This is a genomic window from Paractinoplanes bogorensis (assembly GCF_018829635.1).
Lineage (GTDB): Bacteria > Actinomycetota > Actinomycetes > Mycobacteriales > Micromonosporaceae > Actinoplanes > Actinoplanes bogorensis.
Genome location: NZ_JAHKKG010000001.1, coordinates 226,885 through 283,324 on the forward strand (window position 1 = coordinate 226,885; position 56,440 = coordinate 283,324).

General features: G+C 71.4%; 57 protein-coding genes (2 of these 57 running past the window's edge). 39 read left to right on the forward strand and 18 right to left on the reverse strand.

Going from position 1 to position 56,440, the window contains the following annotated elements; translation table 11 throughout:
* The 3 genes in view from KOI35_RS01075 to KOI35_RS01085 are tightly spaced (each overlapping or abutting the next) and all read left to right on the forward strand, a layout consistent with a single transcriptional unit that may run on beyond the window.
* A protein-coding gene (locus tag KOI35_RS01075; RefSeq protein WP_215784079.1) for a DUF998 domain-containing protein crosses the window boundary here: on the forward strand, window positions 1-359 show its 3' portion. 247 nt of this gene lie to the left of the window's left edge; the window shows 359 of its 606 coding nt (coding positions 248-606); its start codon lies off the left edge, out of view; it ends in the stop codon at window positions 357-359.
* A complete protein-coding gene (locus KOI35_RS01080) occupies window positions 356-718 on the forward strand; it encodes a YciI family protein (RefSeq protein WP_215784080.1) in 363 nt (120 codons plus the stop codon). Before KOI35_RS01075 ends, KOI35_RS01080 begins: the two co-directional genes overlap by 4 nt.
* Complete coding sequence (locus KOI35_RS01085; protein ID WP_215784081.1) at window positions 715-1,911, forward strand: RNA polymerase sigma factor; 1,197 nt, start codon at window positions 715-717, stop codon at window positions 1,909-1,911. The genes KOI35_RS01080 and KOI35_RS01085 overlap by 4 nt, the downstream gene beginning before the upstream one ends.
* Here KOI35_RS01085 and KOI35_RS01090 read toward each other — a convergent pair.
* Genes KOI35_RS01090 through KOI35_RS01110 form a run of 5 tightly spaced genes read right to left on the reverse strand, consistent with a single transcriptional unit; the run spans window position 1,880 to window position 7,881 of the window.
* Window positions 1,880-2,611 (reverse strand): MBL fold metallo-hydrolase, encoded by a 732-nt coding sequence (locus KOI35_RS01090; protein WP_215784082.1) that lies wholly within the window; start codon window positions 2,609-2,611, stop codon window positions 1,880-1,882. The two genes, KOI35_RS01085 and KOI35_RS01090, sit on opposite strands and share 32 nt — an antisense overlap.
* Complete coding sequence (locus KOI35_RS01095; RefSeq protein WP_215784083.1) at window positions 2,608-3,396, reverse strand: alpha/beta hydrolase; 789 nt, start codon at window positions 3,394-3,396, stop codon at window positions 2,608-2,610. Before KOI35_RS01095 ends, KOI35_RS01090 begins: the two co-directional genes overlap by 4 nt.
* Complete coding sequence (locus KOI35_RS01100; RefSeq protein WP_438870583.1) at window positions 3,393-4,355, reverse strand: alpha/beta fold hydrolase; 963 nt, start codon at window positions 4,353-4,355, stop codon at window positions 3,393-3,395. Before KOI35_RS01100 ends, KOI35_RS01095 begins: the two co-directional genes overlap by 4 nt.
* Complete coding sequence (locus KOI35_RS48710; protein ID WP_215784085.1) at window positions 4,279-7,164, reverse strand: helix-turn-helix transcriptional regulator; 2,886 nt, start codon at window positions 7,162-7,164, stop codon at window positions 4,279-4,281. The genes KOI35_RS01100 and KOI35_RS48710 overlap by 77 nt, the downstream gene beginning before the upstream one ends.
* 30 nt (window positions 7,165-7,194) lie before the next feature.
* Window positions 7,195-7,881: an IclR family transcriptional regulator gene (locus KOI35_RS01110; protein ID WP_023561932.1), complete on the reverse strand. Its 687-nt coding sequence runs from the start codon at window positions 7,879-7,881 to the stop codon at window positions 7,195-7,197.
* Window positions 7,882-7,930: 49 nt separating this feature from the next.
* Between KOI35_RS01110 and leuC the strand changes: the two genes are divergently transcribed.
* The 4 genes from leuC (at window position 7,931) to KOI35_RS01130 (ending at window position 11,550) form a co-directional block, all read left to right on the forward strand.
* Window positions 7,931-9,370, forward strand: coding sequence for a 3-isopropylmalate dehydratase large subunit (leuC, locus tag KOI35_RS01115; protein ID WP_215784086.1), 1,440 nt, complete (start codon window positions 7,931-7,933; stop codon window positions 9,368-9,370).
* Between the two features lie 18 nt (window positions 9,371-9,388).
* Window positions 9,389-9,976: a 3-isopropylmalate dehydratase small subunit gene (leuD, locus tag KOI35_RS01120; RefSeq protein ID WP_215784087.1), complete on the forward strand. Its 588-nt coding sequence runs from the start codon at window positions 9,389-9,391 to the stop codon at window positions 9,974-9,976.
* Between the two features lie 188 nt (window positions 9,977-10,164).
* Window positions 10,165-11,013 carry an HU family DNA-binding protein gene (locus tag KOI35_RS01125; RefSeq protein WP_215784088.1) on the forward strand — a complete coding sequence of 283 codons (849 nt, stop codon included), beginning with the start codon at window positions 10,165-10,167 and terminating at the stop codon, window positions 11,011-11,013.
* A gap of 105 nt (window positions 11,014-11,118) precedes the next feature.
* A complete protein-coding gene (locus KOI35_RS01130) occupies window positions 11,119-11,550 on the forward strand; it encodes a hypothetical protein (protein WP_215784089.1) in 432 nt (143 codons plus the stop codon).
* Here KOI35_RS01130 and KOI35_RS01135 read toward each other — a convergent pair.
* Genes KOI35_RS01135 through cofC form a run of 4 tightly spaced genes read right to left on the reverse strand, consistent with a single transcriptional unit; the run spans window position 11,507 to window position 15,545 of the window.
* Window positions 11,507-12,376 carry an NUDIX hydrolase gene (locus KOI35_RS01135; RefSeq protein ID WP_215784090.1) on the reverse strand — a complete coding sequence of 290 codons (870 nt, stop codon included), beginning with the start codon at window positions 12,374-12,376 and terminating at the stop codon, window positions 11,507-11,509. The genes KOI35_RS01130 and KOI35_RS01135 overlap by 44 nt on opposite strands.
* Before the next feature lies 1 nt (window position 12,377).
* Window positions 12,378-14,627 carry an RNA degradosome polyphosphate kinase gene (locus KOI35_RS01140; protein ID WP_215784091.1) on the reverse strand — a complete coding sequence of 750 codons (2,250 nt, stop codon included), beginning with the start codon at window positions 14,625-14,627 and terminating at the stop codon, window positions 12,378-12,380.
* A 55-nt stretch (window positions 14,628-14,682) separates the two neighbouring features.
* The gene (locus tag KOI35_RS01145; protein ID WP_215784092.1) at window positions 14,683-14,880 is read right to left on the reverse strand and encodes a cold-shock protein; all 198 of its coding nucleotides are present in this window, start codon (window positions 14,878-14,880) and stop codon (window positions 14,683-14,685) included.
* A 17-nt stretch (window positions 14,881-14,897) separates the two neighbouring features.
* The gene (gene cofC / locus KOI35_RS01150; protein WP_215784093.1) at window positions 14,898-15,545 is read right to left on the reverse strand and encodes a 2-phospho-L-lactate guanylyltransferase; all 648 of its coding nucleotides are present in this window, start codon (window positions 15,543-15,545) and stop codon (window positions 14,898-14,900) included.
* Between the two features lie 141 nt (window positions 15,546-15,686).
* On the opposite strand from cofC, the gene KOI35_RS01155 reads away from it, so the two are divergent.
* From KOI35_RS01155 to KOI35_RS01185, 7 genes are all read left to right on the forward strand, one after another.
* Window positions 15,687-16,415, forward strand: coding sequence for a lysophospholipid acyltransferase family protein (locus tag KOI35_RS01155; protein ID WP_215784094.1), 729 nt, complete (start codon window positions 15,687-15,689; stop codon window positions 16,413-16,415).
* Window positions 16,415-17,410, forward strand: a complete 996-nt coding sequence (locus tag KOI35_RS01160) for an NAD(P)H-dependent glycerol-3-phosphate dehydrogenase (RefSeq protein ID WP_215784095.1) — start codon at window positions 16,415-16,417, stop codon at window positions 17,408-17,410. The genes KOI35_RS01155 and KOI35_RS01160 overlap by 1 nt, the downstream gene beginning before the upstream one ends.
* Window positions 17,407-18,510 carry a cystathionine gamma-lyase gene (locus KOI35_RS01165; RefSeq protein ID WP_215784096.1) on the forward strand — a complete coding sequence of 368 codons (1,104 nt, stop codon included), beginning with the start codon at window positions 17,407-17,409 and terminating at the stop codon, window positions 18,508-18,510. The genes KOI35_RS01160 and KOI35_RS01165 overlap by 4 nt, the downstream gene beginning before the upstream one ends.
* 53 nt (window positions 18,511-18,563) lie before the next feature.
* A complete protein-coding gene (locus tag KOI35_RS01170; RefSeq protein WP_215784097.1) occupies window positions 18,564-18,881 on the forward strand; it encodes a hypothetical protein in 318 nt (105 codons plus the stop codon).
* 197 nt (window positions 18,882-19,078) lie between these two features.
* On the forward strand, window positions 19,079-19,432 hold the full coding sequence (locus KOI35_RS01175) for a GntR family transcriptional regulator (protein WP_215784098.1): 354 nt from the start codon (window positions 19,079-19,081) through the stop codon (window positions 19,430-19,432).
* Window positions 19,429-20,304 carry an ATP-binding cassette domain-containing protein gene (locus tag KOI35_RS01180; RefSeq protein WP_215784099.1) on the forward strand — a complete coding sequence of 292 codons (876 nt, stop codon included), beginning with the start codon at window positions 19,429-19,431 and terminating at the stop codon, window positions 20,302-20,304. Before KOI35_RS01175 ends, KOI35_RS01180 begins: the two co-directional genes overlap by 4 nt.
* 38 nt (window positions 20,305-20,342) lie before the next feature.
* Window positions 20,343-21,008 carry a hypothetical protein gene (locus KOI35_RS01185; RefSeq protein ID WP_215784100.1) on the forward strand — a complete coding sequence of 222 codons (666 nt, stop codon included), beginning with the start codon at window positions 20,343-20,345 and terminating at the stop codon, window positions 21,006-21,008.
* A 2-nt stretch (window positions 21,009-21,010) separates the two neighbouring features.
* On the opposite strand, the gene KOI35_RS01190 is transcribed toward KOI35_RS01185, so the two are convergent.
* Window positions 21,011-21,517: a protein-tyrosine phosphatase family protein gene (locus tag KOI35_RS01190; RefSeq protein ID WP_215784101.1), complete on the reverse strand. Its 507-nt coding sequence runs from the start codon at window positions 21,515-21,517 to the stop codon at window positions 21,011-21,013.
* A 107-nt stretch (window positions 21,518-21,624) separates the two neighbouring features.
* Between KOI35_RS01190 and KOI35_RS01195 the strand changes: the two genes are divergently transcribed.
* Window positions 21,625-22,719, forward strand: a complete 1,095-nt coding sequence (locus tag KOI35_RS01195; protein WP_215784102.1) for a D-alanine--D-alanine ligase family protein — start codon at window positions 21,625-21,627, stop codon at window positions 22,717-22,719.
* 161 nt (window positions 22,720-22,880) lie between these two features.
* On the opposite strand, the gene KOI35_RS01200 is transcribed toward KOI35_RS01195, so the two are convergent.
* Window positions 22,881-23,525 carry a DUF3515 family protein gene (locus KOI35_RS01200; protein ID WP_215784103.1) on the reverse strand — a complete coding sequence of 215 codons (645 nt, stop codon included), beginning with the start codon at window positions 23,523-23,525 and terminating at the stop codon, window positions 22,881-22,883.
* A 2-nt stretch (window positions 23,526-23,527) separates the two neighbouring features.
* Window positions 23,528-23,761, reverse strand: a complete 234-nt coding sequence (locus KOI35_RS01205) for an Lrp/AsnC ligand binding domain-containing protein (protein ID WP_203377580.1) — start codon at window positions 23,759-23,761, stop codon at window positions 23,528-23,530.
* A 98-nt stretch (window positions 23,762-23,859) separates the two neighbouring features.
* Here KOI35_RS01205 and KOI35_RS01210 point away from each other — a divergent pair, with 98 nt between their 5' ends.
* Together KOI35_RS01210 and KOI35_RS01215 are read left to right on the forward strand one after the other, a co-directional pair.
* Entirely contained in the window at window positions 23,860-24,798 is a 939-nt protein-coding gene (locus KOI35_RS01210) for a thiamine-phosphate kinase (protein ID WP_215784104.1), read from the forward strand.
* A gap of 18 nt (window positions 24,799-24,816) precedes the next feature.
* A complete protein-coding gene (locus KOI35_RS01215) occupies window positions 24,817-25,281 on the forward strand; it encodes a GNAT family N-acetyltransferase (RefSeq protein ID WP_215784105.1) in 465 nt (154 codons plus the stop codon).
* Between the two features lie 60 nt (window positions 25,282-25,341).
* Here KOI35_RS01215 and rpmB read toward each other — a convergent pair whose 3' ends face one another.
* Window positions 25,342-25,533, reverse strand: a complete 192-nt coding sequence (gene rpmB / locus KOI35_RS01220; RefSeq protein WP_026207002.1) for a 50S ribosomal protein L28 — start codon at window positions 25,531-25,533, stop codon at window positions 25,342-25,344.
* Window positions 25,534-25,847: 314 nt separating this feature from the next.
* Here rpmB and KOI35_RS01225 point away from each other — a divergent pair, with 314 nt between their 5' ends.
* From KOI35_RS01225 to KOI35_RS01235, 3 genes are all read left to right on the forward strand, one after another.
* Window positions 25,848-27,485: a DAK2 domain-containing protein gene (locus tag KOI35_RS01225; RefSeq protein ID WP_215784106.1), complete on the forward strand. Its 1,638-nt coding sequence runs from the start codon at window positions 25,848-25,850 to the stop codon at window positions 27,483-27,485.
* Between the two features lie 92 nt (window positions 27,486-27,577).
* Window positions 27,578-29,788 (forward strand): ATP-dependent DNA helicase RecG, encoded by a 2,211-nt coding sequence (recG, locus tag KOI35_RS01230; protein ID WP_215784736.1) that lies wholly within the window; start codon window positions 27,578-27,580, stop codon window positions 29,786-29,788.
* Window positions 29,785-30,129, forward strand: coding sequence for a DUF952 domain-containing protein (locus tag KOI35_RS01235; RefSeq protein WP_215784107.1), 345 nt, complete (start codon window positions 29,785-29,787; stop codon window positions 30,127-30,129). Before recG ends, KOI35_RS01235 begins: the two co-directional genes overlap by 4 nt.
* A gap of 93 nt (window positions 30,130-30,222) precedes the next feature.
* On the opposite strand, the gene KOI35_RS01240 is transcribed toward KOI35_RS01235, so the two are convergent.
* Window positions 30,223-31,356, reverse strand: coding sequence for a cell wall anchor protein (locus tag KOI35_RS01240; RefSeq protein WP_215784108.1), 1,134 nt, complete (start codon window positions 31,354-31,356; stop codon window positions 30,223-30,225).
* Window positions 31,357-31,703: 347 nt separating this feature from the next.
* Here KOI35_RS01240 and rsmD point away from each other — a divergent pair, with 347 nt between their 5' ends.
* The 9 genes from rsmD to mutM all read left to right on the forward strand — a co-directional run bounded on the left by rsmD (window position 31,704) and on the right by mutM (window position 37,991).
* Entirely contained in the window at window positions 31,704-32,267 is a 564-nt protein-coding gene (rsmD, locus tag KOI35_RS01245; protein WP_215784109.1) for a 16S rRNA (guanine(966)-N(2))-methyltransferase RsmD, read from the forward strand.
* Window positions 32,264-32,743, forward strand: a complete 480-nt coding sequence (coaD, locus tag KOI35_RS01250; protein WP_215784110.1) for a pantetheine-phosphate adenylyltransferase — start codon at window positions 32,264-32,266, stop codon at window positions 32,741-32,743. Before rsmD ends, coaD begins: the two co-directional genes overlap by 4 nt.
* Before the next feature lie 106 nt (window positions 32,744-32,849).
* Entirely contained in the window at window positions 32,850-33,347 is a 498-nt protein-coding gene (locus KOI35_RS01255; protein ID WP_215784111.1) for a hypothetical protein, read from the forward strand.
* 91 nt (window positions 33,348-33,438) lie between these two features.
* Window positions 33,439-34,002: a YceD family protein gene (locus KOI35_RS01260; RefSeq protein ID WP_215784112.1), complete on the forward strand. Its 564-nt coding sequence runs from the start codon at window positions 33,439-33,441 to the stop codon at window positions 34,000-34,002.
* Between the two features lie 5 nt (window positions 34,003-34,007).
* Entirely contained in the window at window positions 34,008-34,181 is a 174-nt protein-coding gene (gene rpmF, locus KOI35_RS01265) for a 50S ribosomal protein L32 (RefSeq protein ID WP_014694262.1), read from the forward strand.
* Between the two features lie 83 nt (window positions 34,182-34,264).
* Window positions 34,265-35,203 (forward strand): phosphate acyltransferase PlsX, encoded by a 939-nt coding sequence (locus KOI35_RS01270; RefSeq protein WP_215784113.1) that lies wholly within the window; start codon window positions 34,265-34,267, stop codon window positions 35,201-35,203.
* Window positions 35,200-35,961, forward strand: coding sequence for a ribonuclease III (gene rnc, locus KOI35_RS01275; RefSeq protein ID WP_215784114.1), 762 nt, complete (start codon window positions 35,200-35,202; stop codon window positions 35,959-35,961). Before KOI35_RS01270 ends, rnc begins: the two co-directional genes overlap by 4 nt.
* Complete coding sequence (locus KOI35_RS01280; protein WP_215784115.1) at window positions 35,958-37,121, forward strand: putative hexosyltransferase; 1,164 nt, start codon at window positions 35,958-35,960, stop codon at window positions 37,119-37,121. The genes rnc and KOI35_RS01280 overlap by 4 nt, the downstream gene beginning before the upstream one ends.
* Before the next feature lie 15 nt (window positions 37,122-37,136).
* Entirely contained in the window at window positions 37,137-37,991 is an 855-nt protein-coding gene (gene mutM / locus KOI35_RS01285; protein ID WP_215784116.1) for a bifunctional DNA-formamidopyrimidine glycosylase/DNA-(apurinic or apyrimidinic site) lyase, read from the forward strand.
* On the opposite strand, the gene KOI35_RS01290 is transcribed toward mutM, so the two are convergent.
* The 3 genes from KOI35_RS01290 to KOI35_RS01300 are packed head-to-tail and all read right to left on the reverse strand — an operon-like array spanning window position 37,945 to window position 41,419.
* The gene (locus KOI35_RS01290; RefSeq protein ID WP_215784117.1) at window positions 37,945-38,517 is read right to left on the reverse strand and encodes a spherulation-specific family 4 protein; all 573 of its coding nucleotides are present in this window, start codon (window positions 38,515-38,517) and stop codon (window positions 37,945-37,947) included. The two genes, mutM and KOI35_RS01290, sit on opposite strands and share 47 nt — an antisense overlap.
* Window positions 38,514-39,896 (reverse strand): hypothetical protein, encoded by a 1,383-nt coding sequence (locus tag KOI35_RS01295; protein ID WP_246612349.1) that lies wholly within the window; start codon window positions 39,894-39,896, stop codon window positions 38,514-38,516. The genes KOI35_RS01290 and KOI35_RS01295 overlap by 4 nt, the downstream gene beginning before the upstream one ends.
* Window positions 39,893-41,419: a DUF3492 domain-containing protein gene (locus tag KOI35_RS01300; RefSeq protein ID WP_215784118.1), complete on the reverse strand. Its 1,527-nt coding sequence runs from the start codon at window positions 41,417-41,419 to the stop codon at window positions 39,893-39,895. Before KOI35_RS01300 ends, KOI35_RS01295 begins: the two co-directional genes overlap by 4 nt.
* A gap of 566 nt (window positions 41,420-41,985) precedes the next feature.
* Between KOI35_RS01300 and KOI35_RS01305 the strand changes: the two genes are divergently transcribed.
* From KOI35_RS01305 to KOI35_RS01320, 4 genes are all read left to right on the forward strand, one after another.
* On the forward strand, window positions 41,986-42,180 hold the full coding sequence (locus KOI35_RS01305; RefSeq protein ID WP_127497323.1) for a hypothetical protein: 195 nt from the start codon (window positions 41,986-41,988) through the stop codon (window positions 42,178-42,180).
* Between the two features lie 282 nt (window positions 42,181-42,462).
* Window positions 42,463-46,044 carry a chromosome segregation protein SMC gene (gene smc, locus KOI35_RS01310; protein ID WP_215784119.1) on the forward strand — a complete coding sequence of 1,194 codons (3,582 nt, stop codon included), beginning with the start codon at window positions 42,463-42,465 and terminating at the stop codon, window positions 46,042-46,044.
* 5 nt (window positions 46,045-46,049) lie between these two features.
* Entirely contained in the window at window positions 46,050-46,667 is a 618-nt protein-coding gene (locus KOI35_RS01315; RefSeq protein WP_215784120.1) for an HAD family hydrolase, read from the forward strand.
* Complete coding sequence (locus KOI35_RS01320) at window positions 46,664-47,455, forward strand: hypothetical protein (protein ID WP_215784121.1); 792 nt, start codon at window positions 46,664-46,666, stop codon at window positions 47,453-47,455. The genes KOI35_RS01315 and KOI35_RS01320 overlap by 4 nt, the downstream gene beginning before the upstream one ends.
* Here the strand turns inward: KOI35_RS01320 and KOI35_RS01325 are convergent.
* Complete coding sequence (locus tag KOI35_RS01325; RefSeq protein ID WP_215784122.1) at window positions 47,439-49,109, reverse strand: alkaline phosphatase D family protein; 1,671 nt, start codon at window positions 49,107-49,109, stop codon at window positions 47,439-47,441. The two genes, KOI35_RS01320 and KOI35_RS01325, sit on opposite strands and share 17 nt — an antisense overlap.
* 117 nt (window positions 49,110-49,226) lie before the next feature.
* Between KOI35_RS01325 and ftsY the strand changes: the two genes are divergently transcribed.
* The 6 genes from ftsY to KOI35_RS01355 form a co-directional block, all read left to right on the forward strand.
* Complete coding sequence (gene ftsY, locus KOI35_RS01330) at window positions 49,227-50,399, forward strand: signal recognition particle-docking protein FtsY (protein WP_215784123.1); 1,173 nt, start codon at window positions 49,227-49,229, stop codon at window positions 50,397-50,399.
* A gap of 34 nt (window positions 50,400-50,433) precedes the next feature.
* Complete coding sequence (locus tag KOI35_RS01335) at window positions 50,434-51,231, forward strand: phosphotransferase (RefSeq protein ID WP_308120728.1); 798 nt, start codon at window positions 50,434-50,436, stop codon at window positions 51,229-51,231.
* A 215-nt stretch (window positions 51,232-51,446) separates the two neighbouring features.
* Entirely contained in the window at window positions 51,447-52,814 is a 1,368-nt protein-coding gene (locus KOI35_RS01340) for an ammonium transporter (protein WP_308120729.1), read from the forward strand.
* A 35-nt stretch (window positions 52,815-52,849) separates the two neighbouring features.
* The gene (locus KOI35_RS01345; protein WP_215784125.1) at window positions 52,850-53,188 is read left to right on the forward strand and encodes a P-II family nitrogen regulator; all 339 of its coding nucleotides are present in this window, start codon (window positions 52,850-52,852) and stop codon (window positions 53,186-53,188) included.
* A 13-nt stretch (window positions 53,189-53,201) separates the two neighbouring features.
* Window positions 53,202-55,469, forward strand: a complete 2,268-nt coding sequence (locus KOI35_RS01350; protein WP_215784126.1) for a [protein-PII] uridylyltransferase — start codon at window positions 53,202-53,204, stop codon at window positions 55,467-55,469.
* 67 nt (window positions 55,470-55,536) lie between these two features.
* On the forward strand, window positions 55,537-56,440 hold the start of the coding sequence (locus tag KOI35_RS01355; protein ID WP_215784127.1) for a glycosyltransferase family A protein. The gene runs 1,517 nt beyond the window's last position; the window shows 904 of its 2,421 coding nt (coding positions 1-904); the start codon lies at window positions 55,537-55,539; its stop codon lies off the right edge, out of view.

Consider the following 56,440-nt stretch of genomic DNA (forward strand, 5'->3'; position numbering starts at 1 on the left):
TGTTCGGGGCGGGGCTGGTCGTGGCGGGACTGTTCAAGCCCGACGCCATGAGCGAAGGGCCCGACGCCATGAGCGAAGGGGCGGCCACCATGAGCGAAGGGGCGGCCACCATGTCAGTGCACGCGGCCGCGGCGGTGCTGGCGTTCACGGCACTGGCGGTGGCGTGCGTCGTGCACACCATTCGCTCGATCCGGCGCCGGGACCGCGTGGCGGCCGTCCTCAGTGGGATCGTGGCGGTGGTGCTGCTGCTGCCGATGTCGCCCGACCACGCGAGCGTCCAGCTCGCGCTGACCGGGCTGGTCTCGTTCGGCTGGACCACCGCGATCGCCCGGTCCGCGTCCCGAAGGAGCGTCCGTTGAAATATCTGCTGCTGGCCTACACGCCGCTCGCCGCCTGGGATGCGGAGACCGCGTCGGACGAGGCGTACGAGGCCTTCGCGGTCTACCAGAAGTTCCAGCAGGAGCTGATCGAGACCGGCGAGTTCGTCACCAGCGAGGGGCTCGGTCATCCCGCCGTCAGCACCACCGTGCGCCGCACCGAGCGCGGAGTTGTCGCCACCGACGGGCCGTTCGCCGAGCTCAAGGAGGTGCTGGCCAGCTTCGCGGTGATCGACTGTGCGAGTCACGAGCGTGCGGTCGAGATCGTCGGCCGGATCGTGGCGATCCTGGGCGAGCCGATCGAGATCCGGCCGGTGATGGGCGGGGACGTTCCGCGGTGAGTGGAGTCGAAGACCTGCTGCGCAGCGAGGCGCCGCAGGTTCTCGGCGCGCTGGTCCGCCGGTTCGGGCACTTCGACCTGGCCGAGGACGCGGTGCAGGAGGCCCTGCTCGCGGCGAGCCGGCAGTGGCCGGTCGGCGGGGTACCGGCCGATCCGCGGAGCTGGCTGATCCGGGTCGGCTACCGGCGGCTGGTCGACCTGTTGCGATCGGAACAGGCCCGCCGCCGTCGCGAGTACGAGGCCGTGACCGCCCCGCCCGCGGCGCCGGTGTCCGGGGTGGACGACAGCGTGACCTTGCTGCGGCTCTGCTGCCATCCGGTGCTTTCGCCTGCGGCTCAGGTGGCCCTCACCCTGCGGGCCGTGGGCGGGCTCACCACCGCCGAGATCGCCCACGCGTACGGGATCGGCGAGAACGCGATGAGCGCCCGGATCAGCCGGGCCAAGCAGCAACTGATCCGGGCCGGGGCGCGCTTCAGCGAACCCGCCGAGCGGAACGAGAACGTGCTGCGGGTGCTCTATCTGATCTTCAACGAGGGCTACGTCGCCACCAGCGGGGAGAATCTGGACCGGGTCGATCTGGCCCACGAGGCGATCCGGCTCACCCGCCTGATCGAGGAGCCGGACACCGAGACGACCGGGCTGCTCGCTCTGATGTTGCTGACCGAGGCGCGCAGACCCGCCCGTACGGGAAAAGAAGGTCGTCTTGTGCCTTTGGAAGAACAGGACCGGTCACTGTGGGATCGGCGGCTCATCCAGGAGGGCACCGCACTGCTGGACAGCGTGTGGGCCGAGCCGGACGCGGGCCCGTACCGGATTCAGGCGGCCATCGCGGCCGTGCACGCGGCGGCGGAAACGGCGGGCGGGACGGACTGGCCGCAGATCGCCGCACTCTATGAGGGGCTCGAGGCCGTCAGCCCGACGGCGCCCGTGCGGCTGAGCCGTGTCGTGGCGGTGGCGCAGGCGTTCGGACCTGAGCGCGGGCTGGCGCTGCTGCGGGATTGGCCGGACGATCCGCTGACCCGGCAACGCGAACGGACCGTCCGCGCGCATCTGCTGGAGCGGACCGGCGCGCGTGCGGAAGCGGCCCGGCTCTACCGTGCGGCGGCAGGGATGACCGCCAACACGGTGGAGCGGCGTTATCTGCTGGGCCGGGCCGAGAGGCTCACGGCAGATCCGCCGGCACCCCCGGCGTGAGCCAGGTGAGTGCGCCGGGTGGGAAGGCGGCGTCGATCTCGGCCCGCCCCTCGTGGAAGTGGGACCAGCCCTCGTAGTGCACCGGCACGATGCGCCGGGGCCGGATACGGTCGGTCAGCGCGACTGCGTCACGTCCGGTCATCGTGAAACGGGCCGGACCGGTGAGACCGAATTGCACCTTGCCGAGGTGCAGGATCGCCGTGTCGATGGTGAACCGGGAGGCCACCTCGAGCACGCCCGGGAACAGCACCGTGTCGCCCGAGATCCAGATGGTGGAACCCGCCGCCCGCAGTGCGAAACCCGTTGTGGGCCCGACGATCGGCACGCTCCAGGCCGGCCCGTGCCGCGACGGCGTGGCGGTGATCTCGACGTCGCCGATCGTGGTGGTCTGCCACGGCGCCAGGCCCGTGCAGTCCAGCCGCCGAGCACCGGCCGGGGTGGTCACCACGACCGGAACCGTGGAGAGCAGCGCCCGCCCGGCGTCGTCCAGGTTGTCGGCGTGCTGGTCGTGGGTGAGCAGCACACCGTCGAGCCGGCCCAGCGCCGGCACCGGTACGGCCGGCCCCGCGGTCTTGCGGGACGACGTCCCCCAGCCGAACGCATAGCGCCGGCCGGGGGCGTCGAAGGTCGGATCCACGAGCAACCGCGTCTCACCCAGTTCGAGCAGGGTGGTCGGACCGCCGATGTGCGTGAGGATCATCGTGCGTGCGCGAGAGCCCAGTCGAGGGCCTTGTCGGCCACCTGTTCCCAGCCCGGCTCGGCGCAGGTCCAGTGCGAACGACCGGGGAACTCGAAGTATTCGGCCGGTACGCCCTTGTAGTGCTCGGCGTTCGACTTGTTCACCGACGGCGGCATGATGTGGTCGGCCCCGCCCGCGATGAACAGCAGCGGCGCCCGGTCCGGGTTCTTGAAGTCGACCCAGGTCTCCTGCTTGCCCGGCTTGAAGTTGGCGATCAGGCCGTACGCCCACACCCAGGACCCGGGGGCCGGGATCGCGTAGCGCTCGTAGGCCGCGAGCGAATCGGCCTCGGAGAGGGTGTTCGTGAAGGCGTAGTGCCACTGCGAAGGCGTGAACCCGGCCGCCTGGTGCCGTTTGGCCGGGTTGTTGAGGATCGGGAACAGCGACTTCAACTGCGACGGCGGGTTGACGTAGATGCCCTCGGTCGGAGCCGAGTCGATGACCACGCCGGCCGCGCCGTGCCCGCGGTCGAGCAGCAGCTGGGTCAGCGTGCCGCCGAACGAGTGGCCCATGATGATCGGCTTCTCGGGCAGCCCGGTGATGACCTTTTCGAGATGGGCGATGGTCTCGGGCACGGTGACCGCCGCGATCGGGGTGGTGTCGGCCCGCAGCGCCTCGACCTCCACCTCGAAACCGGGGTAGGCCGGGGCGATCACCGTGTGGCCCTTGGCCTCGTAGTAGGAGATCCAGTGCTCCCAGCTGCGCGGGGTCACCCAGAGGCCGTGGACGAGAACGATCGTGCTCATGCGTCGTACTCCTTCAGAAAGGCCAGAAGATCGGATCCGAGCTGCTCTTTGTGGGTGTCGGTGATGCCGTGCGGGGCGCCCGGATAGACCGTCAGACGCGCGTTCTTGATCCGGGCGGCCGACGCCTGCCCGCCGACGGCGAACGGCACCACCTGGTCGTCGTCGCCGTGGATGACGAGCGCGGGCACGTCGATCGCGTCCAGATCGGCGCGGAAATCGGTGCCGGAGAAGGCCGCGATGCACTCGTACGCGTTCCGGTGCCCCGCCTGCAGGCCCTGTCGCCAGAACGCCTCGCGGATCCCGGCCGAGACGTCGGCGCCCGGGCGGTTGTTGCCGAAGAACGGTCCGTCGGCCAGATCGTGGTACTGCTGCGAGCGATCGGCCAGCGACCCGGCCCGGATCCCGTCGAACACGTCGATCGGCAGCCCACCCGGGTTGTCCGGGGTACGGGTCATGAACGGTGGCACCGCCGACACCAGCACCACCTGCGCGACCCGGGACGTGCCGTGCCGCCCCACATAGCGGGCCACCTCGCCGCCCCCGGTCGAGAAGCCGACCAGCGTGATCTCGCGCAGGTCGAGCGCCTCGACCACGGCGGCCAGATCGTCGGCGTACGTGTCCATCTCATTGCCGTCCCACGTCTGCGTGGAGCGGCCGTGTCCGCGGCGGTCGTGCGCGATCGCCCGATATCCGTTGCTCGCCAGGAAGAGCTGCTGCGCCTCCCAGCTGTCCGAGTTGAGCGGCCAGCCGTGGCTCAGCACGACCGGACGCCCGCTACCCCAGTCCTTGTAGTAGATCTCCGCCCCGTCGGCGGTTCGCACAAAGGCCATGCGCCGATCCTGCTGGGAGCGTGTCCACCCGCGAATCACGCATACCGCGTAGTCAGTCGTGCAGACCGTCGCGAAGCTGCCGGCGGGAGCGGACGCCCAGCTTCCGATAGACCTTGCGCAGGTGGTAATCGACGGTGTTGGGGCTCAGGAACAGATTGGCCGCGATCTCGGCATTGGTGCCACCGTCCCGGGCCAGGCGGGCCACGGCGGCCTCCTGCGGGGTCAGGGCCGTTTCGTTTCTTTCCCGTACGGGATGCAGCACCGTCCCGCCCAGCGCCCGCAACTCCTTGCGCGTGCGCTCGGCAAAGACTTCCGCCCGTACGGATTCGAACATCTCGAGCGCCGTCCCGAGCTGCTCGCGGGCGTCCCGCCGACGACGTTGCCGGCGCAGCCACTCGCCGTAGAGCAGATGCGCCCGGGCCGTGTCACCGTGGCTGACTTCGCCCGTCAGGTGCCCGATCGCCTGCCGGTAGTGGTCCTCGGCCTCGTCCGAGGTGGTCAGCAGCGCCCGGGACCGTTCGAGCACCCCGAGCACGCGCGGCGTCCCGCAGGCGTTCGCCACCACGGCGAGGTCGGCCGCGGCCAGCTTCGCCGTGCGCCGGTCGCCCGAGCGCAGGGCGGCCTCGACCAGATCGGGCAGCGCGTATGCGTAGCGGTGCGGCCGGCCCAGTTCGACCAGGCCGCTCAGGGTGTCGCGGGCCGACGCGTACTGGCCCTCGGCGTTGTCCAGCACGCCCAGGCTGAGCCGGGTCCAGGCATGCAGGCCGCCGAGGTTGAGCATCTCGAAGACGCCGAGCGCGGCCCCGACCGACTCGCGCAGACCTGGTTCGGTCCGCCAGGTCGCCAGTTCCGGATGGCGCCACACCTGCGCCTGTTCGTCGGTCATGCCGAGCGCGGCCCGGAGCCGCAGGCCGGCCGCGTCGTGCCGGTCGGCCTCGTTGAGCTCGCCCAGCAGCGACCAGGTCATCGCGCCCAGGTAGTGCACGAGGTCGAGGGAGTGCAGGGCGCCGGTGCGGCGGGCCGCCGTCTCGGCTCGCCGCAACAGCCCGATCTTGCCGGCGTCGTCCCACAGCAGCGTCGCGAAGTTGACGCCGACCACCATGCGCGCGAGCAACGCGTCGTCACTCAGCCCCGGGTCGAGGATCGCGTCCAGAGCCCGCCGTACGGCGGAAAGCCCGCCGTCGTAACCGTCGACCGTGAACGCGGCGTACCCGGCCAGAATCAGCCCGTCCAACCCGCCCGGCTCGCCCTTGGCGGCCCGCGTCTCCGGCTCGGCGGGAGGCCGGTCACCGGCGGTCAGGCGAGCCGCCTCGGCCGCGATCTCGGGCTCGCTCACCGCGGACAGGTGCTCGGCGCTGCGGGCCAGTTCGATCGCCTGCACGACGGCCCGCCGGGCCCGGGCCCGGTCGTCGCCGAAGGCCTGTGCCGCCGCGAGACAGCGGGCCGCGCCCAGGCGCTGCCCGTCCGGGGTGCCGGTGTTCACCTCGGCCAGCGACCGCGTCATCAGGGCGCTGCCGCGCACCGGGCCGGGCAGCGTGCTTTCGTCCACGCCGTCGAGGAGCAGCAGGGCCCGGGCGTAGGCACCCGCCGCCAGCGACGCCTCGGCCGCCCGCACCTGCCGGGCGGCCCGTTGGCCCGGATCGGGGGTCAGCTCGGCCGCGCGGGTCAGGAACGTGGCCCGGGCCGTGTGGCCACCCCGGGCCCCGGCGCGGTCGGCTCGCCTCTCGAGCTCGGCCGCGGTCGTCTCGTCCGGCCCGTCCGCGGCCGCCGCGAGGTGCCAGGCCCGGTGGTCGGCGTCGGCCTCGGCCGTGGTGATGGCGGACAGCGCACGGTGCGCGGCCCGCCGGTCGGCCGGGGCGGCGCCGCCGTAGACCGCCGAGCGCATCAGCGGATGCCGGAAGGCCGACGGTGGTGAGCCGGTGAGCATCCGGTCGGCCTCGGCCGGGGCGGCATCGCCCGGAGCCACTCCGAGCGAGCGGGCCGCCTCGGTGAGCCGGTCGCCGGGGCCGCCCGCGTTGGCCGCCGCCAGCAACAGCCATGTGCGGGTGGCCGCGGGATAGCCGGCGATCCGGGCGGCGTAGTGCGCCTCGAGACGGCTGCCGATCGGCGCCGGCTCGGGCAGGGCGACGCTTCCGCCGAGCTGATCCGCGGTGAGCTCCTGGGCCAGATCGGTCAGGGCGAGCGGATTGCCGCCGGTGGCGCGGGCGATGTGCTCGGCCCGGGCCCGGTCGACCGTGGTGTCGACCACGTGGGTGAGAAGTGCCACCGCCGCATCCGGGGCCAGGCCGCCGATCTCCCGCGCCGGCACGCCCGCGAGCAGTCCGGGATCGCCGCCGGGATCGCCCTCGACGCGCAGACCGAACAGCAGCACCACCCCCTCGGCGTGCAGCCGGCGAGCGACGAAGGCGAGGGCCCGCAACGACTCCTGATCGAGCCATTGGGCATCGTCCACGACGCACAGCCGCATTCCGGCGGCCGCCATGCCGTCCGGACGCTCCCGGCCGCCAAAATCGCCCGGGTCGTGCCGGGAGCCGCCCTCACGCGGGCCGGGCCGGGATCCGGAATCGGCCGGGCGGCGGCGGGGACCGGCGAGCAGGGTCAAAGCGGCCAGGCTGACCAGATAGAGGTCGGGCGGCGGGCCGTCGGCGAGGCCGCACGCCACCTCGAGCGCCGCCCGTTGTGCCTCGGGCAGGCGGGAACGGAAGTCCAGCAGCGGAATCAGGAGACGGTGCAACGCGGCGTACGGGAAATCGCTCTCGGGCTCGACGCCGCTGATCCACAATGCGTTTGTGGCACGGCTTTCGGCGTACCGCAAAAGGGCGGTCTTGCCGACGCCCGCCTCGCCGCGCAGCACGAGGCCTGCGCTGCGCCCGGATCGCGCCGCGGACAGCAACGCGTCGAGCGCGGCCCGCTCCGCCTCCCGACCGAAGAGTCGCACGCGGCGACTCTATCGATCACGCAGCCCGGCCTACAGACCCGAAAGTCGCTGTCCGGCCCGCACCACGGCCATCGCGTGCCGCTCGCCCGGACGGCGGCCGAGGCGCTCGATCGGACCGCTTATCGAAATCGAGGCGATCACCCGGCCCGTCCGGTCGCGGATCGGAGCCGAGACACTCGCCACACCGGGCTCGCGCTCGGCGACACTCTGGGCCCAGCCGCGGCGGCGCACCTCGGCCAGCGTGCGGCCGGTGAACTTGCAACGGGGCAGCAGCGGCATGACCGCCTCGGGCGGTTCCCAGGCGAGCAGGATCTGGGCGGCCGAACCGGCCACCATGGGCAGCACCGAGCCGACCGGCACGGTGTCGCGCAGACCGCTCGCGCGCTCGGCCGCGGCGACACAGATACGCTCGTCGGCACGGCGCAAGTAGAGCTGCGCGCTCTCTCCGGTCGCGTCCCGCAATGCGGAAAGCAGGGGCTCGGCCGCGGTCAGCAGCACGTCCGGCGCGGCGTTGGCGAGCTCGCCCAGGCGCGGGCCCGGGCGCCACCGGCCCTGGGTGTCACGCACCAGCATCCGGTGGATCTCCAAGGCCTGGGCCAGGCGATGTGCGGTTGCCCGCGGAAGCTTCGTTCGGTCGACGAGCTCGGCCAGGCTGGCGCCGTCGACACACGCCGCGAGGATGACTACCGCCTTGTCGAGAACGCCGACACCGCTCATACTGTGTCCCACAAGCCGAAACATACCTCCCAGAATTTAGGATGTCCAGATGGTGGGAGTCACTCCGAGGACCCTGGCCGAAAAGGTCTGGGACGACCATGTCGTGCGTGCTGCCGAGGGTGAGCCTGATCTGCTCTACATCGACCTGCACCTGTTGCACGAGGTGACCAGCCCGCAGGCCTTCGACGGCCTGCGCATGGCCGGCCGCCCGGTTCGACGCACCGATCTCACGCTCGCGACCGAGGACCACAACACGCCGACCGGCTACGCCGACCCGGCCTTCAACACCAAGCGCGGCGAGCTTTTCACGATCGCCGACACCACCTCGCGGACGCAGATCGAGACGCTGCGCAAGAACTGTGCCGAGTTCGGTGTTCAGATCCGCCCGCTGGGCGACGTCAATCAGGGCATCGTGCACGTGATCGGGCCGCAGCTGGGCCTGACCCAGCCCGGCATGACGATCGTGTGCGGTGACTCGCACACGGCCACGCACGGCGCCTTCGGGGCGCTCGCGTTCGGCATCGGCACCAGCGAGGTCGAGCACGTGCTGGCCACCCAGACGCTGCCGCAGTCGAAGCCTAGGACGATGGCCGTCACGGTCGTCGGTGAGCTGCGGCCCGGCGTCAGTGCCAAGGACCTGATCCTGGCGCTGATCACCCAGACCGGCACCGGCGGCGGCAACGGCCACATCGTCGAATACCGGGGCGAGGCCATCCGCAAGCTCTCCATGGAGGGCCGGATGACCATCTGCAACATGAGTATCGAGTGGGGCGCCAAGGCGGGCATGATCGCGCCCGACGAGACCACGTTCACCTACCTCGAGGGCCGCGAGAACGCGCCCAAGGGCGAGGAGTGGGACGCCGCCGTCGCGTACTGGAAGACGCTCGTCACCGACGAGGACGCGGAGTACGACACCGAGATCATCCTGGACGCCGCGGCGATCAGCCCGTTCATCACCTGGGGCACCAACCCGGGCCAGGGCGCGCCGCTCGACAGCGTGGTGCCGGACCCCGACGAGTTCATCGAGGAGACCGACCGCAGCGCCGCCCGGCGCGCGCTGGAGTACATGGACCTCGCGCCCGGCACGCCGTTCAAGGACGTCCCGGTCGACGTGGTCTTCGTCGGCTCCTGCACCAACGGGCGCCTGGAGGACCTGCGCGCCGCGGCCGACATCATCCGCGGTCACAAGGTCCACGACGACGTCCGCATGATGATCGTCCCCGGTTCGTACAAGGTGCGCGAGGCGGCCGAGGCCGAGGGACTCGACAAGATCTTCACCGAGGCGGGCGCCGAGTGGCGTTTCGCGGGCTGTTCCATGTGCCTGGGCATGAACCCGGACACGCTCAGCCCGGGCCAGCGCGCGGCCTCGACCTCCAACCGCAACTTCGAGGGCCGGCAGGGCAAGGGCGGGCGTACGCACCTGGTCTCGCCTCAGGTCGCCGCCGCCACCGCCGTGGTCGGCAAGCTGGCCGCCCCCGCCGATCTGTAGAGCCAGGAGTTACTCCAGATGGACAAGTTCGTCACCCACAGCGGCAAAGTGATGCCGCTGCGCCGATCTGATGTAGACACGGATCAGATCATTCCGGCCGTCTATCTGAAGCGGGTCACCCGCACCGGATTCGAGGACGGTCTGTTCAGCGCCTGGCGCGAGGACCCCGGATTCGTGCTTCATAACCCGGCCCACGCCGGGGCCACCATTCTGGTCGCCGGCCCCAATTTCGGCACCGGATCCTCGCGTCAGCACGCCGTCTGGGCGCTGCGCGACTGGGGGTTCAAGGTGGTCATCGCGGCCCGCTTCGGCGACATTTTCCGGGGAAACGCGCTCAAGGAAGGGCTGCTGCCCGTCCAGCTCGACCAGAAGGCGGTCGAGGCGCTCTGGGATCTGGGCGAGAGCGAGCCCGATAAGCAGATCACCGTGGACCTCGAGGCCCGCCGGGTCGTGGCCGACGATGCTTCCTGGTCGTTCCCGATCGACGATTTCAGCCGCTGGCGCCTCATGGAGGGCCTCGACGACATCGGACTGACGCTGCGCCACGCCGAAACCATCTCCACGTTCGAGAAAAACCGTCCAACCTTCAAACCGGTTACCGCCTGAGCGCGAAAACCCTAGTCAGAGCACGCTTTTTCGCCCCCGCCGCATCCCCGGCGGGGGCGAATTCGTTGTAACGCAAGGGTTTTTTATGACACTAATGTTTGTGTCTGCTGGTCAGAGGGCATACGGTGCGCGCAGAATGGCTCGCATTGGGCCAGTGAGGCTCAGTTCTCACGTTTGGGAGGAAAATCGTGAACAAGGCCGAGCTCATCGAGGCGCTCGCAGCCCGATTGGGAGACCGCAAGTCCGCGACAGCGGCACTCGACGCGGTCATCGCCGAGGTGCAGGGTGCTGTCACCAAGGGCGATCGGGTTGCTATCACCGGCTTCGGCGTCTTCGAGAAGCGGGCACGCAATGCGCGGACCGCCCGTAATCCGCGCACTGGCGAGCCGGTGAAAGTGAAGAAAACCTCCGTGCCGGCCTTCAAGCCCGGCACTGCTTTCCGCGAGATGGTCGCGAGCGGAAAGGTCGCCAAGGCGGCGGCGCCGGCCAAGAAGGCGACGGCTACGAAGGCCACCGCCACCAAGGCCACGGCCACCAAGGCCACCGCCACGAAGGCGGCGGCGACCAAGGCGGCTCCGGCCACCAAGGCCACCGCCACCAAGGCGACCGCCACCAAGGCGACGGCGGCCAAGAAGACGGCCGCCACCAAGGCCGCCCCGGCCAAGTCGACGGCGACCAAGGCGACGGCGGCCAAGAAGACCGCCGCCACCAAGGCGACCCCGGCCAAGTCGACGGCGACCAAGGCCACGACCGCCACCAAGGCGACGGCGGCCAAGAAGACCGCCACCAAGGCCGCCCCGGCCAAGTCGACCGCGACCAAGGCCACCGCGGCCAAGGCCACGACGGCTACCAAGGCCACGGCGACCAAGGCGACCGCGGCCAAGAAGACGGCCGCCACCAAGGCTGCCCCGGCCAAGAGCACCGCCACCAAGACGGCGGCGGCCAAGAAGACGACCGCCCGTAAGACCACCACGGCGGCCGCGGCCGCGACTCCGGCTCGGGCTCGCGCCACTGGTACGGCGCGCAAGTCCCGCTGATTTCGCGGATTGCGTCATGTACGGCCGATAAGGCGTCCACCCTAACGGTGGACGCCTTTCGTGTGTGCGGGCGCGGAATGCGTTGCGGGGCCTACCGTCCGGGGCATGGAGCGCAGAGCGATGCCCCGGGGGCTGGTCAGCCGGTCGCTGATCGCCACTCTGGTGTTCGCCGCCGCGGTGGTGCCGGGCTGGACGTTCGGGTCGCTGGCCGAGCGGTGGACCGGCTCGGAACTGCTCGACTGGTTCGTCACGTGCGTGTGGGCGGCCGGTGCCGTCCGCGTGCTGGCGCCCCGGGCGTCCTATCGGACCCGGGACGCCTGGCTCGGCCTGATCCCGCTCTACAACTGGTATCTGGTCTGCGTGCTCGGCTGGCGGGTGGCCCTGCTGCCGTTCCGCGACTGGGAACCACGGGAGGACGAGCTGTGGCGGGCCCGGTGGCTCACCGGTGACCTGATCGGTTACTGGCGCGCCGATCCGGTGCCCGTCGGGGCGCCTAGAGCCGCGTCGGCTCCAGCAGCGAGTCGCCGCTCCAGGTGAGCAGCCAGGCCGAGCCCTTGGGCGTCTTGTAGGGCTCCGGATCGGACTCGTCGCGCAGGGCGGCCAGCAGATGCGGGATGATTTTGCCCTGGCTGCAGACGGCCGGCAGGCCCGGGCCGTCGCGCAGCTCGAGCAGGCGCTGGGCGGCCAGTTTGGCCTTGGCCGGGGCGTCGTCGGCCTCGGCCGGCTCGGCGAACGCCCCGTCCACCACGATCGGCAGACCACCGCGCGCCTCGGCCAGCGGCTCCAGGGTCTGCTTGCAGCGCAACGGCGTCGCGGTGACGAGACGCTCGGGGCCGATCGGCCCGCAGATCTCGGCGAACCGCGCCGCCTGCTCCTCGCCCAGTTCGTCGATCGGGCGCAGCGCGTCGTTGCCGCTCCACTTCTTCCGCTCCCCGGCGTGCGCGTGCCGCACCAGCACCACGACCGAGGTGATCGGCGGCAGCTCGGCCACGTGGCGCAGCACGGCGCGCTCGTCGTCGTAGGTGAGCCGCGCGGCCGCCTCGTCGAACGACAGCCACGCGATCTCGTCGACCTCGTCGGTGTCCTGCACCGGGCCGCCCTCGCCGACCGTCTCCATCAGCCAGTAGTCGACCGTCTTGAAGTGGCCGTCGAAGGCGTAGGACACCTGCGGCAGTGCGAGCCGGGCGCGGCCGGTCCATCCGGTCTCTTCCAGCACCTCGCGGGCGGCCCCGATCAGCGGGTGCTCGTCGTGGTCGAGCTTGCCCTTGGGCAGCGCCCAGTCGTCGTAGCGGGGCCGATGCACGAGACAGACCTCGCCGCCCCGCACCAGCACGGCACCCGCCGCGCGGATGGTGTCGCTCATCTCAGGACGCCTTGCCGATCACCCGGCGCAGCAGGGCCTCCTGCAGGTGCAGGTGGGGCTCGGTGAGGTTGGCCGGGTGCCGGTGCCAGGTGCCGTCACCGGCCAGGTCGAAGCCCTCGGTGCCGTCGCTCATCGACAGATCGAGCACGTAGCGCAGTTCCTCGCGGGCGGTCGGCAGGGTCACCCGCACCAGCGCCTCGACCCGGCGGTCGAGGTTGCGGTGCATCATGTCGGCCGAGCCGATCCAGTATTCGGCGTCGTCGCCCGCGCCGAACCGGAACACCCGCGAGTGCTCCAGGAACCGGCCGACGATCGAGCGCACCCGGATGTTCTCCGACAGCCCGGGCACACCGGGGCGCAGCGCGCACATCCCGCGGATGATCAGATCGATCTGCACGCCGTCGTAGGAGGCCTGGTAGAGCGCGTCGATCGTCTCCTCGTCGACCAGCGAGTTCACCTTGATCTGCACCAGCGCGTCGCCGCCCTCGCGGGCGATGCGGGCCTGCTCCTCGATCCGCTCGATCAGACCGGCGCGCACGCCGTGCGGCGCCACCAGCAGCCGGCGGTACGAGCGCTGACGGCTGTAGCCGGTGAGCACGTTGAACAGATCGGTGACGTCGGCGCCGACCTCGGGATCGGCCGTGAGCATGCCGAAGTCCTCGTACAGGCGGGCGGTCTTGGGGTGGTAGTTGCCGGTGCCGATGTGGCAGTAGCGGCGGATCTGGTTGCCCTCCTGCCGCACCACCAGCGCGGTCTTGCAGTGCGTCTTGAGGCCCACGAGGCCGTAGACGACGTGGCAGCCGGCGCGTTCCAGGGTCCGCGCCCAGGCGATGTTGGCCACCTCGTCGAAGCGGGCCTTCACCTCGACCAGCACCACCACCTGCTTGCCGGCCGCGGCCGCGTCGACCAGGGCGTCGACGATCGGGGAGTCGCCCGAGGTGCGGTAGAGGGTCTGCTTGATGGCCAGGACGTCCGGGTCAGCCGCCGCCTGCTCGATGAAGCGCTGCACGCTGGTCGAGAACGAGTGATAGGGGTGGTGGACCAGGATGTCGCTCTCGCGCAGCCGGTTGAAGACGCTGCGCGGCACCTCCCCGTCGGCCAGCTGCGGATGGGTGGCCGGCACGAACGGGCGGTCCTTGAGGTCGTCGCGGTCGCACTCGCCGAACACCTGCCAGAGGGCCGACATGTCGAGCAGCCCCGGTACGCGCTGCACGTCCGCCCCGGTGACGTCGAGCTCGCGCACCAGCAGGTCGAGCACGTGGTCACTGATCGAGGCGGCCACCTCGAGCCGGACCGGCGGGCCGAACCGGCGCTGGGCCAGCTCGCGCTCGAGCGCCTGCAGCAGGTCTTCGTCGCGGTCCTCGTCGACCTCGAGCTCGGCGTTGCGGGTGACCCGGAACACGTGCCACTCCTGCAGTTCCATGCCCGGGAACAGCTGGTCGAGGTGGACCGCGATGAGTTCCTCGACGGGCAGGAAGCGCGCCGCCCGGCTGTCGTTCTGCACGGTCACGAAGCGCGGCACGTTGTTCGGCACCTTGATGCGGGCGAACAGTTCGCCGCCGGCGTCGTCCGGGTCCTTGAGCACGACCGCGAGGTTGAGCGACCGGTTGGAGATGTAGGGGAACGGGTGCGCCGGGTCGACCGCGAGCGGGGTCAGCACCGGGAAGACCTGCTCGCGGAAGTAGGTGCGCTGCCGTTCCCGCTCGCCGTCGTCGAGATCGGCCCACTTCACGATCTCGATGCCCTCGGCGCGCAGCTTGGGGCGTACCTCGTCGGAGAAGCAGGCCGAGTGCCGGGTCACCAGGTCGGCCGTGCGCTGCGAGATCATCTCGAGCTGGTTGCGCAGCGAGGAGCGGTCACCGCCGCGCATCGGCAGGCCCGCGTTCAGCCGCCGCTTCAGCCCGGCCACCCGCACCATGTAGAACTCGTCCAGGTTGCTCGAGAAGATGGCCAGGAACTTGGCCCGCTCGAGCAGCGGCGTCTCCGGGTCCTCGGCGAGGGTCAGCACCCGCGCGTTGAAGTCGAGCCAGGACAACTCCCGGTTGAGGAAGCGGTCCTCCGGCAGTTCGAGGTCGGGCCGTTCGATGGTCGGTGTTTCGGTGGTCACCACTTGCTCCGTCGGTGTCGGATCGTCCGGTGCGGCTACCACGTTCTCGCCCACGGGCGCCGGCTCGGTCAGGGTCGTACGGGGAAGAAAGCGGCCGTTCGGGCCACGCCGGCGGGATTCGGGGGTCCGGGGCGAGGTGTGCATCAGGCCATCATTGCCGGTTTCTTCGGAACGTGAAACGAACAAACCCGGCTATCTGTCAGGCGATGCCCGGAATTCTCACCTGGCGGACACTTCCCGCGTCGTCGGCGTCGATGTCGACCCGCTGCCCGAGACGGAGTTTGCGCAGCCCCGAGGCGTCGAAGGCGGGGGCCTGGAAGGCCAGCTCAGTGCCGTCGTCGAGCAGCAGCGTGCCGCTCCGCGAGGCCTGGTCGAAGGTGGCGATGGTGCCCTGCATGGCGATGACGCTACCGGTCACGCCGCCGAGACGCAGGCCACCTTGAGCCCTAGGTCACGCAGAAGCGCGCAGGTGTGTTCGCCGGCCCCCAGCGCGAGCACGGTGGCCAGGTCGGCCGGGGTGTCGACGTCCTGCCGCAGGCCGGGCCAGTCGCCCTCCAGCGGGCGGGCGCCGGAGGCCGCGTGGGCCGCCGCCGAGCCGAGCCCGAACCGCGGGTCGAGCGGCTCGCCGGCCGGCGCCGCGAGCAGCACGGTGCCACTGCCGGCGGCGTCGGCCACAAAACCGCGACCGGGCCCGGCCGCGGCCAGCGCCGCGTCGAGCTGCCCGGGCCGCAGCGCGGGCAGATCGCCGGCCAGCACGGCGCGATACCGGCTCAAACCGGCCACCTCGTCGGCGCCGTACCGCATCGCCTCGTTGAGTCCCGCATCCGGCCGGTCGGGCACCACCCGGGCGCCCAGCGCGGCCACCGCGGCCGCGGCCACCTGGTCGTCGGTCACCACCAGCAGCTCGGTCACCGTCGCGGCGGCCAGCACCGCGGTCGCCGTGTCTCGCACCATCGCCAGCGCGAGGTCGGCGTGCCGGGCCGCCGGCACCGCGCCCCGCAGCCGGCTCTTCGCGGCGGTCAGCCGCTTGACCGGCATCACCGCCACCCAGTCACTCGCCATCTGCACAAGTCTGCCAGCGACCCCGGTAAGGACCCCTACCTGGTACCGCAGGCTTCGAGCAGGCATGATTTCGTCGCAGGTAACACGGATCGGCGGGGACACGCCGACCGACAGGGGCAGGCATTGCAGGCAGGAGGGGCCGTGGCACACCGCAGGCTCGGGTTCTGGCGGCGTTTCGCGGCGGCATTGGTGATCCCGGTGCTGCATGTCTGGACCAGGCGCACCTGGCTCAACCAGGAGAACATCCCGCGTACGGGCGGCGTGATCATCGCCCCCAACCACGTGTCGCACTTCGATCCGCTGGTCGTCGGCTACTACATCTTCGGATCCGGCCGGTGGCCACGTTTCCTGGGCAAGGCCAGCCTCTGGCGGGTGCCGGTGCTGGGCGGTTTTCTCCGCAAGGTCCAGCAGATCCCGGTCGAACGAGGCAGCGTAGAGGCGGTGAAGTCGCTCGACGTGCTGATCGAGGCCCTCGACCAGGGCGGTGTCGTGATCATCTATCCGGAGGGCACGACCACCCGCGAGCCCGATCTGTGGCCGATGCGCGGCAAGACCGGCGCGGCCCGGCTGGCCCTGGTCACCGGGGCTCCGGTGGTGCCGGTGGCGAACTGGGGAGCCGAGAACATCTTCGACCCGCGGACGAGCAAACTGCGATTCCGTCCCCGTACGCCGGTGACCGTCACCGCCGGCAAGCCGGTCGACCTGAGCAAGTGGCAGGGCGCCACCCCGACCCGGTCCGTGCTGGACGAGATGACCGAGGCCATCATGCACGACATCAGCGTCCTGCTCGGCGAGGTGCGCGGCGAGACCCCGCCCGCCGCCCGCTATGACCGCCCCCGCAAGCCGAGCACGAAAGCCGGGGACGCCTGATGCCTCGCGCGGCGGTACTCGGCGCCGGCGCCTGGGGCACGGCTTTCGCCAAGATGCTGGCCGAGGCGGGCGCCGACGTCACCATCTGGGCCCGGCGCGAGGCCGTGGCCGCCTCGATCCGGGACAACCATCTCAACGAGGGCGCCCTGCCCGGCCGCAAGCTGCCCGAGCGGATCACCGCCACCAGCGACGTCGCCGAGGCGGTGGCCGGCGCCGAACTGGTCGCCATCGCCGTGCCGTCCCAGACGCTGCGCGGCAACCTGGCCGAGTGGGCCGGCGCGTTCGAGCCCGATTCCACCCTCATCTCGCTGATGAAGGGCATCGAGCTCGGCACCACCAAGCGGATGAGCCAGGTCATCGTCGAGACCGCACGCGTCGATCCCGACCGCGTGGTGGTGGTCTCAGGTCCCAACCTGGCCCCCGAGATCGCCGACGAGCAGCCCGCCGCGACCGTGGTGGCGGGCACCGACCACGACCGGTGCCGGGCCGTTCAGCACGCCCTGGCGCTGCCCTACATGCGTCCCTACACGACGCAAGACGTGATCGGCTGCGAGCTCGGCGGTGCCGTCAAGAACGTGATCGCCCTGGCCTACGGCATGGCCGCGGCGATGGGCCTGGGCGACAACACCAAGGCGTCGCTGATCACCCGCGGGCTGGCCGAGACGGCCCGGCTCGGGGTCGCGCTCGGCGCCGACCCGCTCACCTTCGCCGGTCTGGCCGGTCTGGGCGACCTGGTCGCCACGTGTTCGTCGCCACTGTCGCGCAACCGCACCTTCGGCGAGCAGCTCGGCCTGGGTAAGACTCTGGAGGAGGCGCAGGCCGCGGCCCGGCAGACCGCCGAGGGCGTGAAGAGCTGCCTGGCGATCCGCGACCTGGCCCGGGCCCACGGGGTCGAGGTGCCGATCACCGAGCAGGTCGAGCGGGTGTGCCACGAGGGCGTCGACCCGCGGGTCGCGGTGAAGCTGTTGATGGGTCGGGAGATGAAGTCCGAGTGAGTTATTCAGACGGCACACGGGTCGTGCACGCGGGACTGCCCGAGGCCGCCGTCGGCGATCCGTTCCTGCCCGGTCCGGTGTTCGCCGCTCCTTACCATCTCGACCCGGCCGACGGGCAGACCGGCGACAACGGCTACGGCCGCCCCGACAACCCGACCCGGCGCCGGCTCGAGGGGGCGATCGGCGAGCTCGAGGGCGGCCGGGCGCTGACCTTCGCGAGCGGGCAGGCCGCGATCACCGCTCTGCTGCTCTCCACGCTCCGCACGGGCGACACGGTGGCCCTGCCCTCCGACGGTTACTTCACGGTCCGCAGCTTCGCCGAGAGCACCCTTCGCGACCTCGGCGTACGGACGGTCCTGGTGCCGACCGCGGGCCCCTACCCCGATTTCACCGGCGTCCGGCTGGTGCTGCTCGAGACCCCGGCCAACCCGGGCCTCGACGTGTGCGACATCGCCGAGGTGGCCGCCACCGCCCACGCGGCCGGCGCTCTGGTCGCGGTCGACAACACCACCGCCACGCCGCTGGGGCAGACTCCGCTCGCGCTCGGCGCCGACGTCGTGGTCGCCTCCGGCACCAAGGCCCTGACCGGCCACTCCGACGTGCTCCTGGGCTACGTGGCGGCCACCGACGCCGAGCTGCTGGGCAAGATCGAGACGTGGCGCAAGCACACCGGCGCGATCCCCGGTGCCTTCGACGCGTGGCTGGCCCACCGCTCGATCGCCACGCTCGACCTGCGCCTGGCCCGGCAGACCGGCAACGCGGCGGCCGTCGCCGAGCTGCTCGCCGGGCGCGAGGACGTGTCCGGCGTACGGTGGCCCGGTCTGCCTTCCGACCCCTCGTACGCGGTGGCCTCCAAGCAGATGCGGCGCATCCCCGGCATCGTCTCGTTCGACCTCGGCGACGCCCAGCGGGTGGCCCGTTTCCTGACCGCCGCTTCGCTCGTCTTCGCGGCCACTTCGTTCGGCGGCGTGCACACGACGGCCGACCGGCGCGCCCAGTGGGGTGACGACACGTCGCCCGGCTTTGTCCGCCTGTCGTGCGGCATCGAAGACACGGTGGACCTGCTGGCCGACCTGACGGCCGCCCTCGACCAGGCCTGATCTACGGTTTTCGGGTGAGTTGGGACTGTTTTTCCGGTGACCAGGTAGCCGCCATGACGCAGGGGTCGAGCTTCTTCGCCGACCCCGGTGAGCGCGAGTGCCCCGCCTGCGGTGCGACGTCGTTGCGGGCCTACTTCAACGCTCCGGAGAACGCCCGCCGGCCCACCCTGGTCAGCTACGTGTGGTGCTCGTCGTGCCGCAAGTTCGTCGGCACCCGGGCCAAGCATCCGGACGGGCTGGTCTTCAGCGATCCGCTGGCCACGCTGTCGCTCGCCGAGCGGCGTGGGCTCGAGCGGAGCCTGGTCGGCTTTCTCGAGCATCTGGACGGCCTCTGGGACGCCGGCGTGCTGCCCCAGACGTTCGCCGCGTAACTGCTGCTGACACGGCCCACCCGACCGGGGGACCCCCACCCTCACGTCCACGCTACGCCAAGATCGGCGCTGGTCGGCGCGTCGTCCACAGGCGCCGCCGAGGGCAAACGGAGTTGTCCACAGGTCTTGCGAGAGAACCCACAGCGGCTCTATGGTTCGTTACATGAGTAATGAACCACTGCAGTAGGGAGGCTCGGGTGTTCGACGACCGCAGCCCGATCTATCTGCAGATCGCCGACGGCATCAAGAACGACGTCCTGAGCGGGGCTCTCAAGGAGGACGACCAGGTCATGTCCACCAACCAGTACGCGGCCTTCTATCGCATCAACCCGGCCACCGCGGCCAAGGGGTTCGCCCAGCTGGTCGACGAGGGCGTGCTCTACAAACGGCGCGGCATCGGCATGTTCGTCAGCCCGGACGCGCCGGCCAAGCTGCGGGCCGAGCGGCGGCAACGGTTCTTCACCGACGTGGTCGAGCCGATGCTCGACGAGGCCAAGCGCGTCGGGATCGGCGTCGACGAGATCACGAGCTATCTGGGGAGCCGGCCATGATCGAGGTGCGCGGCGTCACGATTCGCTATGGGCGCACGGTCGCGGTCGACGACGTCGATCTCACCCTGCCCGCCGACACCATCTACGGCCTGCTCGGGCGCAACGGTTCGGGCAAGACCAGCCTGCTCAGCGCGCTCGCGTGCTACCGCAAGCCGACCACCGGCACGGTGCTCGTGGACGGCGAGGAGGCCTTCGAGAACCCGCGGATCGCGCGCCGCACCAGCTTCATCCGCGACACCCTGGACGTGCAGGACGGCTATCGGGTCTCGGCCGCGTTCTGCCTGACCGAGTCGCTACGGCCGGGCTGGGACGCCGAATACGCCGGGAAGCTGGCCGACGTGCTGCAGCTCGACACCCGCAAGCGCATCTCGGCCCTGTCCCGCGGGCAGCGTTCGGTGCTCGGGGTGATCCTCGGGCTGGCGACCCGGGCGCCGCTGACCATTCTCGACGAGCCCTACCTGGGCATGGACGCGGTGGCCCGCACGCTCTTCTACCGCGAGCTGCTCGCCGACTACCTGGCCCACCCGCGCACGATCATCCTCTCCACCCACCTCATCGAGGAGGTGGCCGAGCTGTTCGAGCGGATCATCATCATGGACCGCGGCCGGATCCTGCTGCACGACGAGACCGACGCCCTGCGCGGCCGGGGCGTCACCGTGACCGGGCCGGCCGAGCGGGTCACTGCCTTCGCCCACGGGCACACCGTGCTCGGCGAGCAGAGCCTGGCCGGCGTACGGGCCCTGACGCTCGACGGTCCGCTCGACCCGGACGAGATCGCCCGCGGCGAGCGCGACGGCCTGGCCTTCGGCCCGCTCGGCCTGCAGGACCTGTTCGTCCACCTGACCTCGCAGCCGTTGGAGGCGACCCGATGAGCGCGGCTTCTGGAGGCCACACGATGAGCGTCAGCGGTATGTTGCTCAAGATCTTCCGGCCGATCATCATCTGGATCTTCGTCATCATGGTGACGGTCGAGGTCGTGGCGGTGAGCGGGATCCTGACGGTCAACCCGATCCCGTTCAGCTTCTGGCTGGTGATCGTGGGCGCGATGGCCAAGTACTGGCCGCTGGTGGCCGGCATCATGCTGATCACGATGCATTTCCGGTTCTTCGTCACCAACGGCTTCACCCGGCTCGAGTTCCTGCGCGGGCTGGCCGTGTTCAGCGCCGGCGTGGTGCTGGTGGCTCCGGCCGTGGTCGTTCTCGGGCACGCCGTCGAGAGCACCGTGCTCGCCCTGCTCGACCAGCAGGGCGACGGCTATCCGGTGTTCCGGTTCGGCGACGCGGCGGCCGAATACCTGCACGTGTTCCCGGCCTCGGTCGCCTACATGGCGTCGGGCGTGCTGATCGCGGCTGGGTTCTACCGGTTCCGGCCGCTGATCGCGGTACCGCTCATCGTCCCGGGTGCGATCCCGGTGGCCGTGGCCGACGGGCTGATCCGGATCGACGAGCGGGGCACGCTCACCCAGAACCTGCCCATGGCCGTCGCGCTGACGCTGACCGCGGCCGCGACCGTAGCCGCCGTGATCGCGACGCATCGGGTGATGCGGGACGTGGCGGTCAAACGTACGGCGGGCTGAAGTCAGGCCGTATCGGCGAGCCGCCGTGACGGGTGGGACGCGACGAAGTCGTACAGCCAATCCTGGGTCACCGGCATCTCGGTGCCGCCGGTGACCCGGGCCAGCGCCTCACCCGGCGCGATCCCCAGCAGCACCAGCGTCGTGCAGGCCAGCAGCGTCGAACGCCCTATTCCGCCGAAACACTGGGTCACCACGAACCGGCCCGCCCGCACCTGACCGGCCAGCTGGCCGGCGAGCGTCACCACCTGCACGGCCTCGTCCCGGGGGATACCGCCGTCGGGCACCGGGAACGAGACGAACTGCAGCCCGTACGCCGCGGCCGCCGTGGCCGTGTCGCCGAAGCCGAGCCGGTGCTGTTCGGCTGTGGTCAGAGCCGAGACGAGGATGTCGACCCCGGCACGGGCGAAGGCGCCGAGCTGCTCGGCCGGCCAGGCGTCGGCGCGCGGGTGCGCGATCGTCGCCAACTGCCCGGGCCCCGGCCCGGCGATCACATGGAGTGCTGCTCTCATGAACTGCCCGTTCCCCTGTCCCGGCCTGGTAACCGGGTGATCCCGCGAGTGGCTAACGCAGAGTAGGGTCACCCCCGGCACGCCCGCTACTGAGAGGCCCAAAGAAAGTGACGACCCCTCGGAAAACCCGCGTCGCGATCGTCTTCGGCGGTCGCAGCTCCGAGCACGCGATCTCGTGCGTGAGCGCCGGCAGCATTCTGGCCGCGCTCGACCCGGACGAGTACGAGGTGCTTCCGGTGGGCATCACGCGCGAGGGCCGCTGGGTGCTCGCGGGCGTCGACCCGGCCACCCTCGCCATCGCCGGCCGCACGCTGCCCGAGATCACGGCGGCCAGCGGCAACGCGATCGTGCTGGCGGCCGACCCGACCTCGACCGACCTGATCGTCCGCGACCCGGCCGAGGGCATCTCGTCGCTGACCGGGGTCGACGTCGTGTTCCCGGTGCTCCACGGGGCGTACGGCGAGGACGGCACCATCCAGGGTCTGCTTGAGATGGCCGGACTGCCCTATGTGGGGGCCAACGTCTTCGCCTCGGCCGCGGGCATGGACAAGGAGTTCACCAAGAAGCTGGCCGCGGTCGAGGGCATCCCGGTGGGTCCGTACGCGGTGCTCCGGGCCGGTGTCTCGCTCAGCGAGGCCGACAAGGAGCGCCTGGGCCTGCCGGTCTTCGTGAAGCCGTCGCGGGCCGGCTCGTCGCACGGCATCACCCGGGTCACCGACTGGGCCGAACTCGACGACGCCGTCGCCACCGCCCGCCGGATCGACCCCAAGGTGCTCGTCGAGGCGGCCGTCGTGGGCCGGGAGATCGAGTGCGGCGTGCTCGAGGGCGAGGCCGGCGGAGCGCCCGAGGCGTCGCTGCTGGCCGAGATCCACGTCGCCGACGGCGACTGGTACGACTTCGAGACCAAATATCTCGACGGCGGCCGCTCCGACATCCCGGCCGACCTGCCCGACGAGGTCACCCGTCAGGTCCAGGAGTACGCACGGCGCACCTTCACCGCGCTCGACTGCGCCGGCCTGGCCCGGGTCGACTTCTTCGTCACGGCCGACCACCAGATCTATCTCAACGAGATCAACACGATGCCGGGCATGACGCCGACCTCGATGTTCCCGCAGATGTGGGCGGCCACCGGCCTGGAATACCCCAAGGTGGTCGACCGTCTCATCCGGACGGCGCTGCGCCGGGGGACCGGCCTGCACTAGGGCGCGTCTGGCGGATCACGCGAGTCTGTGGTGCGGTCCAGGTGGTGGCTGACGTCGGCCGCAGGGCGGTCGCATCCCGGTGTTGGATTCGGCCGTTCTGTGGCTGCCGTCAGGCGCCGCCTGGGCCTCGGCGCAGGCCCGCGTGATCCGCCAGACGCGCCCTAACCTTTGCAGCCGCTGGGGACACCCTTGGTGGTCGACTTCACCGTCTTGACCACCGGCTCGGAGAACTCGTTGGCCCACTGGCCGGTCTGGTTGTAGCTACCGGGCACGCTCACCTGCACGGCGACCTCACGGTCCATCGTGGTGAACACGTCGGTGGCCGGGCCGTCGGCGGCCCACCAGCAGACCCCGTCCATCGCCAGCATCGTGGCGTCCAGCGGCACGCAGCCGTCGTGGCCGCCACCGATCCGCTCGCACATCGTGGGCTGCTGGACGCCGCACGACAGGGTGATCGGCGGCTCGCCCCAGGCCGCGTTCTGCTCCGGACCGGCGGTGACCGTGCGGCCGGGCAGACCGCGGAGCACGGTCGGCAGTTGCGAGGTGACGGCGAGGCACACCTGGGTGGTGCGGGCGTCGAGTTTCGGAGCCGCGATCTGCACCGCGGTGGACGGCACGGCGACCGGCGCGGAGGCGGAGGGCGCGGCCGAGGTCTCGCCGTCGGTGTGCGGCTGAATCTGCCAGAAGGCGACGAGACCCACGACCACGGCGACCGGGACGGCGATCAGAGTGGCCCAGAGAGCCGCTTTGCGCGTCGCCGGGTCCGGTTTCTTGGCATTCGCCGGGGGAGTCTCCACGTCGACCATGGTCAGAGGTTTACCACGGAGCAGGTAAGTGTCCGCATGATGCCCGGAACATACTGGACTTTGCTCACAATCAGCCCGCCGAGGTCGTCGACCGTGTGCGACTCGGCCAGCACGACCACGTCATAGGGCCCGGTGACCGCGTCGACGCGCACCACACCAGGGATTTTGCCGATCGCCGCGGCCACGTCATGGGCCCTTCCGACCTCGGTTTGGATCAGGATGTATGCCTGTACCACGCTCCGACTCCATTCCGCCTCCGCCGTAACCCGAACGTGAAACTACCGTACGGATCCGCTCGACAGCGGGACGCCACCAGGACGAAAGGCCGCACACCGTGAGCATTGCCGAGGCCGGAGAGTTCGGGCTCATCGCCCGGGTCGTCGCCAAGCTCGAGAACTATCCGACCACGCTGCTCGGACCGGGCGACGACAGCGCCATCGTCGCCGCCCCCGACAAGCGGGTCGTCGCCTCGACCGACGTGCTGGTCGAGGGCCGGCACTTCCGCCGGGACTGGTCGTCCGGGGCCGACGTGGGCCACCGGGCGGCCGCGGCCAACCTGGCCGACATAGCCGCCATGGGCGCGACCCCGACGGCGCTGCTGGTCGGCTTGTGCGCGCCGGCCGACCTCGAACTGGCCTGGGCCGAGGAACTCGCGGGCGGACTGGCCGACGAGGCCGCTCTGGTCGGCGCCTCGGTCGTCGGCGGTGACACGTCGGCCAGCCCCACCCTCACCGTCGCGGTGACCGCCCTGGGCGATCTGGGCGGCCGTAAACCGGTGCTGCGCAGCGGGGCCGAACCGGGCGACGTGGTCGCGCTGGCCGGGCGCATCGGGCACGCCGCGGCCGGATACACCGTGCTCTCCCGAGGTTTCCGTACGCCCAAGGCGCTGGTCGAGGCGTACCGGCGGCCTTCGGTTCCGTACGCGGCGGGTCCGGCCGCCGCCGACGCGGGCGCCACGGCGATGATCGACGTGTCCGACGGGCTGCTGCAGGATCTCGGTCACATCGCCGCCGCCAGTGTGGTCGGCGTGGACATCCGCACCGACGCGTTCGAGGTGTCCGACCAGATGCGGGACGCCGCGGCGGCGCTGGGCGTGGACCCGTACCAGTGGATCCTCGGCGGTGGCGACGATCACGCCCTGGCGGCCACCTTCCCGCCCGGGACGACACTGCCCGACGGCTGGCGCGAGATCGGCAAGGTGCACGAGGGCACCGGCCTGACGGTCGACGGCCGCGCGTGGAGCGGCCCGGCCGGATGGGACCACTTCAAATAGCTAATTAGGCTCGGTCCCGTGCACTATCCCGAGATCAAGATCAGGCCGGCCGATTTCGCCGAGCCGGCCGTCCGCGCGCTGCTCGTCGACGTGCTCGGCGAACTGTCCGAGCGCTACGGCGGCACCGGCGACGACACGCCCATCGCCGAGGACGACTTCGACGCGCCCCGCGGCGCCTTCTTCGTGGCCGACGACGGCGAACGCCTCGTCGGCTGCGCGGGCTGGCGCCGCCACGGCGACGACGCCGAACTGAAACGCATGTTCACGGCCCGGGAGATGCGCGGGCGCGGCCTGGCCCGGCGCATGCTGGCCGCGATCGAGCAGTCGGCCCGCGAGGCCGGGTGCCGCCGGGTGATCCTCGAGACCGGCGACAAGCAGCCGGAGGCCGTGGCGCTCTACATCTCGGCCGGATACGAGCGGATCGATGACTTCGGCTACTACGCCGGGCACGACAGCGTGTTGTCGTACGCGAAGAATCTGTAGGTCAACGACAATCAGCCCTCCGGCCGCGATGGCCGAAGGGCTGATTGTGAAAGCCGAGAACTAGGCGCGGACGACCTTGCCGGCCTTGATGCACGAGGTGCAGACCTTGAGCTTCTTGGTCGTACCGCCACCGGCCGGGGTGCGCACCGACTGGATGTTCGGGTTCCAGCGGCGGTTGGTCCGCCGGTGCGAGTGGGACACGTTGTGGCCGAAGCCCGGTCCCTTGCCACAGACGTCGCACACGCTAGCCACGGGTAACTCCTGAGTCAGAACGAAACTTGAAGGCGCCCGGCGAATACGACCGCGCAGGCAACCCGGCGAGCTTACCCGACGCTTGCCCCGAACAGCCAATCGCCCCCGGGGATCACCCCCGTAGACCGCCCGGCCACCACCCCAACCCGCCCGGCCACCACCCCCAACCCGCCCGCCTAGGGGGACCCCCACCCTAAAGAGGTGAGCCGGTTCTGGGTTCTGCGTTGTCCACAGGCGGGGTGTTTATCCACAGGCGCGGGCGGTCTCGGAAGCTCAGGCGAGAAGTTGTCAGAGGACGTTAGTACGATTTTCGCGTGCTCGAGACGCTGGACGCCGCTGCCGTCCGCCGCTGGTGCGGTGGGGGGCTGACGGCTCTTCGCGCCCATCAGCGTGAGATCGACGAGCTGAACGTCTATCCGGTGCCCGACGGCGACACCGGCACCAACCTTGTGCTCACCCTCACATCGGCCCACGAGGCGCTCGAGTCGGCCGAGCAGACCGTCGAGCCCGGCAGTGCTTTGCGCCGGATGGCCCGGGGCGCCCTGCTCGGCGCGCGGGGCAACTCGGGCGTGATCGTGTCGCAGATCCTGCGGGGGATGGCCGACAGCCTGACCACGTCGGTCGCCGTGCGCGGGGGCGAGCTGGCTCGGGCGCTGCGCTCGGCGACCGAGGCGGCCTATGCCGCGGTGGCCAAGCCGGTCGAGGGCACGGTTCTCTCCGTGGTGGCGGCCGCGGCCGATGCGGCGGGGCGCCTCAAGTCCGACGATCTGGTGGCCGTGGCGCGGGCGGCCGCTCTGGCTGCGGCCGAGGCGCTCGCGCGCACGCCGCAGCAGTTGCCCGCCCTGGCCCGGGCCGGCGTGGTCGACGCCGGAGGGCGCGGACTGGTCGTGCTGCTCGAGGCCTTGGTCGAGGCGCTGACCCCGGTCGGCGCGGACAAGACGGCGCTGACCCCGGCCGCCGGGGCCGACATGAAAGGGGCCGACACGACAGGGGCCGACACGACAGGGGCCGACCCGAAAGATGCCGACCCGAAAGAGTACGGCTTCGAGGTGCAATATCTGCTCGACGCCCAGGCCGGGGCCGTGGATCGGCTCCGGCGCGAGCTGGCCGCCCTGGGCGACTCGCTGGTCGTGGTCGGCACCGGCGACCCCGGCGTCGCCACCTGGAACGTGCACGTCCACGTCCCGGCCAGCGGCATCGGCCCGGCCGTCGAGGCGGGCGTGGTGGCCGGTCGCCCCCACCGCATCTCGGTCACGCCCCTCGAGCACAGCAGCCACGTCCCCGAGCGGCGCGATCCCATCGGCCGGGGCGCCGTCGTGGTGGCCGCGGGCGACGGGCTGACCGCGCTCTTCGAGGCCGAGGGCGCCACCGTGGTGGGCCGCAACCCGTCGACCGGCGAGATGCTCGCGGCCGTCGAGCGGTCCGGCGCCCGCTGCGTCGTGCTGCTGCCCAACGACGCCAACACCCACGCCGTGGCCGTCTCGGCGGCTCGTGAGGCCGAGTCGTCCGGCCGGCGCCGGGTCAGCGTCGTGCCCACCCGTTCGCCCGTGCAGGCGCTGGCCGCCCTGGCCGTACGGGATCCGGGCCGTCTCTTCGCCGACGACGTGATCGCCATGGCCGAGGCGGCCGGTGCCTGCCGCTACGGCGAGGTGTGCACCGCCCAGCGCGATTCGCTCACCGTTGCCGGCCCGTGCCGCGAGGGCGACCTGCTCGGGCTGGTCGACGGCGAGGTGCACGTGATCGGCGCCGACCTGGCCGATGTCAGCACCCGCCTGCTCGACCGGCTGCTCGGCGGTGGCGGCGAACTGGTCACCCTGGTGCTCGGCGCCGACGCCGCGCCCGGGCTCGAGGCGACGCTGCGCGCCCACGCCGCCCGCACCTGGCCGTTCGTTGAGGTGCAGTGCTACACCGGCGGACAACCCCGCTACCACCTGCTGGTTGGAGTGGAATGACCGAGCCCGACACCGAGAGAATGACCGAGCCCGACACCGGGAAAATGACCGAGCCCGGCACCGGGAAAATGACCGAGCCCGGCACCGGGAAAATGACCGAGCCCGGCACCGGAAAGAAGCCGGCCACGACCGAGACGCCCCTGACCGAGGTGCTCAAGAAGAACGAGGCCAAGGCCCTGGCCACCCACCTCGATCTGCACACCGCGGGCGACCTGATCTATCACTTCCCGCGCCGTCACGACGAGCGCGGCGAACAGGCCGACATGTCCGGCCTGCAGATCGGCGAGCAGGTCACCCTGCTGGCCCAGGTCGTGTCGACGACCGTACGACCGATGCGTCAGCGCCGCGGCAACATGCTCGAGGTGGTCATCGGCGACGGTTCGGGGGCCACGCTCAGCTGCACCTTCTTCAGTCAGGCGTGGCGTGAGCGCGAGCTCCGGCGCGGCCGGTGGGGGCTGTTCGCCGGCAAGGTAAGCGACTTCCGGGGCAAGCGCCAGCTCAACAACCCCGCCTACCAGTTGATCAGCGAGACGGCGACCGACGAGGAGGCGGCCGAGGAGATCGAGGAGTTCGCCGGCGCCCTGATCCCGGTCTATCCGGCCGCGCAGGCCGTGCCGTCGTGGACGATCGCGCGCTGCGTCCGCACGCTGCTCGAGACGTTCCAGCCGCCGCCCGATCCGCTGCCGGCCGCGGTGCGCGCCAACCGTGACCTGGTCGGCATCGGGCACGCGCTGCGCGAGATCCATCGGCCCAGTTCCCGGGGCTCGCTCGAGAACGCCAAGAAGCGCCTCAAGTGGGACGAGGCCTTCGCCGTGCAGCTCACCCTGGCGCAGCGCCGGGCCCGGGCGGCCGAGGCGCCGGGCCGGTCGCGGCCGCGCCGGGAGGACGGCATCCTGGCCAAGTTCGACGCCGGGCTGCCTTACCAGCTCACCGAGGGCCAGGCCGAGGTCGGCGAGGAGATCGCCGCCGATCTGGCCCGCAACCATCCGATGCACCGGCTGCTGCAGGGCGAGGTCGGCTCGGGCAAGACGCTCGTCTCGGTGCGCGCGATGCTGCAGGTCGTCGACGCCGGGGGTCAGGCCGCGCTGCTCGCCCCGACCGAGGTGCTCGCCACCCAGCACTACCGCGGCATCGGCGCCCAGCTCGGCGCGCTGGGCCGGGCCGGCGAGATCGACGGCGACCCGGCCGGCACCCAGCTCACCCTGGTGACCGGTTCGCTAGGGGCCGCCGCGCGCCGGGCCGCGCTGGCCAAGGTGGCCGACGGCACGGCGGGCATCGTCGTCGGAACGCACGCGCTGCTGTACGAGGGCGTCGACTTCCAAGACCTGGGCCTGGTCGTGGTCGACGAGCAGCACCGGTTCGGCGTCGAACAGCGGGATGCCCTGCGGGCCAAGGCGGCGACCCCGCCCCACGTTCTGGTCATGACGGCCACCCCCATTCCCCGTACGGTCGCCATGACCGTCTACGGCGATCTCGAGACCTCCGTGTTGTCGCAGCTCCCGCGGGGCCGCTCGCCGATCGCGTCGCACGTCGTGCCGCCCGAGAAGCCCGCCTTCCTCGACCGGGCCTGGCGGCGGTTGCGCGAAGAGGTACAGAAGGGCCATCAGGCGTACGTGGTCTGCCCGCGCATCGGCGACGGCGGCAACGAGGAGGAAGAGGAACCGCCGAGCGACAACGAGCCTGCCCGCCGGCCTCCGCTCGCGGTCACCGAGGTGGCGCCGATCCTGGCCGAGGGCCCGCTGCACGGCCTGCGCATCGAGGTGCTGCACGGCAAGCTGCCGGCCGACGAGAAAGACTCGATCATGCGGCGGTTCGCCGCCGGCGACGTCGACGTGCTCGTGGCCACCACGGTGATCGAGGTCGGCGTCGACGTCCCCAACTCGACGGTCATGGTCATCATGGACGCCGACCGGTTCGGGGTCTCGCAGCTGCACCAGTTGCGGGGCCGGGTCGGCCGGGGTTCGGCGCCGGGCATCTGCCTGCTGGTCACCGAGTCGCCCGAGGGCACCCCGGCCCGCGAACGGCTGGCCGCCGTCGAGTCCACCACCGACGGCTTCAAGCTCAGCGAGATCGACCTGGAGCAGCGCCGCGAGGGTGACGTGCTGGGCGCCTCCCAGTCGGGCAAGCACTCCCACCTGCGGCTGCTGTCGCTGCTGCGCGACGCCAAGATGATCACCGAGGCCCGGGCCGAGGCGTCCGAGCTGATCGCGGAGGATCCGCAGCTGAAGAAGTATCCGGCGCTGGCCGCTTCGGTGGCGGCGCTGGTCGACGAGGAACGCGCCGAGTATTTGGAGAAGGGATGATCCTGCACATCGTGCCCCGGGCCACGTGGGCGGCGGCTCAGACGGCCGGCGTCTACGAGGGCGACACGCTCGCCACCCAGGGCTTCATCCACTGCTCGACCGAACATCAGGCGCACATACCGGCCACCGCCCTCTTTCACGGCCGCGACGACCTTCTCCTCCTGGTGATCGACGAATCCCGCCTGCCGGTCCCGATCACCTGGGAGCAGGGTGACCCGCCGCTCCCCGACAAAAGCCCATTCCCCCACCTGTACGCGGCACTTCCGCTGGACGCCGTGGCGAGCGTGCACGAATACCGGCCGCAGCCCGACGGCTCGTTCGCCCCACCGACGGACCTCTGACGAGCCGGGCACCCAACAAGCAAGGCACCGAACAGGCAAGACAACGAAAAGGCCCGCTGACCGGAGTCAGCGGGCCTTTCTACGTGATGCCTATCAGGCGGTGAACTTCACCTTGCGGCGACGGGCCAGCATGAAGAGCACGGCGCCGACGGCCAGCAGCGCAGCCGCGCCACCCGCGATGCCACCGGCGGCGGCACCGGTGACCGGCAGGCCACCACCCTCACCGGGGGTCGACGGGGTGGGGGTCGGGGTCGCGTTGCAGTCCTCGGGCTTCTCCTCGTCGTCCCACTTCACCGGCTCGTATTCCTCGCCGTTGATGGAGCCGTCGATGACCAGGCCCTTCTCGCCCTTGAACTCGGCGGTGCCGGTCGCCCCGGCCTTGACCTCGAGGGTCTTCGCCTCGCCCTTGTTCGGCTTGAAGGTGGCGGTGACCGTCTCGGTGCCCTTGGTGTTGTCGATCGAGAAGATCAGCGAGTCACAGGTGACCTCGAGACCGGCCTCGAACTCGCTCGGCGGGGTGCAGTCCGCGGGCTGCTCCCACTTGCCCTCGAGCACCGGCTTCTCGGAGCGGCCCTCGGTGACGACGATCTTCTCGGCGTTCTCGGCCGGAACGTCGACCTTGACCGGCTCGTCGCCCGCCTTGACGGTGACCTTCTTCTCGAAGTCCTTCGAGCCCTTGATCGTGAACACGGCGTCGGCGGTGGCGTCCTTGCCGTTCGTCAGGGTGACGGTGACGCCCTCACAGGACGACGCGAGCGAGGCGTCCGGCTTCGGCGACTCGTCCTTGCCACAGGTGCCGTGGAACTTGACGAAGCCCTTGCGGTGGTCGTACTCGATCCAGTCGTCGCTCCACTTGACCTGGATCTCGAGCTTGGCGCCGCGGGCGTCGCCGGCCACACGCTGGGTGCCGACGAGCGGCTCGTTGCTCTTGTGCGGGAAGACGGGATCGGCGTCGTCCGGGGTGTGGACGATGCCCTCGACCGGGGTCGGCCACGACTCGACCTTGAGGAAGCGGTAGCTGTCCGCGCCCTCGGTGTTGCCGTTGTCGGTGTCGACGGTCCACGTGACGACCCACTCGCCGGTGGTCGTGTCACACGTCGCGCTGCCCTGGACCGAGCTGCTGTGCGCGCTCGCGGGGGAGGCGAAGAACGCGACACCGGACAGACCGATGAGCGTTCCGGCGGCTACGGCGGTAAAGCGCCGCAGCTTGGACTTCAGCAGGTTCACGCCTACTCCTGTCTGGGGAAATCAGGGGTACTGGCGCAGAGAAGCGGCGGGCCGATCACCGGCGGTCAAGGGGCGATGGCCTGCGACAACGCCTCCCCGCGTCGTCTGCCGACGGTCGGTGGAGACGTCGGCAACAGCGCCTGACCATAACGACTTACGGGAATCTGGGAAATCCCTCAGAGCCGCCTAAGGCTCTTGTTGTAGATCTGTGATTTTCCATTTACCGAACGGATCGGAGTCGATGCCCTGAGTGGTGGGCGGGTGCGGAATTGTTCACTCCGCGGTTGCGGTGCGTAAGTGGTGAAGTAGCTTCGAGTCGTGTTCACCGCTGAACCCCGCGAGGCCCCATGACCAGGATCATCGCCGGCGCGCACGGCGGGCGGCGACTGTCCGCTCCGGCCGGTGGAACGACCCGGCCCACATCGGACCGCGTCCGCGAGGCGTTCTTCAGCGCCCTCGAGTCGATGACCGACCTGTCAGGAGTCCGGTTCGCGGACTTTTACGCGGGTTCGGGGGCGGTCGGGCTGGAGGCGTTGTCCCGCGGGGCAAGTCACACTCTTCTGGTCGAATCGGACGGCCGCGCGGCCCGGACGATCCGCGACAACATCGTGGCGCTCAAGGCCGGCAGCGCGGCCCGGCTCGTGACCGGCAAGGTCGCCCAGGTCGTGGCCGGCCCGCCGGACGGGGGCCCCTACGACGTGGTGTTCGCCGACCCGCCGTACGCGGTGACCGACGCCGAGCTGGTCGAGGTGCAGCAGTCGCTGCTGGACTTCGGCTGGCTGACCGCGGACGCGGTGGTGGTGCTCGAGCGGGCCACTCGCGGCGGTGCGGTGAGCTGGGTGGACGGCATCACTGCCGACCGCAGTCGCAAGTACGGCGAGACGACGCTTTGGTACGGTCGCCGATCATGAGACGAGCGGTGTGTCCCGGCTCCTTCGACCCGGTCACCAACGGTCACCTCGACATCGTCGCCCGGGCCTCCCGGCTGTTCGACGAGGTGATCATCGGGGTCCTGATCAACCAGTCGAAGACCGGCCTCTTCACGATCGAGGAACGGATCGAGATGCTCGGCGAGGCGACCGCCGCGTACGAGAACGTCCGGGTCGCCTCCTTTCACGGACTGCTCGTCGACTTCTGCCGGGATCAGGGCGCGGCCGTGGTGATCAAGGGGCTGCGGGCGGTCAGCGACTTCGACTACGAGTTGCAGATGGCGCAGATGAACATCGGGTTGTCCGGCGTGGAGACCCTCTTCATGCCGACCAACCCGCTCTACTCTTTCCTCTCGTCGAGCCTCGTGAAGGACGTCGTGAAGTGGGGTGGCGACGCCTCGTCGTACGTTCCCGACTTCGTCGGCGAGCGCCTGGTCACCCGTCTGAAGCAGAACTAGCCGTACGCCGGTGCCTCGGCGCGCCGGAAACGGGCCCGGCGGCGACGCAGTAACGTGATCGCACATCACGCTGCATGGGGTAGATAACAGGGAGTAGTGAGGACCCGTGGATCCGCTCGACCGTATCGACGAGATCATCGAGCTCGTTCAGGAATCGCGCTCCGTGCCCATGTCGCGGACCAACTTCATGTTCGACCGCGGCGAGATGATCGAGCGCCTCGACGAGCTGCGCTCCGAGCTGCCGTCCGAGCTGCGCAAGGCCGCCGCCGTGCTGGACGAGCGCGACCGGATCATCGAGGCCGGCCGCCGCGAGGCCGACCGGATCATCAGCGAGGGTGAGACGGAACACGCCCGGCTGGTGTCGGTCAACGAGATCACCGTCTCGTCCGAGCACGAAGGCGCCCGGATCGTCGCCGAGGCCCGCACCGAGGCCCAGCGCCTGCGCGAAGAGGTCGACGACTACGTCGACACCGCGCTGGCCAACTTCGAACAGTTCCTGACCAGGGCCTTGGCGTCGATAGAGCGTGGCCGCGACAAGATGCACGCGCTGCGCGAGATCGGCACCTTCCAGGGGGAAGACAGCGAGCGCCCGCTGCCGTTCTAGAAGGGTCGGGGGTGACCACCCCCAGATTCGACGGTAGGGCGGCAGCTCAGGTAACCTTTCCTGTCGGCCTACCCATGGCTGAGGAAACACTATGCCCAAGTCACCACAGAGCCACCTGGACCCCAGGCAACCGCTGGTCGTCGACACGACGAAGCTTCCGCGGCAGCCTGGCGCGACGCGTGCCCTGAAACGGGTGATCCCGGCACCGGTCAACCTCGGTCTGGAAATGATCTCGGTCCCCGAGGGGTCGGACGTCGAGCTCGATCTGACGCTCACGTCGGTCTCCGAGGGGGTCTATGTCAGCGGCAGGGTCCACGGCTCGCTCACCGGCGAGTGCGGACGCTGCCTCAACGAGATCCAGGAGTCCTTCGACGTCAAGATCGCGGAGTTGTTCGCGTATGCGGACAGCACCACCGAGGAGACGACCGACGAGGACGAGGTGGGCCGGATGCAGGGCGACCTGTTCGACCTGGAACCGGCGTTGCGGGACGCGGTGGTGCTGACGCTGCCGACCAACCCGCTCTGCCGGCCGGATTGCCCAGGCCTGTGCCCCGAGTGCGGGGTGCATTTCGATGACCTTCCGGCTGGTCACAGCCACGAGGAGATCGATCCCCGCTGGGCCGCTTTGCGTAACCTGTCACAGACTGAGGAGTAGGAACCGTGGCCGTCCCCAAGCGCAAGATGTCGCGCAGCAACACCCGGTCTCGCCGGGCGAACTGGAAGGCGACCGCGGTTTCCACCGTGGCCTGCCCCCAGTGCAAGTCGCCGAAGCTGCCGCACACCGCCTGCTCGGTCTGTGGCACCTACAACGGCCGTCAGGTCCTCGAGGTCTGAGCCGCGCTTAAGTGACTCGCCCCGTCGTCGGGCGGGCCGCTCCTGCGCATCGGCGATCGATCGGTGCCCCGGCTTCCGGACAGATGTCTGTCGGGCAGCCGGGCACCGCGCGGATCGCCGTCGACCTCCTCGGCGGGGACCATGCTCCCGCCGTCGTGGTTGACGGCGCTCTGCGTGCCTGCCAGGCCGACCCGGCCCTTCACCTGTTACTCGTCGGCCCGCTCGAAGCGGCCGGCGAGCTTCTGCGTGCCCTCCCACCCGGTGACCACGCCCGGATCAGCACGCTCCCGATAGCTCCCGGAGACCCGGTCGACAGCTGGGTCGAGTCCGGCGTGCGCTCGGCCGTGCTGGCGGTGGCCCAGGGCAACGCCGACGCGGTGCTGTCGGCCGGCAACACCGGCGCCACGGTCACCTCGGCCGCGCTCGGTCTCGGCCGCCGCCCGGGCGTCCGCCGTCCGCCGCTCGCTGCCGTGCTGCCCACCCGGGCCGGGCGGCTCGTCCTGCTCGACGTGGGCTCCTCGGTCGACCCCGACGAGGAGACCGTCGCCATGCACGCCCGCCTGGGCTCGGCGTACGCGTCGGTCGTGCACGGCGTGACCGAGCCCCGCATCGGGCTGCTGACCATCGGCACCGAGCGCGGCAAGGGCGATCGCCTCCGCCGTGCCCTGCCACCCCTGCTGTCCGGGCTCGACCTGCCCGGCGGCGGCCGCTATGTGGGTCTGGTCGAGGGCAACGACGTGGTCACCGGCACGGTCGCCGACGTCGTCGTGACCGACGGCTTCACCGGCAATGTCCTGCTCAAAGGGCTCGAGACCGCGTACGCGGAAATCGGTCCTCCGCATGCCGACACCCCGCCCCGGGCCGCCCTGCTGCTCGGGGTCGAGGGCACCGTGGTCGTCTGTCACGGCGCCGCGACCGGCCCGGATCTCGCGGCCGGCATCGCCTTCGCCGCCCAGCTCCACCGCCAGGCCGCGGTCGCGGCGATGGCCGAAATGATCGAAACACAACGAGGTGCCTCATGATGGACAAGCGTCGCCGGCCGCCGACCCTGCCCCTGGAGGAGGCATTCGGCGTTCCCCTCGAGCCCGATCTGCTCGAGCGCGCGCTGACCCACCGCTCGTACGCGTACGAGAACGGTGGCCTGCCCACCAACGAGCGCCTGGAGTTCCTCGGCGACTCGGTGCTCGGCGTGGTGATCACCTCGGCGCTCTTCCACAACCACCCCGACCTGCCCGAGGGACAGCTGGCCAAGCTGCGGGCCAGCGTGGTCAACATGCACGCGCTGGCCGACGTGGCCCGCGGGCTGGGCGAGCAGGGACTGGGCCGGCACCTGCTGCTCGGCAAGGGCGAGGAGACGACCGGGGGCCGCGACAAGGCGAGCATCCTGGCCGACACGCTCGAGGCGCTGCTCGGCGCGATCTATCTGGAGCACGGGCTGGATGTGGCCGGCGAGGTGATCCACCGGCTGTTCGACCCGCTGATGGCCGAGTCGGCCGGCCGGGGTGCCGCGCTCGACTGGAAGACCAGCCTGCAGGAGCTCACGGCCGCGCTCGGCCTGGGCGTGCCCGACTACGTGATCGAGGACTCCGGCCCCGATCACGCCAAGACGTTCACCGCCTGGGTGGTGGTGGCCGGCGAGCGGTACGGCGGTTCCGAGGGGCGCAGCAAGAAGCAGGCCGAGCAGCGGGCCGCCGCGGCCGCCTGGCGCATCCTCACCGAGCGCACCAGCGAGCCCGACGGCGCCGTGCTGGACAAGCCCGAGGACAAGAGCGACGAGTGAGCCTGACCGACGAGAAGACGCAGCGAAACCGGCTGTGGGACCTCGCGGGCGGGCTGCGCGGCGTCGGGGCCGCGGTCGGGATCTTCGCGCTGACCCGGGTCGCGCAACTGATCATCCTGGCCTGGCTCGACGCGGCCGATGACGACCCGGTCGGCGTCCGGGACCGCCTGCTGGTCTGGGACGCCGGGTGGTTCCTGCGGGTGGCCGTGAACGGCTATCCGCACGGCTATACGTTCGACGCGGCGGGCCGGATGGAGGGCAACGAACTCGCCTTCTTTCCGGTCTATCCGATGCTGATCCGGTTGGTGTCCTTCCTCGGCATCCCGGCGAGCACGGCCGCGCTGGTGGTCAGCTGGCTGGCCGCGATCGGGGCCGCCGTCGCGCTGCACCTGCTGGGCACCTCGCTCTACGGCAAGCGGACCGGGTGGGCGCTGGTCGCCATCTGCTGCACGGCGCCGGTCTCGATCGTCTTCTCGATGGCCTACTCGGAGGGGATCTTCCTCGCTCTGGTCGCCGGGATGCTGGTCGCGGCCCATCGGCGGGTGTGGTGGGCGGCCGGGCTGCTCGGTGTGCTGGCCGCGCTGACCCGCCCGACCGGGGCCGCCGCGGCGGTCGCCCTGGCCGTGGCCGCCCTGCTGGCGGTCCGCGAGTCACGCGAGAAGATGTGGCAGCCCCTGACCGCGGCGGCGGTCGCGCTCGCCGGCGTGCCGTTGTTCCTGCTCTGGGTGGGCTGGCGGGTCGGCGACCCGACCGCGTGGTTCCGCATCCAGGCCGCCGGCTGGGGCACCGCCTTCGACTTCGGGTCGAGCACGCTCACCTTCCTCGGCTCGACCCTGAGCACCGGCGACGGCTGGGTGCCGATCAGCGTCGCCTTCATCCTGCTGGCCGCCCTGGCCGCGGCCGGGGTTGCGCTGGCCCAGCGCCCCTGGTTGCCGCTGGCCGTCTACGGGGTGATCGCCATGGTGCTGGTCTACGGCCAGGCCGGGTTCTACCACTCGAAGCCGCGTCTGCTCGTCCCCGTACTGTTGACTCTGCTCCCCGCCGCGATCGCCGCCGGCCGGGCCCGTCCCCGGGTCGCCGCGCTCGCGATCACCGCGTGGGGCGCCTTCGGCCTCTGGTACGGCGCCTATCTGGTCACCGTCTGGCCGTACACACTCTGACCAGGGAGGGTCGCGGTGCCTGAACTGCCCGAGGTCGAAACCGTGCGGCAGGGCCTGGCCAAATGGGTCGTCGGCCGCACCATCGCGACCGTCGAGGTGCACCACCCGCGCGCGATCCGCCGGCACGTGACCGGCGACGCCCATTTCATCGCCCTGCTGAACGGCCAGACGATCACCGACGTGTCCCGGCGCGGCAAATACCTGTGGTTCCCGCTCAGTTCGGGCGACGCGATCATCGGGCACCTCGGCATGAGTGGTCAGTTGCTGATGCAACCGGCCGACGCCGAAGACGAGAAGCACCTGCGGATCCGGTTCACGTTCACCGACGGCGGGCCGCAGCTGCGCTTCGTCGACCAGCGCACGTTCGGCGGGCTGTCCGTGTCGGACGGTGGCGCCGAACTGCCCGATGAGATCGCGCACATCGCCCGCGACCCGATGGACCCGCTCTTCGACGACGAGCTGTTCGTGGCCCGGCTGCGGGCCAAGCACACCGAGGTCAAGCGGGCCCTGCTCGACCAGACGCTCATCTCGGGCGTCGGCAACATCTATGCCGACGAGGCTCTGTGGCGGGCTCAGCTGCACGGCGCGCGGCTCACCGATCAATTGACCCGTCCCGCCGTACGCCGTCTCCTCGCCCACGTCCGTGATGTGCTGGGCGAGGCGATCGTGGCCGGCGGCACCAGCTTCGACGAGCTCTACGTGAACGTGAACGGGGAGAGCGGCTACTTCGACCGGTCGCTCAACGCCTACGGGCGCGAGGGCCAGCCCTGCCACCGGTGCGGCTCGATCATGCGGCGCGAGCAGTTCATGAACCGCTCCTCGTTCAGTTGTCCGCGCTGCCAGCCCCGCCCGCGAACGATCCGGCATTAAGGCTCCTCGGCCCGGCGTCGGTGGCCAGCCCGAACCCGGCCCCGCGCCGGCCCATCAGGCGGCGGGCGGCGGTGAGCAGGGCGGCCGGCACGCCGTGCACGATGTGCCCGTCGCCCGGGCGCACACCGTCGCCGTCCCAGCTCTGGTACGCCTCCCACGGCCCCTCGAACGTGCAGATGCGCACGCCCAGGTCCCGGTAGAGCGGATGGGTCGGCACGCCCGGGTTGAGCACCACCCGGTGCAGGCCCCGGCGGGCGGCCAGCCGGATGGTCAGCGCGACCGGGCCCACGCCCCCCGAGCCGGCCGGCGCCCGGTCCAGGAAGAGCCCCTCGGCCCCGTCCTCGCGCCAGGCGTCCACATCGGCCAGCACGTCGGCCAGCGATCGGCTGCCCCAGTCGAGGTCGATGCGGCCGAGCGACTGGTGCAGGGTGCGCCGGTCGCCCGGCTGGTCGCGGACGATCCAGGTGTCGCCGTCCAGCGGCAGTTCGGGCGACGGGTGGGCGTACGGGGGGAACAGGGTCTTCACGATGTTCTCCTGGAGTCGTCGAGGGTCTGGTCGGTATCGGCGATGAGGGCCACCACGAGCAGGCCGGCCAGGTGGGTGGCGGCGAGGACGGCGACCGCGTCCGGCAGGGGACCGGACGAGGGCAGGGGCAGGAACGGGAGGGCGGCCGCGGTCAGCGGTGGGGCGGCGGCGAGAGTGGCCGCGATTCCCGTACGCCCGCGCGCCGCCAGCAGATAGGTGATGGCGAACACCCCACCCAGCAACGTGCCCCCGGCCAGGCCGAGCACTCCGGACTGGGTGTCGGCGAAACCGGGCAGGCCGGCGGGCAGCCGGTACGCGGCCAGCGCGAGGGCGACACCCACGGCGAACGGCGGCACCAGCCCGGCCAGCGTGATCATCGTGACGCTGCGGACGTGCCGGTGGTAGGCGGCGCCGCTCTCGGCCGCGTCGAGGCCCGACTCCACCTGCCGGGTGTGCCAGCCGATCAGCGCCTCGAGGATGGGCACGGCCAGCAGCAGCGGCAGCCAGAAGGGTGCGGTCGAGCCGGACGGCCCGGCCTGCCAGACCAGTCCGACACAGATCGCCTGGGACGCGCCGATCACCAGATAGCCCCCGCCCCGCCGGACCTCGGCCGGGGTCAGCCGGGGCCGCCGGCCGCGCCGCCCGGCCACCACGACCGGCTGGAACGCCCGGACCAGCGCGACCACGATCGCCGCGGGCAGCAGCGTGCCGACCGGCTGGATCTCGGCCAGCGTGATCGCGGCCAGCACCCAGGCGGGCAGGCTCCACAGCACGATCGCCGCCTCGGCCCGGGTGACCAGGGCCGCGGTGACGGTGGCGAGCGTGCCCAGCCCACCCAGCCCGACCACCAGGGCCAGCCCGCGATCGGGACCGACCAGGCTCGCCGGAGCGACCCAGACCAGCGCGCACCACACCCCGGCGACCACGGCGAAACCCAGCCCGACGTGGCGGGCGGCCGCGGTTGTGCCGGCCCGCCGCGCCAGCGAGACGCCGGTGCTGGTGAGCGCCTGCGCCGCGGCCCAGCCGAGCAGAAGCGTGACCAGGGGCACCGGCCAGGCGACCCGGGCCAGCGGTTCGGCGGCGGCCGCGGCGACGCTCAGCGGGCCCAGATAGAGGGCGCAGCGCAGCAGGGCCGCGGTCAGATAGGAGCGGCTGGTGCGGGCGCGGTGCGAGCGGGCCGTGTGGCGGCGCAGATCGGTGTCGCTGCGCTCGGCGACGACCGGCGGGGCGACGACCTCGACCGCCGGCGCCTCGATGAGGCTGATGGCGGGCGGTCTCCTGGAGCGCGGCGGCGGCGAGTGCCGCGGGGTGGTGGCGGCGGGAGTGCCACGACGCGTACGCCGGGAAGCCGTACGCGATCGTCCGGGCGTGATCGTCATCCGTCCTGCCTTTCACTGACCAGCCAGCGCAGGGTGACCGGGGGCTCGGACCGCGGGGCCGGCACCGCGAGGGCCAGCTCGAACGCGGGCGGCGGGGGTGGCGCCGCGAGATCGGCGTAGAGCGCGCCGTAGACGCGGACCACCCGGTCGTTGGTGAAGTGGGTCAGCGCCCGGCGCCGGGCCGCCTCGCCCAGCGCGCGCCGCCGGGCCGGTGCCCGCAGCAGCTCGACCACGGCCATGGCCAGCTCGGCCGGGTCGCCCGCCTGCACCAGCACGCCGGCGTCGCCGAGCGTCTCGGCGGCCGGGCCCACGTCGACGCCGACCACCGCGCGGCCCGACATCATCGCCTCGATCAGCCGGTACGGCGGGTCGGCGGGTCCGGGCACATGCGCGACCACGTGGCCGGCGGTGTAGCGGTCGCGCGGATCGGCCGGCAGCGGGTGCAGCCGGACGGCCCGGCCCAGGCCGGTGCGCTCGATCTGCTCGGCGCAGTAGTCCTCGTGGGTGGCGGTGACGCCGACCAGGTGCAGCACGGTCCCGGGCACGGCCGACGCGATCTGCTGGAACGCGGCCAGCAGCGGGGACAGGCCGCTGTCGGGTCCGCCCGAACCGGCCCACACCACGGCCGGGTCACTCTTGAGCTCGGGCGCGCCCGGATACTCCGACGGGTCGACCCCGGCCGGCACCTGCACGAGCTTGGCCGCCTGGGCGCCGTGCCGCAGGGCCCAGCTGTGGTGGTAGGCGCTGAGCGGCGCGATCAGGCCGGCCTCGGCGTACCCGGTGCGGGCGACCGCCCCGCGGAACCGTCGCAGCACCGTGCGTACGGCCGGCGACAGGCGCTCCTCGTGCGGCTTGTGCCGGGCGACCGGGGTCCGGGCCTCGGTGAGCAGCAGCGGGACGTCCTGCCGCCAGCGCCCGGCGAGCGCCGAGAGCAGCGGGGTGGTGCCGCCGACGCAGTGCACGAGGTCGCATTCGGGCACGTCGACGCTGAGCGCGCCCAGCGCGTGCCGCAGCAGCGTGGCCGCGGTCCGGGCGTCGCGCAGGCTGAGCCGGGGCAGCGGCAGCTCACCGTCCGCGGTGTGGCCGGTGCGCCAGCCGTCGAGCAGCGCGTCGGCCAGCGGCAGCCCGGGTAGGACGGCGGGATTGTCGGCGAGCCGCCGCAACCCGTCCGCGAAGATCTCCCCGGCGTTCTCGGCCTCGCCGATCAGCCCCCGGCAGACCAGCGCGGCCGCGGCCTTGGCCCGCTCGGCGGCGGCCCGGCGCTCGGCCCGGTTCTCGCCGCGGCTCTCGGGTCGCCGGACGTCCCGGCCGACGGCGACGGCGCGGGCCGAGCCGACGTTCAGGGGCAGCGGGTAGGCGGGAGCGGGCGGGGGTTCCCGGTCCGTGACGGTCAGCAACTCGAACCGGAAGCGTCGCAGCCCCTCGACGAGGGTGCGGCACCATCCGCTGAGCGCATCCCGCCGGTACGGGTACCCGCCGCCGGTGAGCAGACAGATGCGCTCACGTGGCGGGGTCGGATTCACGATGGAGGCAACGAAACAGCGTGCCGTGCGCTCGACCGCGTGTCGGGTAGGCGACACAATTACGCGCTTTTTACCCGATTTGCCGCCCCTTTTGTAACAAAGGTCCGATTCAAGGCGGCGACGGCCGACCGAAAAAGGGGTCGCGCCGGGCGCCGGCAACCGTCAAGATCAGCATTGACCGAACGGGCATGCCAACCTTCGTGCCCGTTTTGGATCTTGTGATGGGTGGGGAAAGGGGAACGCGAGGCCTGTCAAGAGGCTGTTTGGCCTGATGACGGCCGATCGGGTGGCATGATTCACTGCTTCCCCGCGTCCGGACGCCCCCGCAGCGCTTGACGGGTTCTGGACGACGGCGCACTATGGAGAAGTCGCCAGTCGCGCCCACTCGCGCCCGTTTCCAGTTCGAGCGTGAGCGATCTGCACCTCACGAAACACCTTCCAGGGTGCATGATTCTGTGCTCAAGCGTGCCCTTGAGTGCAACCGGTGCGTCCTGCGCGCGCGTTGGTCGGCCTCTCCACCAACGCTTTCCATAAGAAGAAGCAGTGCTTCTCAAGGAGTAGTCACCATGGCGAAGGCCCTCTTTGGCCACGTAGGTGCGGCGCCCGATCGGCGTCTGCTCGACGAGGTCACCCGTCTGCGTTCCAGGGTGCAGGCCCTGGAGTTCGAGGTCACCCGTCTTCGGGCGGAGAATGATCGCCTGGCTGCGGCTGCCGCCGAGGCCGACGATTTCGCGCGCCTGACCGAGCCCGCGCTGACCTGAGCTCCACCGGCCGTCGCAGCCTCGCACCCCTGAGCGTGGCGGCCACAGTTCCCCCCTCGCACCAAAGACGCATCTTGAAAACGCGCGCCTCCACCCAGTGGCGGCGCGCATCTTTTTGCCCGCCGCCGGCCACCTCACCGAGCGTGACTCGTTGCGACCCCCGAGTGACAGAGTGCACCCTTTTGTCCGGTTTATCGCGGGCTCGGAGCGTTGGGTACGGCCACTGACGCTTGCCGGGGGTAATCTGCGCCGAAGCAGAACACGACCGACCCTCGGAGATCCGTGCACCTCAAGAGCCTGACGGTCAAGGGCTTCAAGTCCTTCGCCTCCGCTACGACGCTGCGGCTGGAGCCGGGCATCACCTGTGTGGTGGGCCCCAACGGCTCCGGCAAGTCCAACGTCGTCGACGCCATCGCCTGGGTTCTCGGCGAGCAGGGCGCCAAGGCACTGCGCGGCGGCAAGATGGAAGACGTCATCTTCGCCGGCACGTCCGGGCGGGCCCCGCTGGGCCGAGCCGAGGTGACGCTCACGATCGACAACAACGACGGCGCGCTGCCGATCGAGTACACCGAGGTGTCGATCACCCGCCGGATGTTCCGCGACGGCGCCAGCGAGTACGAGATCAACGGCAACCAGTGCCGGCTGCTCGACATCCAGGAACTGCTGAGCGACTCCGGCATCGGCCGCGAGATGCACATCATCGTCGGCCAGGGCCGGCTCGACGCGATGCTGCACGCCAAGCCCGAGGACCGCCGCGCCTTCATCGAAGAGGCCGCCGGCGTTCTCAAGCACCGCAAGCGCAAGGAAAAGGCGATCCGCAAGCTGGACGCCATGCAGGTGAACCTCAACCGGCTCACCGACCTCACGGCCGAGCTGCGGCGCCAGCTCAAGCCGCTCGGCAAGCAGGCCGAGGTGGCCCGGCGCGCGGCCGGCATCCAGAGCGACCTGCGCGACGCCCGGCTGCGGCTGCTCGCCGATGACCTGCACACCCTGCGCACCACACTGGACAAGGAGATCGCCGACGAGTCGGCGATGCGTGAGCGCCGCGGCCAGGTCGAGGACGAAAACCGCGAGGTCCAGCGGCATCTGGCCGACCTCGAGTTCGCGCACGCCGAAGACGCTCCGATGCTCCAGGCGGCGCAGGACGTCTGGTACAAGCTGTCCGCCCTGCAGGAGCGTTTCCGCTCGACCGAGCAGCTGGCCACCGAGCGGCTGCGGCACCTCGCGGCCACGCCCGAGGAGGAACGGCCCGGCCGCGACCCCGAGCAGCTGGTCGCCGAGTCGGAGCGGGTGCGCGAGCAGGAGGAGGAACTGCGCGAGGCGCTCACCGACGACCAGATGCGCCTGGCCGAGGCGATCGAGCACCGGCAGGACCTGGAACGCCAGCTGGCCGGGGCCGAGGGCGCGCTGCGGACGGCGGCCAAGGCCATCGCCGACCGGCGCGAGGGCCTGGCCAAGCTGGTCGGCAACGTGAACGCGGCCCGGGCCCGCACCGAGGGCGCCACCGACGAGATCGAGCGCCTGGCCGCGGCCCACACCGACGCGATGATGCGCGCCGAGACGGCCCAGGCCGAGGTGGACGCGGTCGCCGCCGAGTCGTCCGAGGCCGACCGGGGCAACGTCGAGCTCGACGAGCGGCACGCCGAGGCGGTCGACGCCCACGACCGGGCCGCCGCCGTGGTCAAGGAACTCTCCGACGCCGAGCGCGCCGCCGAGAAGGACGCGGCGAGCTGGAAGGCCCGCGAGGAGGCCCTCGCCCTCGGCCTCAAGCGCAAGGACGGCGCGGGCGCGCTGCTGGCCAAAGCGGGCGAGGTGCCCGGCCTGCTCGGCAGCCTGGCCTCGGTGCTCACCGTCCAGCCCGGACACGAGGCCGCCCTGGCCGCCGCGCTGGGCTCGCTGGCCGACGCCGTCGCGCTCTCCGGAGTGGACGAAGCCGTCGAGGCGATGCGCACGCTCAAGATCGCCGACGCCGGGCGGGCCGCGCTGGTCGTCGCCTCGCCGGCCGGTCCCGGCATGCAAGGCTCGCTCGACGCGCTGCGCCCGGCCCTGCCCGCGGGCGCGGTGTGGGCGCCCGACGTGATCGGCTGCCCGGAAAACCTGCGCCCCGCCCTCAACCGGGCGCTGCGCGACGTGGTCCTGGTGCCCGACCACACCGCCGCCGTCGCGCTGATCAGCGCCAACTCCGAGCTGCGGGCGGTGACGCCGGACGGGGACGTCCTGGGGGCGTACGCGGCCGCCGGTGGTTCCGGCAAGGCGACCAGCTATCTCGAGGTGCAGGCCGCGGTCGACGAGGCCCACGCCAACCGGAACACCGCCGAGGAATCGATCGGCCTGCTCAAGCAGCAGCTCGGCGACGCGCGGGCCGAGGTCACCCGGCACAAGCAGGCCGTCGACGTCGCGGCCGCGGCCAAGCGGGCGGCCGAGGGTGAGCGCAACGCCGCCGCCCGCCGGCTCGCCGAGCTGGGTGCCGCCGCCCGGTCGGCCAAGGCCGAGACCGAGCGGCTGGGCGCGGCCCGGCAGAAGGCCGAGTCGGCCCGCGAGGCCGACCTGATGCGGGTGGCCGAGCTCGAGGAACGCCTGGCGCTGGCCGAGGCGACCCCGATCGACGAGGAACCGTCCACCGACGAGCGTGACCGGCTGGCCGCGCTGGTGCCGCAGTCCCGGCAGAACGAGATGGAGGTCCGGCTCGCCGTCCGCACGGCCGAGGAACGGGTCGCCTCGATCGCCGGCCGGGCCGACTCGCTGCTGCGCCAGGCCAACGCCGAACGGCAGGCCCGCGAGCGGGCGGCCGCGCGCCGGGCCGCCCGGGCCCGCGGCGCCGAGATCGCCAAGGCGGTCGCGCTGGGTGCCGCCGCCGCGCTGGCCCGCGTGCAGACGTCGCTGGCCGCCGCGATCGAGGTGCGTGACGAACTGGCCCAGGCCCGCACCCTGCGCGAGGCCGAGCTGCAGGAGGTGCGGGCCGGGGCCAAGCGGCTCGTGTCCGAGCTGGAGCGCCTGACCAGCGAGGTGCACCGCGACGAGGTGGCCCGGGCCGAGCAGCGGCTGCGCATCGAGCAGCTCGAGGCCAAGGCGGCCGAGGACTTCTCGCTCGACGTCGACACGCTGATCACCGAGTACGGCCCGGAGCAGCCGGTGCCGCCGACCCAGGCCGAAGTGGCGCTGGCCGAGAAGGACGGCAAGCCCGAGCCGCAGCCGGTGCCGTTCCACCGCCCGACCCAGGAGAAGCGGGCCAACAAGGCCGAGCGTGACCTCTCCCTGCTCGGCAAGGTCAACCCGCTCGCGCTCGAGGAGTTCGCGGCGCTCGAGGAGCGGTTCAAGTTCCTCTCCGACCAGCTCGAAGACCTCAAGGCCACCCGCAAAGACCTGCTCACCGTGGTCAAGGACGTCGACGACCGGATCCTCGAGGTGTTCAGCACCGCTTTCGAAGACACCGCCCGCGAGTTCGAGCTGGTCTTCCAGGTGCTGTTCCCGGGCGGCGAGGGCCGGCTCGTGCTCACCGATCCGGAAGACATGCTGACCACCGGCGTCGAGGTCGAGGCCCGCCCGCCCGGCAAGAAGATCAAGCGCCTGTCGCTGCTCTCCGGTGGCGAGCGGTCGCTGACCGCGGTGGCCATGCTCTGCGCGATCTTCCGGGCCCGCCCTTCGCCCTTCTACATCATGGACGAGGTCGAGGCGGCCCTCGACGACGTCAACCTGGGCCGGTTGATTACGCTCTTCGAACAGTTGCGGGAGAAGAGCCAGCTGCTGATCATCACGCACCAGAAGCGCACGATGGAGGTCGCGGACGCCCTCTACGGCGTCACGATGCGTGCCGGTGTCACCCAGGTGATCAGCCAGCGGCTCAAGCACGAGTCGGAGGACTAGCGAGTATGCCGCGCGAGCGCGCCCAGGCCCTGCTCATCGACCTGGACGGCGTGCTGCGCCGCTGGGACCCGGCCCCCATGATCGCCGTCGAGGTGGCGCACGGCCTGAAGCCGGCCGCCCTGCTCGAGACGTCGATGACGTGGGACATCTACCGGCCCGCGATGGCCGGGGAGATCTCCGACGCCGAGTGGATGGATCTGGTGGCGCAGCGGCTGCCGATCGACATCGAGGAGGCCCGGGCCGCCGTCGCCGAGTGGCAGGCCTACCGGGGCGAGCCCGACCCCGAGGTGCTGGCGTTCGTCCGCGAGGTGCGGGCCGGTGGTCGCAAGGTCGGGCTGGCCACCAACGCCACCGACCGTCTGCGCGGCGACCTCGACACACTGGGCCTGGCCGGCGAGGTCGACGAGGTGATCAGCTCGTGGGAGATCAAGGCCCACAAGCCGGCCCCCGAGTTCTTCGAGAAGGCGTGCGAGCTGATCGGGTTCCCGCCGTCCGTGGTGCTGTTCGTCGACGATGACGACCGGGCCGTACGGGGAGCGCGCTCGGCTGGGCTGTCGGCCTACCGCTGGAGCGGGACGCAGCATCTCCCGTACCTGCGCAAGGCTCTTGATCTGCCGGCATGAACCTGCGTGAGGCGGCCGACGGCGGTGACCTCGAGACGGTCTCGGACCTGCTCGAGGGGCGCTACGACAGCATGCGTCCCGAGATCGTCGCGGCGATCGGAACGGCGCGCGCCTGGCTGGACGGCGACGAGGGGGACGAGCTGCGGCGACGCCTCGACCTGCCGGCCGGCGCCGGCCAGGTCACCCGGGAACGGCTGGCGGTGGACGACCAGCACGTGACCCGTCTCGTGGTGACCGCGCCGGACGGGCGGTCGGCGTCGGTGCTGCTGGCCCACCGGGCCGTGCTGACCGAGCTCGAGCACGCCATCGGCCTCGACGCCCCGCGCGACGAGGTGATGGAACGCGGTCTGCACCACGACGACCCCGAGTCGCAGGACTGGTACCGCGCGATCTACTCGTTCACCAGCGACCGCAACCCGACGCTGTCGTTCGAGTGGGCCGCGGTGCACATCGCCGACGAACGGACGGGTGTCCGCCGGTTCGTCGCCGACGTGCTGTTCTTCCTGTTGATGGCCGAGCCGCCGTTCATCGACGCCGCGGCCGATCTGATCCGGCCGCGCTTGGCGCTCGAGGACGACAGCTGGGCGCTGCAGAACCTGCTCTCGGCCTACACCTTCCACCAGCGCGGGCCCCGGCCCGAGGTGACGGCCCACGCCGGCCACCCCGATCCCCGCGTACGGGTGGTGGTGGCCGGCGCGCTGCCCGCGAACGACCCGTTGCTCCTGCAGATGCGAACCGACCCGGACGACCGCGTCCGGCAGGTCGCCCTGTTCAACGCGGGTATGTGACCTCGGCCACCTGGAACAGGTCGCCGTCGGTGTTGGTGCCCTCGACCCGGGCGGTCGCGTCGAGGCCGTTGAGGCGGAGAGTGCTGATCGCGTTGCCGAAGTAGGGGCCGGCCAGGCGCTTCCACTTCCAGGCGGGACGCTTGACGCCGGCCGTGCGGGCGACCGCGCTCAGGCCGTGGGCGGCGGCCCGCGACCAGCTGAAGCGCATCAGCGGGCGCATGAACGCGGGCACCTGGTTGTGCACCGGCGAGCAGGTCAGCTGCATCACCGGGGTGGACATCTTCGTGCCGAAGTCGGCCTCGGCCACGTACGAGTGGTGGACGTCGCCGGAGAGCACGCTGATCGACGCGGGCGCCGCATACGCCCCACCGGCCCCGACGCGGTGGCCGGGCGAGCCCGTGCCGCCCTCGCCGAGCCGCCGGAACAGCTCGCCCAGCGCGTTGAACGAGCGGCTGAACGCGGCCCAGTGCTCGAGGTCGACGGCCCGGCGCAGCTTCTCGGCGGCCGCCGCCACCCGGGGGTTGCGTGAGGCGGCGGTGCTCTCGTTCCACGCCTCCAGATAGTGGATCGCGGGCGGCATCAGCCACGGCAGTGACGAACCCACGACCAGGTGGTCGTACTCGCCGTGGGCCCGGTTGACGAACCAGTTCCACTCGTCGGCGGGCAGCATCTCGCGGCGGTCGGGGGTCAGCACCCGGCTGCAGCGGTTGTCGAGCATCACCAGGCGGGTGCGGCCGATGTCGAGCGAGTAGCTCCACTGGTAGGGCTGCTCGTGGTTGTCGACCGTGCGGCCGAACTCGTGCAGCAGGTCGGTGGCATCGTCGACCGTCGTCACCTTCTGGAACAGCGGGTCGGCGGCCAGCTCGTCGGGGCTGAGGTTGCCCAGGTGCTGATAGACCCAGTACGACGCCAGGCCGCCGGTGATCCGCTCGATCCACCACGGCTTGGCCAGCATCTCCTGGTGCCACGACTCGGAGGTGTTCCAGTCGTCGATCAGCTCGTGGTCGTCGAAGATCATCACGCTCGGCACGGTCGCGAACAACCAGCGCACCTCGGGGTCGCGCCACGACTCCAGATAGAGCTTGGTGTACTCGTCGAACGTCACGACCTGGTCGTCCGGGGCGTCGGGGGTGGGCCGGCGTCGCTTCTTGAGGAAGCGGCGCACCTTGGCCGAGGTGTTGTCGGCGTAGACCTGGTCGCCCAGCAGCACAACCAGGTCGGGCCGCAGATCCGGGTTCTGCGGGTCGGCCATCAGGCGCCGGCTGTACGCGTCGAGCGCGTCGGGCGGCAGCTTACGGCTGTTCGAGCTGGGGGTCGCCTCGCGGCACGAGCCGAAGATGAGGCGTACCGGGGCCGCGGCGTCGTCGGCGGGCCGGGTGCGGATCACCGACGGGGGATAGGTCGACTCCGGCGACGGCCACACCGGCTGGTCGTCCAGGAAGACCCGGTAGGCGCTGGACGCGTCGGGGCGCAGACCTTCGACGATCACGATCGCGTAGTGGTGTCCGTACGCGGAGAAGGTCGGGGTGGAACCGGCGCCGCCACCCTCGGCCTCGACCCGGACGAGCGCGGGCGCGGTGGTCTCGACCCAGATGGTCGCGCGGTCCCCGACGACGCGGCGGAGCAGGGGGCCTATCAGCAGTTGAGCGGTCACTTCGAGGAGCCTTCGCGCGAGGGGGTCGAGGGGTCTACATCCTCCTGCACGTACCTATGAACCGCTAGCGGGCGGGCGACGCCACATGCCGCCCGGACATCTGTCAGGATTTCGGCTATGGAATACGTGGTCGCCGCTGTCATCCTGCTCGTCGTGCTCGTGGCCGGTGGGATCGGCCTGGTCGTGCCCCGCATGCGCCGTCGCCAGCTCCCGCCGGCCGAGACCGGCGGCGGTACGACGACGCTGGAGCGCGAGCCGGAGGCGCCGTCGTTGCAGGTGCCGGCCGAGGTCGACGAGGGCCTGCCCCCGCTGATCGAGGAGAAGCCGGCCGAGCCCGAGGCGCCCGCGCTGGACAAGCCGGAGCCCACGGCGGGCCGCCTGGTGCGCCTGCGGGCCCGCCTGTCCCGCTCGCAGAACATCTTCGGCCGGGGCCTGCTCAGCGTGCTCTCCCGCGATCACCTCGACGAGGACGCCTGGGAGGAGATCGAGGACAGCCTGATCAGCGCCGACGTCGGCGTCGAGGCGACCCAGGTGATCGTGGCCCGGCTGCGCGAGCGGGTCCGGGTGCTCGGCTCGCGCACGGTGTCCGAGGTGCGTGAGCAGCTGACCGAGGAGCTCGTGGCGGCCCTCGACCCCGAGCTCGACCGCTCGCTGAAGACCACCCCGCACGACGGCCGCCCGGCGGTGATGCTGGTGGTCGGCGTGAACGGCGCCGGCAAGACCACCACCTGCGGAAAGATCGGCCGGGTGCTGATCGCGGACGGGCGGACCGTGCTGTTCGGCGCGGCCGACACCTTCCGCGCCGCCGCGGCCGACCAGATCCAGACCTGGGGCGAGCGGGTCGGCGCCGAGACGGTACGCGGGCCCGAGGGCGGCGACCCGGCCAGCGTCGCGTTCGACGCCGTCAAGCGGGGCATCGACACCGGCATCGACACGGTGGTGATCGACACCGCGGGCCGCCTCCAGAACAAGGTCGGCCTGATGGACGAGCTGGGCAAGGTCAAGCGGGTCGTCGAGAAGCACGGCCCGGTGGACGAGACGCTGCTCGTGCTCGACGCCACGACCGGCCAGAACGGCCTCGAGCAGGCCCGCGTGTTCACCGAAGTGGTGGACGTGACCGGCGTCGTGCTGACCAAGCTGGACGGCACCGCGAAGGGGGGAATCGTCATCGCTGTGCAGCGCAAGCTGGGCATTCCCGTCAAGCTGGTGGGACTGGGCGAGGGCCCGGACGATCTCGCCCCGTTCGAGCCGGCCGCGTTCGTCGAGGCCTTGCTTGGCAGCGACGCGTAGTCTCGGAGGTCAGCATCAAGCGGAGCAGGGGAGGGTGTTGGTGACGCAGGAGCGGGAGATCCCGCTGCACGGCGGCAACGTCAGCACCGTCTCGAAGGTCGGCGACACCGTGCGGCGAAATGCCGGTCCGTGGACCCCGGCCGTGCACAGTCTGCTCAACCACCTCGAGCGGGTCGGCTTCACCGGCTCGCCGCACGCCCTGGGCATGGACGACAAGGGCCGCGAGGTTCTGTCATACCTCGACGGCGAGTGCGGTGAATACCCCCTGGCGCCCCACTGGGTGACCGAGGAGGCGCTGGTCACCGTGGCCACGATGCTGCGGATGTTCCACGACGCGCAGTACGGCTTCGTCCCGCCGCCGGGCGCGGTCTGGCGCTCGTTCGGGCCGCCCCCGCCCGACACCGAGGTGATCTGCCACCACGACGCCGCCCCGCACAACGTGGTCTGGCGGCCCGACGGCACCCTCTCGCTGATCGACTTCGACCTGGCCTCGCCCGGTGCGCGCATCTACGACGTGGCCTACGCCGCCTGGACCTGGGTGCCGCTGTTCAGCGACCGCGACTCCTACACGCTGGGCTGGAAGCGGCCCAACCGGCCGCGCCGCCTCCGGTTGTTCGCCGACGCCTACGGCCTGATCCCGCGTGACCGGCACCGCCTGGTCCGCACGATCCGCAAGCGCATCGTCGACCACGTCGAGGGCATCCGACGGATGGCCGCGGCCGGCGACCCGGCGTTCGTTCGCATTGTTCACAAGGGGCATCTCCGGCGCCCGATGCGTGATCTGAGGCTCCTCGACTACGAGCGCCACACCCTCGAGTACGCGCTACGTTAACGGCTTGAGGCGGGGATTGTCCCAGTTCAGGGCGTTTCCGTGCTGCGCCTGTGAGAGTTTCTTCACACGTACGAAACAGTCGGTCACGCGCCGGAAATCGAGCGTGGACCCTGCGTGAAACCTCCGACCGGAAGTCTCTCGTCACGAAACCGGCCGACCGGCGACGCCGCCCTTTGGTCGTGTGTGAGGACACCTTAATTCCGAGAGGAGGCAGCGTGGAGATCGACACCGGCAATACCGCCTGGTTGCTCCTGTCGTCTGCGCTCGTTTTGCTCATGACTCCGGGTCTGGCGCTGTTCTACGGTGGCCTCAACCGGTCCAAGGGCGTTCTGAACATGATGATGATGAGCTTCTCGTGCATCGGGCTCATCTCGATCCTGTGGGCTCTCTACGGCTTCTCGCTCGCGTTCAGCGCGAACGGGTCCGAGGGCCTCAACAACATCATCGGTAACTGGGGCTACGCCGGCACCAGCACCGGCTGGGTCGGCGACATGTGGGGCGAGACCGGCATCCCCACGTACGTGTTCATGGCCTTCCAGATGATGTTCGCCGTCATCACGGTCGCCCTGATCAGCGGCGCGCTGTCCGACCGCTTCAAGTTCGGCGGCTGGGTGCTGTTCGCGTTCGGCTGGTTCACCCTGGTCTACGTCCCCGTCGCCCACTGGGTGTGGGGCGGCGGCTGGATCGGCGCCCAGGTCAAGGCGCTCGACTTCGCCGGTGGCACGGCCGTGCACATCAACGCCGGTGCCGCGGCCCTGGCCGTCGCCATCGTGCTCGGCAAGCGCATCGGCTGGCCGCGGGAGAACATGCGCCCGCACAACGTGCCGTTCGTCGCCCTCGGCGCCGGTCTGCTGTGGTTCGGCTGGTTCGGCTTCAACGCCGGTTCCGAGCTGACCGTCGACAGCACCACCGCCGTCGCGTTCGTCAACACGCAGCTCGCCACCGCCGCCGCCCTCGTGGGCTGGTGCGTCGTGGAGTGGCTGCGGGACGGCAAGCCCACCATGGTCGGCGCGTCCTCCGGCGCGGTCGCCGGTCTGGTCGCGATCACGCCGGCCTGTGGCTTCATCGCCCCGATGCCGGCCGTGCTGCTCGGCATCATCGCCGGTGCGGTCTGCGCCCTGGCCGTGGGCCTGAAGTACCGCTTCGGCTACGACGACTCGCTCGACGTCGTCGGCGTCCACTTCGTCGGTGGCTGGATCGGCTCGCTGTTCATCGGCCTCTTCGCCACCACCCAGGTCAACGGTGCGATCACCGACGTGCTCGGTGCCAGCGAGGGTCTGTTCTACGGCGGCGGCGCGACCCAGCTGGGTCGCCAGTTCATCGGTTCGCTGGCCGTCACGGTCTACTCGTTCGCGATCGCCGCGATCCTCGCCTACATCCTCAAGGCCGTGAAGCTCGGCCGGGTCAGCGAGGAGGCCGAGGTCGGCGGCATCGACATCTCGGACCACGGCGAGTCCGGCTACGACATCACCCCGGCCGGTGGCTCCGGTGGCGGCGGCGCCTTCGCCATGGCGGGCATCAAGCCCGGCGCGGCGGTCGACGCCGACGGCAAGGCGGACGTCAGCCAGAAGGTCGCCGGTTAGATTCTCCTATGACTGCCCCGATGGAAGGACTGAGCATGAAGCTGGTGACCGCGGTCATCAAGCCGTACCAGCTCGACGCGGTGAAGGAGGCTCTGCACGCCCTCGGCGTGGCCGGGCTGACCGTGAGCGAGGTGCAGGGCTACGGCCGGCAGAAGGGCCACACCGAGGTGTACCGGGGCGCCGAGTACACGGTGGAGTTCCTGCCGAAGATCAAGGTCGAGGTGGTCACCGACGAGATCGACGTCGACAAGATCGTCGACGCGGTCGTCACGGCGGCCAAGACCGGCAAGATCGGTGACGGCAAGGTCTGGGTCACGTCGGTCGACGACGTCATCCGGGTCCGCACCGGCGAGCGCGGCCTCGACGCGCTCTGATCTGATCGACTGAATGACACCCATGCCCAGCGAGCCGCCGACCCCACCGCAGGTGCCGGCCGGCGGCTCGCTGGACAAACTTCGCGAACACATCGGCGCCGCCGCCCGGCAGGATCGGGCCGCGGCGCTCGATGCCTGGCTGGGGGAACTCTTCCCGGCCCACGTGCCCGGCGTCAGCCTGGTGGCCGTGGGCGGCCTGGGCCGGCGCGACTGCGCCCCCTACAGCGACCTCGACCTCGTGCTGCTGCACAACGGCGCGGCCGGCATCGACCGGATCGCCGCCTCGCTCTGGTATCCGATCTGGGACGCCCGGCTCGGCCTCGACCACTCCGTGCGTACCCTGCCGGAGGCGCTGTCGGTCGCGCACGACGACGTCAAGGTCTCGCTCGGCCTGCTCGACGCCCGCCACGTGGCCGGCGACAAAAATCTGACCGCCGAGCTGGTGGCCGCCGCGGGGGATCAGTGGCGGCGCACCGCCGTACGGCTGCTGCCCGCCCTCAAGGAGCTGACCGTGGCCCGCTGGGCGAGTCACGGCGAGCTCGCCTTCCTGCTCGAGGGTGACCTCAAGGAGGCGGCGGGCGGGCTGCGCGACGTGACCATCCTGCGCGCCGTCGGCCGGGCCGGGGTCGCCGACACCATGCGTCCGGCCGTGCGCGCGGCCGGCCTGCGGCTGCTGGACACCCGCGACGCGCTGCACCTCGCGGTCGGGCGCCGGGTCGACCGGCTCGTCGCGCAGGAGCGCACGGCCGTGGCCGAGTTGCTCGAACTCGACGACGGGGACGCTCTGCTGCGGCGGGTCGCGGGGGACGCCCGTACGGTCGCCCACGCCCTCGACGACGCCTGGCGGGCCGTCGACCGGCTTCGCAGCGGCCGCCGGCGGGGCCTGCCGACCGGGACACCGTCGCGCCGCCCGGTCGCCCGCGACGTGGTCGAGCAGGACGGCGAGCTGGTCCTGGCCCGGACGGCGATCGGCCCGGTCCCCGACCCCAGCCTGTCCCTGCGCGTGGCCGCCGCGGCCGCCACCGTGCAGCTGCCCATCGCCCGGGCCACCAGCGAGTGGCTGGCCTCGTTCTCGCCGCCGCTGCCGACCCCGTGGCCACCCGCCGCCCGGGCCGCCCTGGTCTCGCTGCTCGGCTCCGGCCCCGGCCTGCTGCCCACCTGGGAGACGTGCGACCGGTACGGGCTGATCGACGCCTGGCTCCCCGAGTGGGCCCGGATGCGCAGCCTGCCCCAGCACCACCCGATCCACCGGTTCACCCTCGACCGCCACCTGGTGCAGGCCGCCTACGAGGCCACCGCGTACGCGCGCGAGGTCGACCGCCCCGACCTGCTGCTGATCGGCGCTTTCCTGCACGACGTGGGCAAGGGCCTGCCCGGCGACCACAGCGTGGTCGGCGCCCCGATCGCGGCCGAGATCGCGACCCGCATAGGGCTGCCGCCGGCCGACGTGGCCACCATCGAGAAGCTGGTCCGGCTGCACCTGCTGCTGCCCGACGTGGCCACCCGGCGCGACCTGAGCGACCCGATGACGATCTCGTCGGTGGCCGGGACGGTCGGCGACCCGGCCACCCTCGACCTGCTGCACGCGCTGGCCCGGGCCGACTCGCAGGCCACCGGACCGGCCGCCTGGTCGGACTGGAAGGGCCGGCTGATGGCCGAGCTGGTCGACCGGGTGCACACGGCGCTCGACACCGGCGAACTGCCCGAGCCGCCCGCCCCCGACGCCGAACTGCTGTCCGGCGACCTGCCCGCCGTCCACCTCGACGGGGACCGGCTGGCGGTGGCCGCGGCCGACCGCCGGGGCCTGCTCGCCGCGGTCGCCGCCTGCCTGGCCATGCACCGCCTCGACGTGGTCGGCGCCAACGCGAGCACGGTCGACGGCCGGGCGATCGTCGAGTTCTTCACCCAGCCCCGCTACGGCAGCCCGTACGACCCGGTCGCGCTCGCGGCCGACCTGCGCCGGGTGGCCGCCGGAGACGTGTCGGTGACCCAGCGGGTGCGGGCCCGGGCGATGAGCGCGCGGGGCGGCACGGCCTCGCCGCGGGTGGTCTGGCAGCGCGACGTGGCGACCGACGCGGCCGTGCTCGAGCTGCGCGCGGCCGACTCGCCGGGCCTGCTCTACCGGGTCGCGACCGCGCTCGACGAGGCCGGGGCCGAGGTGCGGGCGGCCCGCATCTCCACCCTCGGCGGTGATGTGGTCGACGCGTTCTACCTGGTCGGGTCGTGGGCCGACGCGGCCGAGCGGGATCGCGTGACCGCCGCCGTGCTCGGCGCGGTGTAACCAATCCGCGGTCCCGCCGGGCTGAGCGCGGTGTAACCAACCCGCCGGTCCCGGAGTTAGCCGATGCATGCCCGCACTCCCATCCGGCCTGCTCGATGATCATGCGACCGCGGCCGGTTCCCGGCTGCGGCTGGCGCTGACCGCCACCGCCGCGCGCAACCGCTCGCTGGACGCCCGCGAGCTGATGGCCCGGGCCGCGCTCGGCGAGCACGCCACCCTCGACCAGCTGCTGGCGGCGGCCCGCGCCGGCGACAAGCGGTGGCTGCGCCGGATCCGGCGCCGGATCGACCCGGGGCTGGTGGCCGCGCTCGCCCACACCATCGGGCTGCAGGAGATGCGACCGGCCGACACCGACGACGCGCTCGCCCTGTTCGAGCTGCTGCGCCGGGCCTGCGGCGCCCGCGCCCTCTCGCCGGCCAACCAGGCCCTGCACGCCCAGCTGACCCTCGCCCACCAGGGCCCGGAGCGGGCGCGCAAGCTGATGCGGCGCTATCTGCGGATCGGCGAGGAGGCCCGGATCGCGCTGCGGGCCGACCTGAGCGCGGGCACGCGGCACTGGCCGGCCGCGTTCCAGGCGCTGATGCCGGCGCCCGGGCCCGAGGTGGCCGCCGGGGAGGGCGTGGCGTTCGACCGGCTCACCACGGCCGGCGCCGGTCGGGTGGAGGGGCCGCATCGCGTCTCGGTGGTCGTCACCGCGTACCGGCCGGATCGTGGTCTGATCACCGCGGTGCGCTCGATCCTGGCCCAGAGCTGGGCCAACATCGAGGTGATCATCGTGGACGACGCGTCACCGCCCGAGTTCGAGCCGGTCCTGCGCGAGGCGGTGGCGCTGGGCGAGCGCATCACGCTGATCCGGATGCCGGAGAACTCGGGCACCTACGCCGCCCGCAACGCCGGGCTGGACGCGGCCGGCGGCGAGTTCGCCACGTTCCAGGACTCCGACGACTGGTCGCACCCGCTGCGGATCGAGC

Coding starts and splice junctions, on each gene's coding strand:
- KOI35_RS01090 (WP_215784082.1), bottom strand. CDS start 2,611: ATGATCCTCACGCACATCGGCGGTCCGACCACCCTGCTCGAACTGGGT.
- KOI35_RS01095 (WP_215784083.1), bottom strand. CDS start 3,396: ATGAGCACGATCGTTCTCGTCCACGGCCTCTGGGTGACCCCGCGCAGC.
- KOI35_RS01110 (WP_023561932.1), bottom strand. CDS start 7,881: ATGAGCGGTGTCGGCGTTCTCGACAAGGCGGTAGTCATCCTCGCGGCG.
- leuC (WP_215784086.1), top strand. CDS start 7,931: ATGGTGGGAGTCACTCCGAGGACCCTGGCCGAAAAGGTCTGGGACGAC.
- leuD (WP_215784087.1), top strand. CDS start 9,389: ATGGACAAGTTCGTCACCCACAGCGGCAAAGTGATGCCGCTGCGCCGA.
- KOI35_RS01130 (WP_215784089.1), top strand. CDS start 11,119: ATGGAGCGCAGAGCGATGCCCCGGGGGCTGGTCAGCCGGTCGCTGATC.
- KOI35_RS01135 (WP_215784090.1), bottom strand. CDS start 12,376: ATGAGCGACACCATCCGCGCGGCGGGTGCCGTGCTGGTGCGGGGCGGC.
- KOI35_RS01140 (WP_215784091.1), bottom strand. CDS start 14,627: ATGCACACCTCGCCCCGGACCCCCGAATCCCGCCGGCGTGGCCCGAAC.
- KOI35_RS01145 (WP_215784092.1), bottom strand. CDS start 14,880: ATGCAGGGCACCATCGCCACCTTCGACCAGGCCTCGCGGAGCGGCACG.
- cofC (WP_215784093.1), bottom strand. CDS start 15,545: ATGGCGAGTGACTGGGTGGCGGTGATGCCGGTCAAGCGGCTGACCGCC.
- KOI35_RS01160 (WP_215784095.1), top strand. CDS start 16,415: ATGCCTCGCGCGGCGGTACTCGGCGCCGGCGCCTGGGGCACGGCTTTC.
- KOI35_RS01170 (WP_215784097.1), top strand. CDS start 18,564: ATGACGCAGGGGTCGAGCTTCTTCGCCGACCCCGGTGAGCGCGAGTGC.
- KOI35_RS01180 (WP_215784099.1), top strand. CDS start 19,429: ATGATCGAGGTGCGCGGCGTCACGATTCGCTATGGGCGCACGGTCGCG.
- KOI35_RS01185 (WP_215784100.1), top strand. CDS start 20,343: ATGTTGCTCAAGATCTTCCGGCCGATCATCATCTGGATCTTCGTCATC.
- KOI35_RS01190 (WP_215784101.1), bottom strand. CDS start 21,517: ATGAGAGCAGCACTCCATGTGATCGCCGGGCCGGGGCCCGGGCAGTTG.
- KOI35_RS01200 (WP_215784103.1), bottom strand. CDS start 23,525: ATGGTCGACGTGGAGACTCCCCCGGCGAATGCCAAGAAACCGGACCCG.
- recG (WP_215784736.1), top strand. CDS start 27,578: ATGACCGAGCCCGGCACCGGAAAGAAGCCGGCCACGACCGAGACGCCC.
- KOI35_RS01235 (WP_215784107.1), top strand. CDS start 29,785: ATGATCCTGCACATCGTGCCCCGGGCCACGTGGGCGGCGGCTCAGACG.
- rsmD (WP_215784109.1), top strand. CDS start 31,704: ATGACCAGGATCATCGCCGGCGCGCACGGCGGGCGGCGACTGTCCGCT.
- coaD (WP_215784110.1), top strand. CDS start 32,264: ATGAGACGAGCGGTGTGTCCCGGCTCCTTCGACCCGGTCACCAACGGT.
- KOI35_RS01260 (WP_215784112.1), top strand. CDS start 33,439: ATGCCCAAGTCACCACAGAGCCACCTGGACCCCAGGCAACCGCTGGTC.
- KOI35_RS01270 (WP_215784113.1), top strand. CDS start 34,265: ATGTCTGTCGGGCAGCCGGGCACCGCGCGGATCGCCGTCGACCTCCTC.
- rnc (WP_215784114.1), top strand. CDS start 35,200: ATGATGGACAAGCGTCGCCGGCCGCCGACCCTGCCCCTGGAGGAGGCA.
- KOI35_RS01295 (WP_246612349.1), bottom strand. CDS start 39,896: ATGACGATCACGCCCGGACGATCGCGTACGGCTTCCCGGCGTACGCGT.
- KOI35_RS01305 (WP_127497323.1), top strand. CDS start 41,986: ATGGCGAAGGCCCTCTTTGGCCACGTAGGTGCGGCGCCCGATCGGCGT.
- KOI35_RS01315 (WP_215784120.1), top strand. CDS start 46,050: ATGCCGCGCGAGCGCGCCCAGGCCCTGCTCATCGACCTGGACGGCGTG.
- KOI35_RS01320 (WP_215784121.1), top strand. CDS start 46,664: ATGAACCTGCGTGAGGCGGCCGACGGCGGTGACCTCGAGACGGTCTCG.
- ftsY (WP_215784123.1), top strand. CDS start 49,227: ATGGAATACGTGGTCGCCGCTGTCATCCTGCTCGTCGTGCTCGTGGCC.
- KOI35_RS01345 (WP_215784125.1), top strand. CDS start 52,850: ATGAAGCTGGTGACCGCGGTCATCAAGCCGTACCAGCTCGACGCGGTG.
- KOI35_RS01350 (WP_215784126.1), top strand. CDS start 53,202: ATGACACCCATGCCCAGCGAGCCGCCGACCCCACCGCAGGTGCCGGCC.